47 protein-coding genes, 4 pseudogenes and 2 riboswitches are annotated in these 57,671 nt (G+C 34.9%); of the genes and pseudogenes, 14 read left to right on the plus strand and 37 right to left on the minus strand.

The window, feature by feature from the left end:
• Positions 1-317 precede the first annotated feature (317 nt).
• The 9 genes and pseudogenes from AC3WOM_RS03185 to AC3WOM_RS03225 all read right to left on the minus strand — a co-directional run bounded on the left by AC3WOM_RS03185 (position 318) and on the right by AC3WOM_RS03225 (position 9,376).
• Complete coding sequence (locus AC3WOM_RS03185) at positions 318-788, minus strand: hypothetical protein (RefSeq protein ID WP_427541323.1); 471 nt, start codon at positions 786-788, stop codon at positions 318-320.
• 354 nt (positions 789-1,142) lie between these two features.
• Positions 1,143-1,274 (minus strand): annotated as a pseudogene (locus AC3WOM_RS03190) (heteromeric transposase endonuclease subunit TnsA); the annotation flags it as partial.
• Positions 1,275-1,422: 148 nt separating this feature from the next.
• Positions 1,423-2,550 (minus strand): annotated as a pseudogene (locus tag AC3WOM_RS03195) (ribonucleotide reductase barrel domain-containing protein); the annotation flags it as partial.
• A gap of 360 nt (positions 2,551-2,910) precedes the next feature.
• A pseudogene (locus tag AC3WOM_RS03200) lies at positions 2,911-3,555 on the minus strand (ribonucleotide reductase barrel domain-containing protein); the annotation flags it as partial.
• 239 nt (positions 3,556-3,794) lie between these two features.
• Positions 3,795-4,676, minus strand: coding sequence for an endonuclease domain-containing protein (locus AC3WOM_RS03205; protein WP_492444922.1), 882 nt, complete (start codon positions 4,674-4,676; stop codon positions 3,795-3,797).
• A gap of 66 nt (positions 4,677-4,742) precedes the next feature.
• Entirely contained in the window at positions 4,743-4,991 is a 249-nt protein-coding gene (locus AC3WOM_RS03210; protein WP_427541329.1) for a ribonucleotide reductase barrel domain-containing protein, read from the minus strand.
• A 140-nt stretch (positions 4,992-5,131) separates the two neighbouring features.
• Positions 5,132-7,015 (minus strand): group II intron reverse transcriptase, encoded by a 1,884-nt coding sequence (locus AC3WOM_RS03215; RefSeq protein WP_492444924.1) that lies wholly within the window; start codon positions 7,013-7,015, stop codon positions 5,132-5,134.
• Between the two features lie 759 nt (positions 7,016-7,774).
• Positions 7,775-8,344: pseudogene (locus tag AC3WOM_RS03220) on the minus strand (ribonucleotide reductase N-terminal alpha domain-containing protein); the annotation flags it as partial.
• A 201-nt stretch (positions 8,345-8,545) separates the two neighbouring features.
• Complete coding sequence (locus AC3WOM_RS03225) at positions 8,546-9,376, minus strand: lipoate--protein ligase family protein (protein ID WP_427541335.1); 831 nt, start codon at positions 9,374-9,376, stop codon at positions 8,546-8,548.
• Positions 9,377-9,628: 252 nt separating this feature from the next.
• On the opposite strand from AC3WOM_RS03225, the gene AC3WOM_RS03230 reads away from it, so the two are divergent.
• A complete protein-coding gene (locus AC3WOM_RS03230; protein ID WP_427541338.1) occupies positions 9,629-10,012 on the plus strand; it encodes a rhodanese-like domain-containing protein in 384 nt (127 codons plus the stop codon).
• Positions 10,013-10,203: 191 nt separating this feature from the next.
• Here AC3WOM_RS03230 and AC3WOM_RS03235 read toward each other — a convergent pair whose 3' ends face one another.
• The gene (locus AC3WOM_RS03235; RefSeq protein ID WP_427541341.1) at positions 10,204-11,118 is read right to left on the minus strand and encodes a tetratricopeptide repeat protein; all 915 of its coding nucleotides are present in this window, start codon (positions 11,116-11,118) and stop codon (positions 10,204-10,206) included.
• 377 nt (positions 11,119-11,495) lie between these two features.
• Positions 11,496-11,572: riboswitch (glycine riboswitch) on the plus strand.
• A gap of 157 nt (positions 11,573-11,729) precedes the next feature.
• Between AC3WOM_RS03235 and AC3WOM_RS03240 the strand changes: the two genes are divergently transcribed.
• Positions 11,730-13,079 carry an amino acid permease gene (locus tag AC3WOM_RS03240; protein ID WP_492444926.1) on the plus strand — a complete coding sequence of 450 codons (1,350 nt, stop codon included), beginning with the start codon at positions 11,730-11,732 and terminating at the stop codon, positions 13,077-13,079.
• A gap of 111 nt (positions 13,080-13,190) precedes the next feature.
• Here AC3WOM_RS03240 and AC3WOM_RS03245 read toward each other — a convergent pair whose 3' ends face one another.
• The 10 genes from AC3WOM_RS03245 to comX form a co-directional block, all read right to left on the minus strand.
• Positions 13,191-14,159: a glutaminase gene (locus tag AC3WOM_RS03245; protein WP_427541347.1), complete on the minus strand. Its 969-nt coding sequence runs from the start codon at positions 14,157-14,159 to the stop codon at positions 13,191-13,193.
• Between the two features lie 82 nt (positions 14,160-14,241).
• Positions 14,242-15,657 carry a M20 family metallopeptidase gene (locus AC3WOM_RS03250; RefSeq protein ID WP_492444928.1) on the minus strand — a complete coding sequence of 472 codons (1,416 nt, stop codon included), beginning with the start codon at positions 15,655-15,657 and terminating at the stop codon, positions 14,242-14,244.
• A gap of 28 nt (positions 15,658-15,685) precedes the next feature.
• A complete protein-coding gene (locus AC3WOM_RS03255) occupies positions 15,686-16,909 on the minus strand; it encodes an MFS transporter (RefSeq protein WP_492444930.1) in 1,224 nt (407 codons plus the stop codon).
• Between the two features lie 349 nt (positions 16,910-17,258).
• A complete protein-coding gene (locus AC3WOM_RS03260) occupies positions 17,259-18,581 on the minus strand; it encodes a hypothetical protein (protein ID WP_492444931.1) in 1,323 nt (440 codons plus the stop codon).
• 198 nt (positions 18,582-18,779) lie between these two features.
• Positions 18,780-21,638, minus strand: a complete 2,859-nt coding sequence (locus AC3WOM_RS03265) for a hypothetical protein (RefSeq protein WP_492444933.1) — start codon at positions 21,636-21,638, stop codon at positions 18,780-18,782.
• A 141-nt stretch (positions 21,639-21,779) separates the two neighbouring features.
• The gene (locus tag AC3WOM_RS03270) at positions 21,780-23,315 is read right to left on the minus strand and encodes an SMI1/KNR4 family protein (RefSeq protein ID WP_492444934.1); all 1,536 of its coding nucleotides are present in this window, start codon (positions 23,313-23,315) and stop codon (positions 21,780-21,782) included.
• A gap of 14 nt (positions 23,316-23,329) precedes the next feature.
• On the minus strand, positions 23,330-23,854 hold the full coding sequence (locus AC3WOM_RS03275; protein ID WP_492444936.1) for an SMI1/KNR4 family protein: 525 nt from the start codon (positions 23,852-23,854) through the stop codon (positions 23,330-23,332).
• Positions 23,855-23,910: 56 nt separating this feature from the next.
• Positions 23,911-24,588, minus strand: a complete 678-nt coding sequence (locus AC3WOM_RS03280; RefSeq protein WP_427541665.1) for an endonuclease V — start codon at positions 24,586-24,588, stop codon at positions 23,911-23,913.
• A gap of 168 nt (positions 24,589-24,756) precedes the next feature.
• Positions 24,757-27,090, minus strand: a complete 2,334-nt coding sequence (locus tag AC3WOM_RS03285; protein WP_492444937.1) for an ATP-binding protein — start codon at positions 27,088-27,090, stop codon at positions 24,757-24,759.
• Complete coding sequence (gene comX, locus AC3WOM_RS03290; RefSeq protein WP_427541370.1) at positions 27,081-27,239, minus strand: competence pheromone ComX; 159 nt, start codon at positions 27,237-27,239, stop codon at positions 27,081-27,083. The genes AC3WOM_RS03285 and comX overlap by 10 nt, the downstream gene beginning before the upstream one ends.
• Before the next feature lie 360 nt (positions 27,240-27,599).
• On the opposite strand from comX, the gene AC3WOM_RS03295 reads away from it, so the two are divergent.
• Positions 27,600-28,238: a hypothetical protein gene (locus tag AC3WOM_RS03295; protein ID WP_492444940.1), complete on the plus strand. Its 639-nt coding sequence runs from the start codon at positions 27,600-27,602 to the stop codon at positions 28,236-28,238.
• Positions 28,239-28,335: 97 nt separating this feature from the next.
• Here the strand turns inward: AC3WOM_RS03295 and AC3WOM_RS03300 are convergent, their stop codons facing one another.
• Positions 28,336-28,827: an Lrp/AsnC family transcriptional regulator gene (locus tag AC3WOM_RS03300; RefSeq protein WP_492444941.1), complete on the minus strand. Its 492-nt coding sequence runs from the start codon at positions 28,825-28,827 to the stop codon at positions 28,336-28,338.
• Positions 28,828-29,064: 237 nt separating this feature from the next.
• Here AC3WOM_RS03300 and AC3WOM_RS03305 point away from each other — a divergent pair, with 237 nt between their 5' ends.
• Complete coding sequence (locus tag AC3WOM_RS03305; protein WP_492444942.1) at positions 29,065-29,988, plus strand: DMT family transporter; 924 nt, start codon at positions 29,065-29,067, stop codon at positions 29,986-29,988.
• A gap of 63 nt (positions 29,989-30,051) precedes the next feature.
• On the opposite strand, the gene AC3WOM_RS03310 is transcribed toward AC3WOM_RS03305, so the two are convergent.
• Positions 30,052-33,222, minus strand: coding sequence for a hypothetical protein (locus AC3WOM_RS03310; protein ID WP_492444943.1), 3,171 nt, complete (start codon positions 33,220-33,222; stop codon positions 30,052-30,054).
• Positions 33,223-33,575: 353 nt separating this feature from the next.
• Here AC3WOM_RS03310 and AC3WOM_RS03315 point away from each other — a divergent pair, with 353 nt between their 5' ends.
• From AC3WOM_RS03315 to AC3WOM_RS03360, 10 genes are all read left to right on the plus strand, one after another.
• The gene (locus AC3WOM_RS03315; protein WP_492444944.1) at positions 33,576-34,805 is read left to right on the plus strand and encodes a DUF418 domain-containing protein; all 1,230 of its coding nucleotides are present in this window, start codon (positions 33,576-33,578) and stop codon (positions 34,803-34,805) included.
• Between the two features lie 377 nt (positions 34,806-35,182).
• Positions 35,183-35,332, plus strand: a complete 150-nt coding sequence (locus AC3WOM_RS03320; RefSeq protein ID WP_492444946.1) for a DUF961 family protein — start codon at positions 35,183-35,185, stop codon at positions 35,330-35,332.
• A gap of 470 nt (positions 35,333-35,802) precedes the next feature.
• Positions 35,803-39,003, plus strand: coding sequence for a hypothetical protein (locus AC3WOM_RS03325; RefSeq protein ID WP_492444948.1), 3,201 nt, complete (start codon positions 35,803-35,805; stop codon positions 39,001-39,003).
• A 43-nt stretch (positions 39,004-39,046) separates the two neighbouring features.
• Positions 39,047-39,214, plus strand: coding sequence for a DUF6037 family protein (locus tag AC3WOM_RS03330; RefSeq protein ID WP_492445088.1), 168 nt, complete (start codon positions 39,047-39,049; stop codon positions 39,212-39,214).
• A gap of 963 nt (positions 39,215-40,177) precedes the next feature.
• Complete coding sequence (locus AC3WOM_RS03335; RefSeq protein ID WP_492444949.1) at positions 40,178-41,890, plus strand: hypothetical protein; 1,713 nt, start codon at positions 40,178-40,180, stop codon at positions 41,888-41,890.
• Between the two features lie 131 nt (positions 41,891-42,021).
• Positions 42,022-42,273 (plus strand): MT-A70 family methyltransferase, encoded by a 252-nt coding sequence (locus AC3WOM_RS03340; RefSeq protein WP_492444951.1) that lies wholly within the window; start codon positions 42,022-42,024, stop codon positions 42,271-42,273.
• Between the two features lie 146 nt (positions 42,274-42,419).
• A complete protein-coding gene (locus AC3WOM_RS03345; protein ID WP_492444953.1) occupies positions 42,420-42,596 on the plus strand; it encodes a hypothetical protein in 177 nt (58 codons plus the stop codon).
• Positions 42,597-42,684: 88 nt separating this feature from the next.
• Positions 42,685-42,999: a YdcP family protein gene (locus tag AC3WOM_RS03350; RefSeq protein ID WP_492444955.1), complete on the plus strand. Its 315-nt coding sequence runs from the start codon at positions 42,685-42,687 to the stop codon at positions 42,997-42,999.
• A 13-nt stretch (positions 43,000-43,012) separates the two neighbouring features.
• Complete coding sequence (locus AC3WOM_RS03355) at positions 43,013-43,393, plus strand: YdcP family protein (RefSeq protein WP_492444956.1); 381 nt, start codon at positions 43,013-43,015, stop codon at positions 43,391-43,393.
• A gap of 436 nt (positions 43,394-43,829) precedes the next feature.
• Positions 43,830-44,309, plus strand: a complete 480-nt coding sequence (locus AC3WOM_RS03360; RefSeq protein WP_492444958.1) for a hypothetical protein — start codon at positions 43,830-43,832, stop codon at positions 44,307-44,309.
• Here the strand turns inward: AC3WOM_RS03360 and AC3WOM_RS03365 are convergent.
• The 15 genes from AC3WOM_RS03365 to AC3WOM_RS03435 all read right to left on the minus strand — a co-directional run bounded on the left by AC3WOM_RS03365 (position 44,302) and on the right by AC3WOM_RS03435 (position 57,600).
• The gene (locus AC3WOM_RS03365; protein ID WP_492444959.1) at positions 44,302-44,481 is read right to left on the minus strand and encodes a hypothetical protein; all 180 of its coding nucleotides are present in this window, start codon (positions 44,479-44,481) and stop codon (positions 44,302-44,304) included. The genes AC3WOM_RS03360 and AC3WOM_RS03365 overlap by 8 nt on opposite strands.
• An 860-nt stretch (positions 44,482-45,341) precedes the next feature.
• Entirely contained in the window at positions 45,342-46,805 is a 1,464-nt protein-coding gene (gene gcvPB / locus AC3WOM_RS03370; RefSeq protein WP_492444961.1) for an aminomethyl-transferring glycine dehydrogenase subunit GcvPB, read from the minus strand.
• On the minus strand, positions 46,798-48,144 hold the full coding sequence (gene gcvPA / locus AC3WOM_RS03375) for an aminomethyl-transferring glycine dehydrogenase subunit GcvPA (RefSeq protein WP_492444962.1): 1,347 nt from the start codon (positions 48,142-48,144) through the stop codon (positions 46,798-46,800). The genes gcvPB and gcvPA overlap by 8 nt, the downstream gene beginning before the upstream one ends.
• A gap of 25 nt (positions 48,145-48,169) precedes the next feature.
• Positions 48,170-49,273 (minus strand): glycine cleavage system aminomethyltransferase GcvT, encoded by a 1,104-nt coding sequence (gene gcvT, locus AC3WOM_RS03380; RefSeq protein ID WP_492444963.1) that lies wholly within the window; start codon positions 49,271-49,273, stop codon positions 48,170-48,172.
• Between the two features lie 257 nt (positions 49,274-49,530).
• Positions 49,531-49,623, minus strand: a riboswitch (glycine riboswitch).
• A gap of 144 nt (positions 49,624-49,767) precedes the next feature.
• Complete coding sequence (locus AC3WOM_RS03385; RefSeq protein WP_427541397.1) at positions 49,768-50,283, minus strand: shikimate kinase; 516 nt, start codon at positions 50,281-50,283, stop codon at positions 49,768-49,770.
• Between the two features lie 19 nt (positions 50,284-50,302).
• Positions 50,303-50,503 carry a hypothetical protein gene (locus AC3WOM_RS03390; RefSeq protein ID WP_427541400.1) on the minus strand — a complete coding sequence of 67 codons (201 nt, stop codon included), beginning with the start codon at positions 50,501-50,503 and terminating at the stop codon, positions 50,303-50,305.
• The gene (gene comGF, locus AC3WOM_RS03395; RefSeq protein ID WP_427541402.1) at positions 50,481-50,906 is read right to left on the minus strand and encodes a competence type IV pilus minor pilin ComGF; all 426 of its coding nucleotides are present in this window, start codon (positions 50,904-50,906) and stop codon (positions 50,481-50,483) included. Before comGF ends, AC3WOM_RS03390 begins: the two co-directional genes overlap by 23 nt.
• Complete coding sequence (locus AC3WOM_RS03400; protein WP_492444964.1) at positions 50,899-51,216, minus strand: hypothetical protein; 318 nt, start codon at positions 51,214-51,216, stop codon at positions 50,899-50,901. Before AC3WOM_RS03400 ends, comGF begins: the two co-directional genes overlap by 8 nt.
• The gene (comGD, locus tag AC3WOM_RS03405; RefSeq protein ID WP_492444965.1) at positions 51,209-51,649 is read right to left on the minus strand and encodes a competence type IV pilus minor pilin ComGD; all 441 of its coding nucleotides are present in this window, start codon (positions 51,647-51,649) and stop codon (positions 51,209-51,211) included. Before comGD ends, AC3WOM_RS03400 begins: the two co-directional genes overlap by 8 nt.
• A 2-nt stretch (positions 51,650-51,651) precedes the next feature.
• Entirely contained in the window at positions 51,652-51,990 is a 339-nt protein-coding gene (locus tag AC3WOM_RS03410) for a competence type IV pilus major pilin ComGC (RefSeq protein ID WP_492445089.1), read from the minus strand.
• Positions 51,991-52,150: 160 nt separating this feature from the next.
• Positions 52,151-52,543 carry a ribonuclease toxin immunity protein CdiI gene (gene cdiI / locus AC3WOM_RS03415; protein ID WP_492444966.1) on the minus strand — a complete coding sequence of 131 codons (393 nt, stop codon included), beginning with the start codon at positions 52,541-52,543 and terminating at the stop codon, positions 52,151-52,153.
• Between the two features lie 22 nt (positions 52,544-52,565).
• Positions 52,566-54,872, minus strand: coding sequence for a hypothetical protein (locus AC3WOM_RS03420; RefSeq protein ID WP_492444967.1), 2,307 nt, complete (start codon positions 54,870-54,872; stop codon positions 52,566-52,568).
• A gap of 188 nt (positions 54,873-55,060) precedes the next feature.
• Positions 55,061-55,567 carry a hypothetical protein gene (locus AC3WOM_RS03425; RefSeq protein WP_492444968.1) on the minus strand — a complete coding sequence of 169 codons (507 nt, stop codon included), beginning with the start codon at positions 55,565-55,567 and terminating at the stop codon, positions 55,061-55,063.
• A 4-nt stretch (positions 55,568-55,571) separates the two neighbouring features.
• Positions 55,572-56,441, minus strand: coding sequence for an SH3 domain-containing protein (locus tag AC3WOM_RS03430; RefSeq protein ID WP_492444969.1), 870 nt, complete (start codon positions 56,439-56,441; stop codon positions 55,572-55,574).
• A gap of 685 nt (positions 56,442-57,126) precedes the next feature.
• On the minus strand, positions 57,127-57,600 hold the full coding sequence (locus AC3WOM_RS03435) for a GNAT family N-acetyltransferase (protein ID WP_492444971.1): 474 nt from the start codon (positions 57,598-57,600) through the stop codon (positions 57,127-57,129).
• Positions 57,601-57,671 lie beyond the last annotated feature (71 nt).

A 57,671-nucleotide genomic window follows, 5' to 3' on the forward strand; every position in this document is an offset into this window, starting at 1 on the left:
ACTATGGAAACCGGCACGTATTTGGCTTCGGAAAATAGAAGGAAATACAGTACCATAAGGATTTTGAACTGTAAGTTGCCCCAGTCAACGGTTATAGTAAAAAAATGGATGTTTACTATCTCTATTTAAGTGTCTTTCATTTTCTTTAAAAACGGAAGAAATAGAAAACAGAAAATTCAATTAAAATTCACGCGACGTTAGTGAACTGTTTACTTTATTAAAAATAGTGAAGCTTTTTTAATAATGTTCCACTTAGCTTTAAATCAACAACTCCACAAATTTGTTTAACGGGAGCATACAATAAAGGATATATACCCTCAATTACCTAGTTTCTTTTTATACATAACTAAGCCTAAAATGATTTCGATTACGCCAACTACAAAAAAAGTCGGTTGCAGAATGCTTTTTAATCCAAGCCAGTATACTTGGGCTACTATCCAGACAACCATTGCAAATCCAAGTACCAATGTAACTGTGATCGCAAAAGAATGATGTTTGAAAGATAAAAAGCTACCAAGCAAGCTGCCGAGTCCATGGATGGTTAACAAAAGGATTCCAGGTATTAAAAAGTCTTTAAACGGTGAATCTTTCAAAAGGTTTACTGACATACTTAAATTACTACCGTCTGGTTTTGATATAAAACCTATTCCCGCAGGAATAGCCCCTATTGCAACCAATAACAGCAATGTACCCATCGAATAGAATAGTGCTTTCGTTTGGTTCATATTCAACATCCTCCTTTTTTCAATGAAAAATATTGTAGAAGTATTAAGTAACAGCTTTCCCATCTATATTATACTCCTCTATTAAAACAAGGGATAATCTCATAGGAAAGGCTTTCACTTACCCTATCATTTAATTTTTTGCGAATTCTTATTGCACTTTCCTAAAGGTAGTTCAAGTAAAAAAAACTTACAATCCTTTCGTCCTTACCAATTTTTTCAAACGTGTTATTCAACAATCTGCGCTTTAATGGAATAACTTTATTATCACTTAACAGGTTCTTAATCCACAAGAAAAACCGAAATCCCTTCTTTATCGAGATTGGAAATTCCGGTTCATCTTTTTTATAAACGGTTAAACTTTTTTCAAAACGGTGCGACTTTTTTATAAACAGTTCAACTTTATTTCAAATCTACACTTAAACGTGTAGACCTACCTTGTGAAGATACATCTTGAATGTTTAACCAAGGTTTATACTCTGAACCAATACCAGAACCGCGACCTTCTTTAATCCATTTTTCAATTTTAGATGTTCTAGTTCTTTTTGACATAAAAACACCCCTTTAGATTAATATAATCCAAAGGGGTAAAACGGTGCAACTTTTTTGAAACCGGTAAAACTTTATTTAAAACGGTACATCTTTTTTAAAAACGGTACGACTTTATTTAAAATCTACAACAACTTAACACTTTTTTATCTTATAGACCACATTTTAACTGTGCGCCACAGTTCGTACATGTATTACAGCCACCCATTTCTTCGACTGTTCCTTTACGGCATACAGGACATGTATTCCCTACGTCTGAGCCAATAACCGTTGTAGACTCTAACGCTTGAATTGTATCTATTAATACGACTGGACGTTTTGTATGTTCTTCTACTAATTCTTCTTCAAATGATAGCTGATCCATATCATTTTCTTCAGCTTTTAGCGTAAGTACTTGTGAGTCACGGCTACCATCCACATAGACCGTACCACCTTTAGCGCCGCCTTTATACAATCGCTCGTATACTTTTTCTACTTGCTGTACTGTATAGCCTTTTGGTGCATTTACTGTTTTAGAGATGGATGAATCAATCCATTTTTGAATAATACATTGTACATCAGCATGTGCCTCTGGTTTTAGCTCCATCGCTGTGACAAACCATTCAGGAAGCTCTTGCTCATTTACATCTGGGTGACGATCTAAATATTCTTTTACAATTTCAGCTTTTACTTCAATGAATTTACCTAGACGGCCAGAACGGTAGTAAGTAAATGAGAAGTATGGCTCAAGACCAGTTGCTACCCCTACCATTGTTCCTGTTGAACCAGTTGGCGCAACTGTTAATAAATGTGAGTTACGGATACCAGTCGCTAAAATTTGCTCCTTGATGTGAGCAGGCATTTTCTGCATAAAGCCTGTCTCTATGAAAGCTTTACGTAAACGAGCTGTTTCTTCGTCTGTAGAACCTACTAGGAATGGGAAGCTACCACGTTCTTTTGCAAGCTCTGTAGATGCCTCATATGCAGTTTCAGCAATTGTTTTAAAGATTTCATCTACAAGTTCATTACCTGACGCTGAGCCGTATTCTTTCTCACAATAAATAAGTAGATCGGCTAAGCCCATAACACCTAAACCAACACGACGCTCACCAAGAGCTTGTACACGGTTTTCCTCTAAGAAGTAAGGTGTTGCATCAATAACATTATCCTGCATACGAACCCCTACACGAACTGTTTCACGTAGTGCTTCGTAATCTACAGTTTGATTTTCTTTATTCGCAAACTGCGCTAAATTCACAGCTGCTAAATTACACACAGAATATGGTGCAAGCGGTTGTTCCAATAATTGTTACCCTAAAGGTTTTTTATCCTTTAGTTCTTACAGTTCAATTCCTGCAAGTTCAGCATACATTTTCATTACACATTTTTTTCATAAATCTTAATAATTCTTTTCTTCCTTTATCTTCTCCAAAGACTGCTTTTGAAATTACTCTAAAATCTTTCACACCAAATTCTATAGGCAAATTTACGTTTTAAATAAATGTGTAATGTTGCGGTCTCGTGCCCGGATTATAGTCTACAAAGTAGAATCACCGGGTATGCGTTGCCCCTGACTAAAGTTTTACCATTAGCCTTCGGTTCGGATTAGCATCTCAGCCTTCCCGCTTTATCCCGCAATTTTTAACGTGAGGCGAAGTCCACCACACGGGTTTGTCGCTACAACACTTTGACCATATGCCTTTGCATTGGTCATATCGTTTGCGTTGTCGATGAAGAAAATACCTGGCTCTGCAGAGTATGTTGCACATACATTAATTAAATTCCACAATTCTTTTGCTTTAATTGTGCGGTATGTGCGTACTTTATAGCCCATTTTCTCCCATTCACGAACATCACCAACTTTATGCCATTCCGTGTTGTAAACGTTCATTTCTTCTTTCGAATATTCTTCAACTGCTGGGAAACGAAGCTCGAAGTCAGCATCATTTTCAACAGCTTCCATAAATTCTTTTGTTAATGTAACAGAAATATTTGCACCTGTTAAGAATTCTGGATTATGAACAGTATACGTACCACCATCACGCAATTTATTTTCCGCTTCACGGATAATTGCCGTATCAAAACCGCCTAATCCCTCGATACTTTTATAGTTTACAATGCCTTGATACATAGCCTCCTCTTGGAATGAAAGAGGCTTAAAGTTTAATTTTTCTTTTGCTAGACGAATGATTGTTTCATCCGTTGTATTTTCGATTAAGTATCGCAAAATACGTGGATTTTGCATTTTTGAAATAATAAATTCCACGATATCAGGATGCCAATCTGCCAGCATAATCATTTGTGCCGATTCCTCTTACGCGGGTTCGCTACACCCACTCTCTATGTCACCATAGAAGTTGAGACCATATCTTACATCTTATTAGATGTCCTCGCACTTCGGAGTGGCTTCACTCCTACTCTACTCACTTCCGCTAACTCAGCGTGCTTTCGATGGTCGTTGAACCTTCCTCATTAAAAGAGGCTTGGCTGCTGATTGTCTTTATCCCACTGCTATTTTCAAGCATTCACGCTTACCGTTTCCAGTTACGTTGTAGCTAGCAGTGCATTTATAATGCGTTTTTTTACATTTTCAAAATCATTTTTTATCTCATCTTCCCAGAAACGGAGTAAAGTATATCCATGCGTTGCTGCAATTTGATTTTTTTCAATATCCCTAGCTTTTATCCTCTTTTGAACATCATAAAAAGTGGAATAAAATTTCGGATTCCCGTGCCAGAAATCACCATCACATTCAATTAGAATTTTTGTCCCTAGTAGTAAAAAATCAAATTGTGCACCTTCAAATATAAAGGAATATTTATAAGGGATTGATTGTTCAACTAAGAAATGCTCGAGAGCTCTTTCAATACTAGTTTTTCTAAATGTTTCCCTCTCTAATTGTTTTAATGCAGCTTGCCGAATTTTTTCTATTGTTTCTTTACTATAGACCCCTGTCTTACCGCTGTTCCATGAAGGAGTTCCATTCATTTTTCTAGTTTTAGCTGTTTTTGAAATGATATTTTCAAAATGAACCTTCTTTTGTTCATCTGGCATGTCATTATGCCAATTTCCTGTATTTTGTGATCGCAGCCTACTCGCACACTCTTTACTACAAGTTTTAGTCTGCCGATGTTTTTCATCGAATAGTTTTCCACAAATTACACAAGTTAAAGGCTCACCTTTTCCTCGACAGCTTCTACTACAAAACTGATTGGGAATACCACGCCTCAATTTAACCTTTTTATTACATAAAATATATTGGCAGGTCACCAATTCTACTGGATAAAAATAAGATATTAAATAATTATCTAATGGTAAGTTATGCTCATTTTTCAAATGAGACGTAAACCTTCCTTGTTTATTATGATCTATTGTAAAACCACATATTAAACAAGTTTGTGGCTGTTTCGCATCATAAACATCCATAATTCCCACCTCGATTAAAGTGACAATATTTCCGTTAAAGAGTTCCCAGCAATTCACGAGGTTTGTTTACGCAGAAGCACCTAGATTATGCTTACCTCTGCGGCTACCACCTTGTTCAACAAGATGAGTCAGCTTCGCAATATCATCTAACCATGAGACAGAACCAGATGATTTACCATTTACACCACGTGCTAAAGTGTTTCGTGGACGTAATGTCGAGCCATTTGTCCCTACACCACCGCCGCGGCTCATAATTTCCATTACTTGCTTACGGTGATCACTAATTCCTTCACGAGAATCTGCTACAAATGGCATTACGTAGTTCCGATAGGTAAGAACAATCCTTCACCATTACATGTAAGGCGTTCTTTTCCCCCGGCTAGCACCGTGCGTGCGACTTTCACCGCACACGGCGCCCCATCTACCAATAAGTTAAATTAAGATTTCATCTTGTTTTAAGAACTTTGATTAAGCTTATTCCTGAATTTTTGAACGTTTTGTTTAGTTTTACTATCAAGGTTTTCAAGGCTAATATTTTGATGAATAAATTCGTGACAATTTTGATGCATTGATGCTAGATTATTTACTCTGTTTACTAGTTCTAGTGGTAACTTCGGATTGATGTGGTGAGTATTTGTTTCATTTGGTCTTAAATATTTCCCACAAATCCTACATTTCCCTTTATCTCTATTGAAAGCGTAACATCGGTTCATCATGTATTCAAAGTTATACTTTAACTTTGAACCTCTTAAAGTTCCGTTTGCGTTCTTTCGTGCATACTCAAAATTATTTAGCTCATCTGCTCTATATTTTGCTGGTATTTTCCCAGTTCTTAGTGAGTAGATTTTCCTTCCTTCCTCACTATACGGTGTTTCCTTGACTCGTTTTAACTCTGCTCTTCTCCATTTTACGAAACTTACATTTGTTAAACCGATTTTTGTTTTGTTTTCACCATATTCGATTGTCGGAATTGCTGTTGTATAATTATCATGTACACTTTTGAGGTTATCCACTTTGTTTGCAGGTATCCATTCGGCCCCTATTGGTGCTAGAGAATTCCATGCTCCATATCCTAGTATTCGAGAATATTTTCTAGTTTCTACGCCTACTCTTGTCGCTATATCATAGTAGTTCAGAACTCCACGAATTTTGGAATTTACCAATAAAATATCCGCTACCTTCTTTTCTAAGGTATCTCGTTTTCTTATCCGGTAAATATCCTTTTTGATTTCCATCATTTTGTTGTGAAGTCTTTCCTTATTTGGTCTACTTGTTGATATCCATCCAAATTTACCTTTACCTATGACTTTTTTATAATCGAATCCTAAGAATGTTATATATCGTTTACGAATATTAGTTATTTTGGTCTTTTCCAATGATAATGTAAGTTTAAGCTTTTCATCCAAATATTTTTGGATTTTCCATTTAAGTCTTTCTGCATGCTGTTTTGAGTCAGTTACAACAACCCAATCATCAGCGTATCTTATGAGGAAGCAGGGAATTAAGTTTGTCTTCTTTAACTGTTTATACCTTGCATCGACACGACTATATTCATGTCTTGTCTTTTTTGTTTCCCATTGGTTTGATAACCAATGATCGAAACTGTTTAGGTACACATTCGCTAGCAGAGGAGAAATAATACCTCCCTGTGGCGTTCCTAGGTCATTGACTTTAATTTCATCCAGTATTCCTGCTTTAAGCATTTCTTTTATTATCATAAGAACCCGTCTGTCTTTAATTCCCATCGAATATAACTTTTTGATAAGAATTGTGTGATTGACGTTATCAAAAAATTTACTAATATCCCCTTCAATTATCCAGTAAAAATTTGTTTTCTGAGTAATATCAGAAATTCTTTCCATCGCCATGCTTGCTTCTCTCATCGGTCTAAAACCATAAGAGTGTTTGAAGAATTGTGCTTCCAGTATAGGTTCAATTACAGACCTTACACATTCCTGTATAATTCGATCCTCTATATTAGGAATCCCTAATGCCCGTTTTTCCTTTTTACCAGGTTTATCTAGCCATTTTCTTCTTACCATTCCTGATTTGTAGTTTTTCATTAGGTCTTTCACCTTCATCAAGGTTGTATCCCTATCTACTTCTAGAAATGCTTCTCTAAGTTTTTTTCCATCGCTTCCAGGAGTATTACTACCCTTGTTTGCTATCAGCTTGTGTATGGCGCTTATTATCACTGCATCGGATTGTATTATTTCTAATAATCCTTTGAAGGTGGGTTTTAATCCTTCTTTGATACATTCTTTTGTTCTTTTATAAAAGTCATCTTGAATTTTTCTAAATTCACGTTCGCTATTCGGATAGTTAAGTGTTTGAACCATTTGAACCACCGCCTTTCGTTAGTGGTATGGTTTTAGTCAGTGTATGCTCAACGGCTTCCTTAACGAGCTTTTCTTAATTTACTTACAATTTATTGAGGTTTAGTAAACCTATTGGTAGACTATGCCCCTTCGCTCCACAAGCATTACCCTGTTTCATCACTACTACGGGCTAACCGCCACCGACATTCAACGACCATTTCCTGACGTTTAGAGACATTAGGCTTACAGTCCTTTAACATTCTCTTGTCGGCTTCCAACGTTCCCTAAGAATTAGCTTTTCATATGGACTTAGGTGCTTCCTTTGACCCGTTAGCCATCTCTTCGTCCTTTACTGGAGGACTTAAGACTCTTATCCCTTACTGGACAAGTTTCGCTAAAGCAAACTGCAATACTTTAGCCAAGACTAAACCCGCTTGATGGGCGAGGACGTTTCTATTCCGTCCCCTCACTTTTACGAGCCGTACATTCGGAAGTTCGTCAGTTCTTTTTGAACATTCTCACCATATCCATTTTATAGCGCCACGACTACTTCCCTATCGTTTCAGAATCGGTTTTCGCCTAGTTAACGAGCTTCAGACGGGAATAACTGTACTTATTCCGCCTGTCGTACCCTCAGGCTTGGTCTGCCAGTATTCAGACCAGTTAGGACTCTCACCTAACAATTCATTCTTAGAGTTAGACATTCTCTTTTATAAGTTCATATCCGCCTATTTTGAGGAGTGATTTCTCCGTTCCTTTGTATTAGGCAACGTTGCGCACACAGTTGAAGAACGTTACATCCGTTTCAGAACCTGCCCCATAAATGACGCGTCCCGCTGGTATAAATTTTAATGATACTAATTGCTCATAAAACTTCTCGAACCATTCTTGGCGTTTTTCTGGTGTTTTTTCAACAGCAGCAAGCCCTGTTGCATTGCGTTTTGCGATTTGTTCATAAAAAATTTCAAGAGGCTTTTCTAACACGTCAATTGAACGCGTAATCACACCTGTTTCTTGCTCTTTTGGATTATCTAAAGCACTACGGTAGTCTTCCTCAATCAAAATATCTGCTGTTTTTGTAGACATGTCCAACTTCTGAATTGTGCCTAAACCACGGGCAGGGAATTTTGGATCTGCCTTCACTGTTAATACGACGAAATCACCAGCTTTAAGCGTTTTCTTTTCCGTATCCTTAAACGAGTAGCGATCGATCATAACAAGCCTTGATACACCTTTATGCGTAATATGCATATCAGGTGTTACAGGGTGAACCTGTGGAAATAGCCCAATATCTTTGTTTAACTGTTCAATTTGTTTGTTTACTTCGGGTTGATGATTTGTGAGTACCATCGTTTTGCCTCCCTTATTTTCTGCCTTACACATAATAAATACACAATATCATGTGTCGTCAAACACTACATATTGTGTATATGTCTTAAAAAAGATACTATATATAGTTTTTTAATTCAACTCTTGCAATTTTGAGTAGAATCAGAACTGCTTGACATCACAAGGTTTGAACAATAAAAAATATTTTTCTTATACCATTTTTTACTTTTTGAAGTTCCAATCGTCACACGCATATTTTTTTTCCTCTAGCGCATGGACATATTCTAGCTGCTCCTCAGAAAGTGTAAATGGTTTTAAATCAATTTGCAACGATTTTGCAAAGCCATCTCTAAAAGCTGTCACACATTGTTCAATTGTCACAGGTTCCTTGACAAGACTATTAATAGCAACAGCCTTTTCTGGCAGCTTTCTACGCATACGCTCCTTCGCTTCTTCACTTGAAAAATTAAATACGGATAATAATTTTTCCTGATCTAAATCTAGTAAGATGGCTCCGTGTTGTAGAATTACTCCCTTTTGACGTGTTTGCGCACTACCAGCAATTTTTTTTCCCTCTACGACAAGTTCATACCAGCTAGGTGCATCAAAACAAACTGCACTTTTCGGCTTTTTTAAATCTGCCTTTTTTTCCTCTGTATCAGGCACACTAAAATAAGCATCCATTCCGAGATTATGAAAGCCTTTCAGTATGCCTTCACTTAACACTCGATATGCCTCTGTCACTGACTCTGGCATATCTGGATAGCTTTCAGTAACGATGACGCTATATGTCAACTCATGCTCGTGTAAAACGGCTCTGCCCCCAGTTGGACGACGAACAAAGCCGAGTCCTTGCTGCTGCACTGCCTCTATATTAATATCTCGCTTTGCTTGTTGAAAATAACCAATGGAAAGAGTTGCTGGCTCCCACTCATAAAAACGAATAACGGGAGGAATCAATCCCTCACTATGCCAATCAAGCAATGCCTCATCTAATGCCATATTAAAAGATGGACTACATTTTCCTGAATTGAGAAAATACCAAGTTGTCATTTTTTCATCTCCTACAACTATTTAATTAATCTTAGCGAAAGCGTATCAATATATCATGATATTCGATGTCGAATTTTCATAAATCATGACACGCATTTAGTTCTGTAGCTTTGATTAACTACCATCAACGAATACCAATGCATATAGTTATCTTAATTCTAGCCACAATCTAGTTAATTTTATCAAACTCATTGGACTATCGCTAGCGCATCTTTTATAATAATAAAGAAGATAGAAAGGGGTAAGAAAATCTTGGACATACTTATCACAATCGGTGTTGTTTTAGTAGTCCTAATTGCATATATCGGAATAAATGCAATGCGACTAAAAAAAGCAGTGTCAAACCTAACACAAGAACAATTTATTGAAGGCTATCGTAAAGCTCAGCTTATCGACGTACGAGAGCAGAAAGAATTTGATGCTGGCCATATCCTTGGTGCTCGTAATGTTCCTTCAACTACACTACGTCAACGTTATAAAGAAATTCGCCCAGATTTACCAGTATATTTATACTGTCAAAATACAGGCCGTAGCTCACGTGCTGCATTGTTTCTTAAAAAGCGTGGCTACAACCAGATTTACCAGCTTCAAGGTGGCTTCCGAACTTGGACAGGTAAAATAAAAACAAAAAAATAAGCATGTAGTAGATTTCGTTAAGGCGCAAGTAATTAATTGATATTGTACTTTTTCAATCGAGAAATAGATTTAAATATATTTACCTACGCCGCTTCGTTTCGACAAAAAGAAACCATCCCAAATGACTATGAGATGGTTTTCTTTTTGCAAAAAATTCAGAGTTTCTACTATATTATATCTATTACATACAATTACTCACATATTTCTTGCTCACCAAAACTTTGATCATGCATAGGGCAGAAAAAAGTAAGGCATCGAGATGCAATGTAAAGCTCGTCTTCATAAGAGATGCTAGCCTGTAGATGAGCATTTCTCACTTGCTCCATATCCGCCCGTAACCTTTGCTCCTCTTCCTGCATTTCCTCACTTGTCATTTCATACTCTTTTGCATCCTCTGGTAATTCGTTTAATTCTGCTGTTACTTTTTCCAGAAAAGCAGCGCGAATATCTCCTATTTGTTTTTCATGCCCAAGCTGATGCAGAACCCATAAATAATTTGAGATCCAACAAGCCGTATGAGCGTAGTGCTGATAGCCTTTAGCATACCATTCAGCCGCCTCTTGATAATGACCCAGGCTTGTATATAACTCCCCTAATTCGACTTCCCCAATAAAACGTTCCTGATCCTGCTTGATAACATCGATCCATTTATAAGCACTATCAACATCTCCAGCCAGAATAAAACATTCAACAGCCCTCATCAGCCCGTAATCCTCTGTTTGATAGGATTGGATAAAATATGTAGCCGCTTCGCTAAACCTTTGTTGATGTTTATAAATAGATGCTAAATTATGAGCGACAACAGGGGACTCAAATAAAGTATAAGCTTGCTCTAGCCATCGCTGTGCACTATCTAAGCTCACAAGGCGCATTGTCAATTCGCCAAGTAATGCATAGGGATAATAAGTTTTAGGCTCCATGGCAACAGCCTGTTTGGCGTAGAATAACGCTTCCTCATAATCATCATTTTCCTTCAATAAATCGGCTAAATTATGTAGGATTATGACATTTTTTTCTTCGGCAAGTACATCTAATAGCATAAGTTTAACTGTCTCGTACTCTCCCTCTTTCGCCAATATTTCCGCAGCCTTCTTGATTCGCTCCATTTACTCACCTCATAAACAGGTTATTATAAATTAAGTAATTGCGCCACAAAATAGAACACCTTTGCCTCTATAATGAGTGATAAAATCCTATAATTGAGTGTCTTGTCTATTATTGAGCAACACGCCTTATTGACTTTTTTAGCGTTTCGAACTTCCTATTTGATCATTCAGCCCAAAAATTAACAAAACAATTGTATGTCTAAAAATACTATTTTTTATAATATATTTCCCTATCTAAATCGCATTCTTCTATTTTTCTGAAAATAGCTAAAATTTTGTTCTTGAATAATAATGCAACCATTGATAGGATGTATAATATCTTAAAATAATGTCATCACGACAATATAAGCTATGAATGCTATGGATTAAACTATAGCAGGAGCAGTTCTGGAGAGAGCGCAGTTTGCGTCGCCGAAGGGTTCACTATCTCAGGCAAAAGGACAGAGGAGTAATATCAACTTTCATTATGAAAGATATACCAGCCGAATGTTTACCTTATCGTCAACATCCGAAAATGGTATTTGTTATTCTGACGTTTACGAGACTAGTGTCATAACTAGTCTTTTTTTAATTTTCCAGTCATATTTTATACATCTTTGAGGGGGATTAACGTGGAACAACAGCAATTAAAAAGAGATTTAAAAAATCGCCATGTGCAGCTAATTGCCATTGGCGGGACAATCGGTACTGGGTTATTTTTAGGATCTGGGAAAGCCATTGCTCTAGCTGGGCCTGCCATTATCTTCGCCTATTTAATTGTCGGCATCGCTTTATTTTTTGTGATGCGTGCATTAGGTGAATTATTATTATCAAAAACTGGCTATACATCATTTACTGACTTTGCAACAGAATATATAGGACCCTGGGCAGGCTTTGTCACTGGCTGGACGTATTGGTTTTGCTGGATTATGACGGCTATGGCAGACATTATTGCTGTAGGCGTTTATACGAAATATTGGTTTGATATTCCACAATGGGTACCAGCGATAGGCTGCTTAGTTCTGCTATTAATCTTAAATTTATTAACGGTAAAATTATTCGGGGAATTAGAGTTTTGGTTTGCCCTCATCAAAGTCATCACTATTGTTGCACTCATTATTATCGGGCTCTTCATGCTATTTACAGGCTTTCAAACAAGCTCAGGCACTGTGTCAGTGGAAAACCTTTGGGCACACGGTGGAATGTTCCCGAACGGCGTTTATGGTTTTTTAATGGCATTCCAAATGGTTGTTTTTGCTTTTGTAGGGGTTGAATTAGTCGGTGTGTCTGCTGCTGAAACAGCTGACCCTAAGAAAAATATTCCTTCAGCCATCAATAAAATTCCATTACGTATTTTATTATTTTACGTAGGGGCATTATTTGTCATCCTATGTATTAACCCTTGGTATGAAATGTCTGCCGCAAACAGTCCATTTGTACAAGTATTCACGTTAGCAGGAATCCCAATCGCAGCTGGGATTATTAATTTTGTTGTTCTAACATCTGCCGCTTCAGCAGGTAATAGTGGTTTATTCTCTACAAGCCGCATGCTTTATAATCTAGGCAGCAATAAGCAAGCTTCAGCATCCTTTGCCAAGCTTAACAAAAATAGCGTACCAAGTAACGCGCTTATTGTGTCGGCAATTGTGGTATCCGTTGGTGCATTATTAAGTAAATTAATGCCTGAAAACGCCTTTAGTGTTGTAACAACTATTAGTGCTATTTGTTTTATTTGGGTATGGAGTATCATATTAATCTCCCATATCATCTATAAACGAAAGAATCGTGCACTTCATGAGGCATCGAATTTCAAGGCACCCTTTACTCCATTCGTGAACTATTTAGTACTTGCCTTCTTCGCATTTTTATTAGTAGTTATGTTTATTTCTGAGGCCACACGTACAGCCTTACTGCTAACGCCTATTTGGTTTATACTACTTATGTTTATCTATAAAATGAAAAGAACTAAACCAATACACTAAGATATACTGCCCTGTATAGTTAACGAAAGTGAACCTATCCAGGGCTTCTTTAAAAAAGTTAAGTTTCTCACTACACTGAAATCATTAGGCAAATAAGACATTTATATGGCTTTAAAATATATTCATATTCCATTCAGTTGCAAGATGCTTTAATAATTTTACTCCTGCTACACTATTGCCTATTGAATCAATAGCTGGTCCATAAATACCAATACCACAGCCATCTGGAAAGGGAGAATTCAAGCTTGCGTGACTAGGCACAGCCGCCAGAATTGCGCCAGAAACACCACTTTTAGCAGGCAGCCCAATAAATGCAGCAAATTTTCCCGACGCATTATACATACCGCAAGTAACCATCAAGGCCTTTGCTAATTTCGCGACCTGCTTTGGAAAAAGCTGTGTTTTTAATTGAGGATGGTAGCCATCATTAGCAATTACTAATCCAATCATCGCTAAATCTGACACATTTACTTCAATGGCACATTGTTTTAAATATACCTCCAATGCCTCCTCTACAGTGCAATCTAAAAAACCAGAATCCATTAGATAATACGCTAAAGATCGATTTCGATTAGCCGTTTGCCATTCAGATTGAAAAACCACTTCATTCACCTTTAACCTTTTACCAACCATTTGCTCTAGAAAATAAAGGATTTTCTCCATTTTCTCCTGTGGTGAATTTCCTGTAAGCATTGAGGATACTGTTATAGCCCCCGCATTAATCATAGGATTAAAAGGTTTCCCTGGATGATGGCTTTCTAGGCGAATAATAGAATTGAAGGTATCGCCTGTTGGTTCAACATCTACTCGCTCTAACACATAGGGTAATCCACGATCCATACAAGCTAAAATAAATGTAACTACTTTCGATACACTTTGAAGGGTAAACAATTCAGCAGTATCCCCTGCCTTCATTTCATTACCAGATGGTCCAACAATCGAAATAGCTAATTGGAGTGGATCTTTTTCGGCAAGTGCCGGAATATAGTTTGCACATTGTCCATTTTTCGCAAAGGGACGAAACTCCTTGACCCAGCTAGAGACAAGCTGTTGATGAGAATTTGTATGTTCTACTGCCATAATCTAATCTCCTTTCATATTTTGAAAAAACAGAGCCTCCATAGTTCACCTATGAAGACTCAAACCGAATCTATATTATTATCTAACGCTTTGGAGGCTTTGTTCCTTCAGGAATTAAGGATGCATAAGTCTCTCCATCCAGACGTTGCTCCCATTCTTTTTTCGCCTCTTCAATCAGTGCTGGATTGTGAATACAATCAATAGCAGTGCAAGCCATAATTTTTGCAGCCTGCAGCATTCCCTTATGTGCAATCGGCATAATGCCCTGTGATACAACCTGCCATGTATGAAGCGGTGTCCCTAATGCCATACACACCGTTGTACATTGAACAGTTGGAACATTCCAGCTAACATCTCCAACATCTGTAGATCCGCCCATGATAAATTCGGGTAGGATGCCTGGAATATGATGTGCAATCACTTGATCTTTTAACAACCCCATATCTTCTTTCGTTAAGCCAATTAAGGCAGAAGCCTGAATATCAGGAGAAAATGTCTTAAAAATAGCTTGTGCATGCTGCTCATCTTCTATTGTATAAGTTGGCATACCGATTTCAAGTAATTGCTTATACATTGCATCATAAAGTGTTTTATTTGGAATAAGATCCGACGCTGCACCTTCAAATTCGATTTCTAGAGATGTTCCAGTCATAAGTGTGGCACCTTTAGCAATATTTTCAACACGCTGATAAATTTCCTGTACCTGCTGCTTTCTCGGTGCCCTTACTAAATAAGTTACCTCTGCGTATGGCTGTACGACATTTGGAGATGCTCCTCCAGAATTTGTAATGGCATAATGCAAGCGCGCCTCTGGAATAATATGCTCGCGTAAGTAGTTTACCCCTACATTCATAAGTTCAACAGCATCCAATGCACTTCTTCCTAAATGTGGTGCCGCTGCTGCATGTGCGCTTTTCCCAGTAAACTTAAAAGTAACTGCATAGTTTGCGAGAGAGCTACAAGTCATGACCGTTGAAAATGTTCCAGGGTGCCACGATATGGCAATATCAACATCATCAAAAAGACCTGCCTTCGCCATATAAGCCTTACCTGAACCGTTTTCCTCAGCAGGACAGCCATAAAAACGAATCGTCGCTGATTGATTATGTTGCTCTAAGTAATCTTTCACTGCCACAGCCGCAGCAAATGCACCTGTTCCCAATAAATTATGACCACACCCATGACCACTGCCACCGTCTTCTAATGGCTCATAAGAAGTGGCACCACCTTTTTGACTTAGCCCTGGAAGAGCGTCATATTCACCGAGAAAAGCAATAACAGGTTTTCCTGAACCATATGTTGCCACTAGCGCTGTTTCAAGACCCGCTACCCCCATTTCTGTTGCAAAGCCCTCTTTCTCTAAGGCTCTTTTCATATATTGTACTGATTTTTTTTCTTGAAAATGAAGCTCAGGTAACGCCCAAATGGCATCACTTAATTGAATGCTAGCCTCTTTTTTTGATTCAACTAATAAAGAAATTTTTTCTTGTAAACTCATCTTTTTTTACCTCCTTAGAAAATTGCAATCAATTATGAATAGAATTCAAAAGATTCCCTTTTTGATCATTTAACGTTAACAGTGAAATAATACAGATTGCCGCAAACCCAATTAACATCCAAAAGGCTGCATCAAAGGACCCGTTAAAGGCATCTACCATAAAGCCAATTGCCATTGGTGTTACAAATCCTGCTAACTGCCCACCTGTATTAGCAACGCCCATTGCTGATCCTGTAATGGATGATGGCAATTTCTTTAGCACGATGGCTGGGAGTAAGGTAATAACAAAGGCAATAAATAAAGAAACCACCGTTTGATAGCCAATAAATAGTGTTACAGATTTTGCTGTAAACATTAAATACAATAAAATACCGATGATCGCACATGAAATTGAACCTAAAATTTTGTCCATTCCACGTGGTAACTTATCAATGATAAAGCCACTACCATAAACACCTATAATTGTTGTGATGGCAGGGATTGTCTGCGCCCAGCCAATGGACATTAAATCAAGACCTCGATTTTTTTGTAAATAGGTCGGGATCCAAGAAACTAATCCCCAGTTCACCGCATAGATACAAAAATAAGCAATAATTAAATTCCACATAAGTGGTGTCTTAAATAATTCCTTCAAGTTCACTTTTGTTGAAACGCTCTCATTATTAACTGCTTGTTCTTGCGGAAGCTTGATATATTTCCAATAGAGGAAGGCAATAATGGCCCCGATCGCCCCGATAATGATGAACATCATGCGCCAGCCAATTGTTCCTAATAGATAAGCAGCTAATAATGGTACAATCAGTGATACAATTCCCCCAGAGGTAAGCATAATGGACATAGCTCTACCTCTTTCCTCCTTCGGAAAAATTGTTGCAATAATTTTAGAGCTTGCTGGCTGGAAGCCCCCTTCTCCTATACCAAATAAAAAGCGAATAACAATCATTGCTGTTAATGACCATGCAACAGCTGTCAAGCCTGTGAAGATTGACCACATAATAACAGCCATTAATAAAACTCGCTTGGCGCCAAATTTATCAGCAAGCCATCCACCAGGAATTTGCATAATAGCATATCCTAAAAAGAAAGCGCTTAAAATGATTCCTGTAGAAGAAGCATCTAGGCTTAAATCACCTGTAATGGAAACAACCGCATAATTCATAATGTACCGATCTAAATTTCCTAACGACCATCCTAAAAATAAAAGTGCAAGTATTAAATTTCTGGACTTTTTTGTTACCATATTCATTGTCATAACATTCCCTCCCATATCTCTTGTAGCTAAAATGCTGCAATAGTCGTGCAAAATGATGATCGCCTAAATCTTCATTGTATCCTTTCGCTTTTCTTTGCAGCCTACCACCATTGACTGATCCATCTCTCCCTATCTAATAAAATCAAAACCCCTTAAATAACGACATTTTCGTTATATATTCGTATAATAATCAAATTTTTATAAAATGACAATATTTTTTTGAAAATTCCTACTAGATAAAACATAAAAAAGGATATAAGACATCTAAAAAACACGCTTGAATCCTTAAATATTTATCTAACGAAAAAAATATCCCTAAACCGTAAATGGTTTGGGATATTTCTTTAGATTAATACGTAGAACGGTGCATAATAAGCTGATACATTTTGATGGGCCTACCTCGAGTATGCTGTAGCTCCTCTCCTGCTACCTTTGCTAAGCCTACACTACATAAATCAGCAACAATACGCTGAGCATTTCGTTCACTCATTTGAAGCTGTGTCGCTAAATCCTTTGTCGTAAAATGCTTCCAACGCATTTTTTGAACTAAAGCCAGTATTTTGGTATAGGTTTTGATGCTAATACTACCACTTTTCAATTTCTCAATTATAGCGGGATCTTCTGCTCGATAGGAATAAGACAGCTCTTCTATATTTCCAACGGATTCAATAATAGTACCATCATCCTGTATCATAATCATATCAATGGATTCATTTGCTTTGGTTTGACGTAAACCTCTATGTGCATGTAATTCTGCATTAAATACAGTCTGCGCAAAGCCGATTCCTGCCGCGACCTTCCCCTCCATTTCAATGGACAGCTGATACATTTTCTCTGTGATGAACTGAATTTGACCTTCAATAGCTCCCCTAGTACTAAAAATTGTATATCTACCATTTCCCTCCTCTACTAAGGAGCCATCAATTCGTTCGCATAATTGCAATAAATTTTCTTTTATGCGTAATTCTAAATATTGAATTCGATAGCCCTGCTTCATTCGCTCCTTCAAAGAATCGAAATCCTTTATTTCAAGCATAACAGCACCGATTTGTGTTTCTTTATAATACGAGGTTTTAATTTTTTCTGTAAACAACTGTACAGTATGGTAAATTTCTGTTTTTGTAGGAGAAACCCAATACGACGGAACCCCCATCTTTCTTAACTGCTCATCTACTGACGGATAACAAGTGATGGCAAAATCAATTTTTCCTTCTTGCCAGAGCTCAAAATGGAAATCAAATAATTCCTTCGGATCAATGGCGACATCAAATTCCTTAAGATACATATTTCTCACATTTTGTTCAATCTCCGCTAATCCTTCTGAGGTCATTTGTGCAGGAGATGGAATAATATCAATACTGACATTTTCGATAAATTTTTTTCTTTTATAGGACTGCTCTAAAAAGCCTTTATAGATAGCTGCCTCCGAAAAAATAATATGTGCCAGCTTATCCTGTGAAACGCTTGTCTGACTAGCAATTTTATAAGGTATGTATCCTGAAAAAAGCCAAAAATCCACATCTTGATTATGACTCTCTACAATATCTTTCGTTTCAGTGGCGATACCATAAATATATGGAATAAACGCCATGTCCTGTTCAATTTCATGTGCTAATTCGATAATTTTTTCCACGGATTTAATTGGTCCAACAACACCTATTTTATACATCATAAGCTCCTACCTTCTCTATCAATTACTCCATGCATTTAGCACTCCTCTTATTAACTGTAAATAGTATAGCGAATATATTATAGCCTAGACAATTGAAAGCTTTAAATTCTGCTGAAGGATATGCTTTTTCTCTACAAATAAACCCCGAATAATAAGCATATTCGAGGTTTGTTTAACACAATATTGAATTAAGGGATCCTACACATCATTGCTATACAAATTCTTATACAGAATTTCTAGTTTTTTCGAGAGCTTCCCATAGGCTGTCTGCCAAGCTTTACGTGCTTCTTCTTTTCCTTCACCAGCAGGAACATAAAGCGCATGGATCTCCGCTACCTTTTTCAAGTCACTCTCTGCCTGCGTTAGCTTCGAATAATTTTTTACAACTTTTTTCTCCGAGGCACTAAGGGCATCATATTGCGTACGGATTTCTTTTACCTTCGTCTCCAAATCAGCTATATACTCGCCATTTTCAAGCAATCCATTAATCGTTTCAATTAAATCTAAAGCCGTGTCATTCGATTGCTGCTGCCCCTTTTCTTTATCCAGAATAGCTTGTCTAACAACAGGGCTAACTAAACTCATTTGTTTCGCAGTAAGTTTCGCATAGGCTTTTATAACAGTTGTTGGATTGCTATTAAATGATTTATCATACTGCTTCATGAAGGAATCTACTTTCTTCACATCAGAAACTGCAGTGGTTAAAATCGAGGCATTGGTAATACTCTTTTTATCACTAGAACTTAGCTTATTATATTGAGCTGAAAGTTGATTAATTTTATCGATTGAAACGGTATACATATCATTCGTAACAATTGTTGCAATTTCACTATTTAGCTTCGAGATATCAGGTGCATTGCCATCTGGTAAACGTTTATTCAGTAAATCATCATATTGTTGCTTTGCTAAGTGCTGCTGATTTGCAGGCAGCTTTGCATATGCCGTTTCAACTGTTTGGATTTTTTTAGCCTGCTTGGTAACATCCGTTTCCTCTCTAGCTGTTTGCACCTTTTTATGGAAGGATTTAACACCTGACAAATCCTTACTAGCGGCTGTTAATAAATAATAGTTAGTTACATATTTTCGTGCAGTAGAAGAAAGATTTTTATAGGTTGCTGTTGCAGCATTTACAGCTGTTTCGAATTGTGTAAATGTATATTTTGAAACATCAGCAAGCTTCGCAATATCACCCTTTAATGCTTCGGCTGCAGCCTTATCAGAAGGTTCCTTGCCACCTGTGTCAACTGTAACCTTAGGTGTATTCAATAAAAAATCATCAGCATTATATACAAGTGATTGTTGAAGACTCGTTAATTTATTATAAGCTTTCAATATACTAGTATAATTTGAGTTTAGTTTACTTTCCGCTACACCAGTAGTTTGACTAAGTTTTTTATAAGTATCCATATCCTTAATCACTTTTTCAGCTGCCTTAAAGTCCTTCTGGAGGATTAGGATATCTTCATACCCAGTAATTTTAGCAGCAGAATTTTTCGTCAAGCCCTTATATTCATTAATAATACGATTTACATTATTAACATGACTCTGCCAAGAATGGACAGAAGGATCAATCGGATAGCTATCGATAGCACCATATATATAACCAGCTATATCGTTATTTAGCTTTTGGATTTGACTATCTTCAGCGTCCTCAGCTTCAAGTAAAATTTCCACATACTTGGTTGGCACTAATTGCAATTGTTTAAATGTCAGCTTTTCATAGGCAGATCGAATGGATTTCGCAACTGTTACCTGCTTGTTGGGCGTATTATTTGGTGATAATTTCTCAAATGATTTGATAAATTGCTCAACCTTTTTTATATCTGCCTTCGCATCATTTAAAATAGCTTGATTTTGCACTGTAGAACGGTAATTTTGCTTTAGTTTAGCTATATCCTTTTCGATTGCCTCTACAGCTGTTTGTAAAGCTTCTTTACTTGCAGGGACATATTTAACAAAGGAATTTTCGTATTTTAATAAGCCTACAATGACTTGATTTAATCTTCTTACCTCATTAATTTGCTCGATATCAGATGGATCTTTTAGAAGGCTTTTAATGCTAGCATATAAACCATCATTAACATCCAAGCTTCGTTGTAGTAAATCCAGCTTATCGTAAGACTCCTCGATCTCTTTTAAATACTTCGGCAAATCCTTCTCAGTAACTTCTTTTACTTTATCTACTTTCTCAGCAAGTTTACTCATTAATTCTATATCAGCAACAGCTCTCTTTAAAACATCGTAATTTGTCACATTTGCCTTCGCAGGAGCTGTTAATGCCTGATACCTAGCGTCCATCGCTGTTACTTCTCCCTTAAATAACTCTAGGCTTGAAATATTGTATTGATGGTCGTTTTTAAGCAATGTTTTAATTTCACTAATCATTGAATTTGTCGGTTCATTCGATACTGTAATGACATCAGAAAAATCTGATTCTACAATCGCGGGACCAACTTTTGCTCTTACCTTAACCATAATGTCTTGCATGTTTTTATCTAAGGCATCTTTCGGAATTGTATATGTGCCGCTAGTAGCCCCGTCAATGATAGTGAAGGACTCACCAACTTTATAAAACCATTGATAGCTATATGTAATTTGACTACTTTGTAATTTGGCACCTGCACCATCCGTCACTTCGGCTGTAGCCTTTAACACTTCCCCAGGAACAACATATTTAGAAGACACTGCAAATGTAGGCTTTGCAATTGCCAGCTGAAGCGTATTTATTGTTAGTGGTGCACTTTTATATTTACTATCGTTCGTTGTAATAGCTTCTACAAATAATGTTTTTCCGGCTGCCTCTACTGGTACTGTAAAGGATGCAGCAGTTGCACCAGAGATTGGTTTATTTGTATTATCATTTTCAACATAATACCATTGGTAACCTTTCACAATTGAATTCGCTGGTAAATTCTCAATAGAAGCCTTTAACACACCATTTACCATATTTTGTCCTAACACTGTCACTGTTGGTGTTGCTTCCACTGCACCTGCCACTGTTGGTACAATAAGAGCTGCTGGAATAGCGGCTACTGTGAAAAATAATTTTTTATTCAATTTTTTTACCTCCTCTATCCATCTATTCAATTATATCGGTCATAATTTTGGAATTTCCTTCGTTTTACGGAATATTTCTAAAAAGTGTATTTTCTCCTATTTCAAAATACAAAATAATATTTTTATGATCTCTATCTATACTTAGACCTTATGAGTGTCTAAATACTGATGCCATACTTTCTGCTTCTCAGCTGTCATTCCACCAATAATAGTAGAAAAATCAATCGCTTGATGAAATAGGTCTTTTAAGTAATAAAATTCCTCGAATGATCCTGTAATTTTTTTAAGTGAGGAAGATTTTGCAATAACCTTAAGATTCTCTATTGTTGACCCATCTAATTTTAAGCTTTTTAAATTTTTCAATACTCCAATTGCTGTTCCATCCTCAAGTACTGTATTCTTTAAAATGATTTCTCGCAATTGATGATTAGATGAAAGACAATCTAGACTTTTCAAATAACAATTTTCAATTGTTATTGCTTGCAAATTATTTAGGTGCCTTAACTGCAATAAATCTTCCTCTTCAATATTTTTCAACTGATGAATGTTTAATTGTTTTAAAGTGCTGATTTGAGCAATTTGTTTTAATTGTTCTTTATTTACGATTGATACGGATAAGGATTCAAGTGCCTGGCATTGTTGGAGGATTGATAAATCTTTAACATCTGTTTGATCCATTTCCAGATTTTTTAATCGTGGCATTCTGCCTAATGGGGTTATATCGAAAATCTTTGTATAATTAAAATTTAATTCTTGCAAATGCTCTAGATTTGCTAATGGCGTTAAATCACTTAATGGATTCTTAATTAAATAGAGTTTCTTTAGAGAAAGCATGTTATTTAAAGGGGTTATATCAGTCAATTGATTGTTGGTTAAAATTAATTCTCTTACTTCTGTACAAAATTGTAACGGTTTAATCTGCGTGAGATTTTTCCCTATTAAATACAATTTCTTTCTTTTGATAAAATCTTCTGGATTGGAGAAATCCTCTTGTATTATTTCTTTCCATTGAGCATCTAAGTCCTGCATCCATTTGGATGTATCCTCTTTAGATATAGGAGATACAGGGTTCAGAACAGGCAATTCAAGGCTTTTCAGTGCATCTAAAAAATGGGTGCTGTTTTTATAATTCCAGTAGAGATAGTCTTCCTCTTGTTCAATTTGATAATTTCCCTGTAAAATGGTTTCAGCGATAAATTCTAGAAAATCTGATAATTGAGTAGCAATAACATATTTTACTTCCTCATCACGCCCAAAATTAATGACCTGACCTATTTGCCCTTTATGATCTGGATCGACATCTATGCCAATATTATTACCGCCAAAATCCTTACTAATAGGTATCCAAAAACGATTAATATACCTTTCTTTTATGTATCCAGCTGGGACTGAATAAGAACTCCCCTCCATTGCAAACTCCTCTTCTAACTGCTCCCACACATGCCATTCCTGCAAAACATCATTTAATGGTAAAAACGGCAATCCAAAAAACAAACCGGGTCCGTCTTCCTTCTCTCCATTATGCATTAGATAGAGCTCTCTTATATCATCAGGAAATTTTATAACCATCTCCTTTTCAACCTTCTGTATCTCTTCCTCCGAGGCTGGGGGATTTAAAAAGGACGAAAATATTTGGTCTAACTGAATCTTTAATTTTTCCATTGTCAACTTAATCATAGTCGTTTACCTCCCTAATCAAAATTCGAATCATTTTCTTCGTTTAAACATTTTTCTAGAAAATCAAAAAGGCTCTTTGCAACAGTTGTTCGGTTTCCCCAATCATGCCAAAAATACAACACCTGTCCCACCACACCTTCTTCCGTTGGATCAGTATCAAGACAAAGATAATCGCCCCCACCATTTTCAGCAATAGGTATCCATTTTTTATGCCAAAGCATTGGTTTAACCTCAACACTGTACTCTATATTTGGAAGCAGATCGTCTGGGTCAAATTCCTCCTGTAGGAACATCCAATTTTCAATAATTTCTGAAATAGGAGAAAGTGTTAAATTTCTAACAAAAGGCTCTATTCCCAAATTCCATACTTGTCCATTATAAATGCCATAAAAACTTTTCATCTCCTGTGGAAGTGTAACACCTAAGGTATTTTCAATTAGCTGAAATTCTTCAGCTGTCGCACCAGACTGAAGATTCAATGCATCCTTGCCCTTTTTTTCAATGATACATTTCCATAAATTATTCGCTTGAGTATTCAATTAAGATTCCCCTCACTCTAAAAAGATTAATTCATCTCTCATATATATCGACATGTTCACACATCATCTTGATGCAATTTCCTTGCCTGATGAGTGGCTAAATCTGCATATCTTACAGGGATTGGTAGACGGCTATCTTTATCAATAAAATGCATTGTTATGTTTGTGGCTGTGTCTAAATCAATCCAGTTTCCACTCGACACAAATATAGGCTTAACATCCTTTCTACTTCTAAGCGCACGCCCATATACCTCTCCATCAATTTCGATATTAGTAAACGCTCCCCCAATATTGTCAGGCATCGTGAAATCTATATTTTCAATTTTGTAGTATGTCTTCGCTACGCCAATTGTCGGTTTCTGTAAGTAGAAGGAAGCATGTGTGGCAATTCCCATATGACGCTTATGTAAATAACCATTGCCATCAAACATATACAGGCTTGGATGAGTTTTCAGCTTTTTGACAGCTTCTAAAATAAGAGGCAATTCTCGAAATGCCAAGAACCCAGAAATATAAGGAATGGTAATTTCATTTATGTATGCAACTTGCTCTATCAATTTTTTTGAACTAAAATCAAAAACTTGTATACAGCAGACTCCATATTCCTTATTATTTTTATGCCAATAGGCAATATCTACGCCAGCTACAAGGCTAATTTGATTCTCTAAGAAATTATTTTGTAGAGAAATACGCTCCCTTAAATTATTTTGTTGTGAGGTAAAGTTTAGTATCATTTCTTCTTTTTCCAAGACTAAACATCTCCTTTCTTCTTCTAAATAAACATAAAACTTGTCAATTTCAAAGTAAAAACCTCCTAATCTTTACTTGCGCTGTGAATTCTGCACAATACAAAAAGATTAGAAGGTATGAAAATGGTTCATGTTTTGCTTTCTATTCATAGATTATCCTATATAAGCTTGCCTTTTATTATAGAGATCGTAGCCATAAGAAGTGGATGTATTCCCTTCATTCACCATGATTCGAATGGACATACCTTCCCCTAAATTCGTAATAATTGAGAACTGACCATTAAAAGCCTGTACTCGTTCCTGCATCCCCCTTATCCCCATGGAATCAGCAAGAATAATATCATCCATCTTACAGCCAACACCATTATCAGAATAATTGATCTCAAATCCATTTTCTGTTTCAAATAGGTTAATTTCAACAGTATCAGCATACGAATGTTTCAAGGCATTATTCAATAGCTCTTGGAAAAGACGATAGATCATTAAGTTCAAACGTTCATCCTCCAAATAAAGACGATCAATGGTGTAAATTAGAACAAATTCAGCACGTTTATGAATTTTTTGAATAAGCTTCTCAAGGGCAGCATTTAAACCTAATGTATCTATTAAAGGAGGCTTTAAATTTTCACAATAGCCTCTTAAATCATTCAAGGTAGCTAGCATATGTTCATGAATCTTCGAAAGCTTGGTTTGAATATCTACCGTATTCTTTGTATGGACAAGCACATCCATTTCCCTTGCGATATGTAGCTGTTCTTGTAGGTTTGTATCGTGTAACTCTTGTGCCAATTGATATTTTTCTTCCTCAAATCGCAGCCAAAGTAATTTATTGAGCCATGGCAGCTGGCTTTTATCCGCCGCTTTCATATGCTTTAACTGTTCTAATAAACCCTCAACCATTTTCGTATTTTCAATAAAATTATTTAAATACAGAAGCACTAGCTCTAACCATAGTAATTCCTCTTCTTTTAGATAAATTGATTGATTATGATCGACAACTAGAATTCGCTTAAAGTTAGCATCTTGATGAATAAAGGCAATGTAAAAATGAGCCGTTTTCTTAATATCCCCTAACCGTAGCTGCTCAATTAATACCTCATCCACTTGATTTTGTGTATATTCTTTTAATTTGCTCGTTGAGGTAACAGCATGTGTGTGAAAATCGTAGGTAAGTACATAAACATGATGAATTTCCAGATGCAAGGAGACTTCCTGAACAAATCTTTCTAGTAAATCCTCAATTTTCACGACTCTACCGATACTATCAACAGTCGTATACAATCGATGGATATAATCTCCCTTTGTGGAAAACAGGATTTTTCGCTTGCGATAATCGATTTTCTCTTTTATATAAAAAAGAGCGATTAACGATAAAAAAGTAAAAAAGAAGATTTCTGTCATTCTTGAAATCGATAAATCAGTAATCCAATAAAGACCAATCATTAGCCAAATCGTAAAGGCAAAGGAAAAATTAAAATAATGACGTAAGCGTGAAATAAAGTATTCCATATCAAATAGACGTTCAGTGAGCTGTGTACAAATAAAACTGTAAGGTATCAATACTAAAAAAAGAGAACAAATATCTGCCGAAAGTATTTGTTTATGAAAGATAACTTCTGGTAACGCGTATAGAAACAGAAAAGGCATAAACGGAATGATTATACTGCTCAATAAAATTTTTAATTGCGGTATTTTATATTTAAAATTCCCTGAAATCATAATCCCAAGAATTATGATAAGTAGTAAGAAAAATATCCCTAAGATTATATTTGAAAGCGCAACATGAGTAGATCTATCTGCAATACCATAAATGCTTAAAAATACTACCGTTAGAGGGAGTACATATAGTATCTTTATGTTATTTATAAACAACCATTTTATATTTAAAAAATCAAAGTAAAGCCTTAAAAAATGTATTAAAAGTACAGGACATAGAAGCATACTACTACGATTTACAATTATCCCTACATTGTTTAATATTCCAGAAGCTCCTATACTTACATATGCTAATGAAACTGTTAGTATAAATAAAATTAATAGATTTAATAATGGTGTATTTTTCTGTTTAAGATACAAATATACGGAAAGTATTAGTGATAGGAAGTAATATATAGTTGGTACAACAAATACATAATAAAATTGTTGAGGAATATCGAATGGTTTTATTTTTACATGTACTATATCACCATTAGGTTTCTCTAAAGTTAATTTATTTGCTGCACGTATTACGAATTCATACTTTACATTAGAAATATTTCTTATATCTTTCTCATCAACTTCTAATATAATATCTCCAGGCTCTATTTGATACTTATTAGCCCAATCCTTGTAGTATGGATTTGTTACTATCCAATTTCCGCCTTTTTCTACAATTTCAATATTTAAAAAGGGCTTACTATAAGATGTAAATAATAAATAGATTCCTATTATTACATATATACCTATAGTAAGCCAAAACCATCTAGAATTAGTTGATCTTAGTTCCACAAACGATTTTCTATACACAACTCTTCATCAAAAGAGTCTAAAATTGCCTTCTGTTCAAGTTCTGTAACACCAACAAGAGAAGCCTTTTTTTCTTTTAACAAAGATACTAACGACGGATTTTTTTCCAAATATTGAATCATGTTAATCATAAAATCTCCTCATTTCATATGTTTTATAGTTACACCTATTTATATGTTATTTATATCCTTTATGGAATTTATAACCAATATTGTAACTACATTTTCATTATACTATCTTTTTACATATATTCAACAATATTTTCTAAAAATTCCTAAAAAATAATAGATTATGTGTTTATTCTGCTAAATACGTCAATTTTTCTTTTAATGTTAAACACTATTAATTCACAAGACTGTAAGTAAATTTGCAATTGATAGGGTCTGTCTGCAAATACAAAACTGGTAAACTCCATTCTATATATCAAAACAATTGTTTAAAAAGATAAACTCATACCGATAGAAACCGTAAATACAAAGGAGGAATGATAGATGAAAATTACACTAAATCCATATGCAAATTTAGGAGCTGTTTCCTCATTTCAAATGAATCAAAATGCCACCCCGTTTGAAATCAAGAGTCAAGATGTAGATTCCAAGGAGACAGAGATTGAGCTTTCCAGAAAAAAGCATGCTGAATTTGTGCAATCCAGTAATGCGATTTTCCAGGGCACAACACCCACTCAATTAGTCAATACCCAAACAAATTCTATTACTATTTCAAAAGGTGTCTACTATCATATCGGCACTGTTAATGGTAAGCCGCTTAATGGAACACCTCTAACAGGTGGGGGCTTTAATTCCAATTTTAGTCCCCAGATATTTGTTCACCCTGATACTCCTGCTGGCACACCATTAACACCAGAACAATTGGAATCACTGCGTATCCATAAATCTTATTCTCAGCAGGAACGTCAAGAAGCGAATAAACTAGTTAGCATTTTTATGAGTTTAGTTCGTCTCGCTGATGGTAAAAGCTCAGTTGAAAGTATGAATACACCTGAATTTGCTCAAAATTTTCCGAAGTTTGCGGAAGGTGTAGGTCTTGATTTAACGCAACCCTTCTCTATCAACGGAAAATCCTTTGTGTATTCAAATGGAGCATTACGGTCAATTGCAGCTGAAGAATAACAAAATAACATTAAAATAGTAACGGTAGATAAGCTTTTACATGTTCTACCGTTACTATTACTGTAAACTACTTTTTAAAAAATAGATCTTCCTTTAGCTACTTTCCAAACTCTACGTTAGTTATAGGCAAAACTGTAGAAATTTTTATTTCTCTTAACGATAAGTTAGTTTGAATTCTTGATATACCAAGCTTATTTAACTTTCTTATAAAGCCATCCAGCTCCTTTCTGTCTCTTATCACTACCTTAAGCAGGTAATCGTATTCCCCTGTTAAACAATGGCATTCTAATACTTCCGACATTGCCTCTAAAGCATTTTCTAAAATATCTAATTGTTCGGCTTGATGGATATTTGTACTGATAAAAACATAACACAGTAAATCAAATCCAAGCTTCTCTTGATTTAAGATCGCCACTTGTCTATTAATAAACCCCTCACTCTCTAAGCGTTTAATTCTTGTGTGTGTCGCTGGCGGGGATAAATTAACACGTCTTGCAAGTTCGGCATTACTTATTTGAGATTCCTTTTGTAAAATATCTAAAATTTGTATATCGATTACATCTAAAATTTTGCTTACAAATGATTCCACTTAAATTCTCCTTTTATGATTATTCTAAAAACAAGCTTAAGAACACCCTTTAAATTAATTTTATTTTATCAAATATACATTTAACTTTCCTTTATTTCGTTTTTTTCTAATTATACAAAATAGTATTCCTTAAAATAAACAAAAACAATATAATAATTAACAAATCTATATAGGAAATGTCATTGTGCACAATGGCTTCTATTTTTCAACGTAAGAGTGAAAAAGGAGTTAAATGATATGTCAAAGTTTTATGTGTTATTATTACTATTAACAAGCTTGCTATGGGGAGGAAATTTTGTAGTTGGCAAATCTCTTGTAGATCATGCTTCACCGCTGACATTGACAAGCTTAAGGTGGATCATTGCTATTGCTGTCCTACTGCCTATGGTTTGGTGGAAGGACAAAAAAATAATCCCTTCCTCACATGCAGTTTTACCATTAATTTTGATGGGAATCTCAGGTGTTGCTTTATTTAACCTTCTTCAATTTTCGGCATTAGAACAAACTTCCTCAACAAATGTTGGGTTAATTTCAGCCTTAAATACTATTTCGATTTCTATTTTTTCATATTTATTTTTAAAAGAAAAAATCAATATACGACAAGTTTTATCTATGATTATTTCACTTTTAGGAGTCCTGATCGTTCTGTCCAAAGGAAAGATCCATCTACTATTTTCAGTTGATTATAATATTGGGGATTTACAGATGGTACTAGCTGTAGGTGTTTGGGGAATATACTCCGTATGCAGCTTTTGGGCTATGAAAACCACGTCACCTCTAATGTGTACCTTATATTCAGGTTTATTTGGACTTATTATTCTTCTACCCATGAATATCTTTGATTTTCATATTTATAACATCAATTATTCTTTTATTTTATCAATTTTATATACAGGTGTTATCTCTACAGTTGTTTGCCTTGTCCTTTGGAATATTGGCATACAAAAATTAGGTAACACAGCAGCTGGTATTTACTTGAATTTCAATCCAATTTTCACCGCCATCCTAGCGTTTTTGTTTTTAGGTGAACAATTGACATGGCTACAAGGTATTGGAGGATTAATTGTAATTATAGGGTGTTATTTATTCACATACTTTAAAAAATTAAAAGTAATTTCTACTGACAATGTTAGCGTAACTAATCTAAGAGATAGTAGTTAACCATATGAAAACCGTTATTTTGATGTTTCTTTTTCAAAATAACGGTTTTATATATTTGTATAATTATTCGATTCTCGTAGGGTACTCTATTAGATATAATTTCTCTAACTGATTAGAGAGTTTATTAAAGGAATTTTGCCAAGCCTTTCTTGCAACCTGTTTGTCATCGGCGTTTAAAATAGCTTCCTCTAATGCACGAACTTCAGCGACCTTTGCTAAATCATTTTCCGCTTTTGTCAGCTTTGAATTATTTTTCACTAAGCTTTTTTGTACTGTTGATAGTTTTTCATATTCACTACGTAAATTACCAACTTCGTTCTTTAAATTGGCTATATACTCGCCAGAGGTCACTAAATTATCAATCTTACTTACTAAGTCCAATGCTAAATCATTTGATTCACGCTGTTGTTTTTCTTCTTTAATGATATCATCCCGCATCTGACTTGGAACGAGATTTGCTTGCTGTGCTGTCAGTGCATTAAAGGCTTTTATCACATTTGGAATATTTTTTGCAGGATTTTCATTCATTCTATTATATTGAGTAATGAAAGCTTCCACCTTTTTAACATCTGCCATTGCTTGTTTTAAGATTGTATAATTGATAACTTTCTTTTGTTCTGCTGCTGAAAGGTTTTTATACTTCCCTTCCAGCTTTTTAATATCCTCTATACCTGCATTACCATCAGCAAGCATAGCAATCTCTTGATCTAATTCAGTCAAATCTGTATATATTGCATCATTTGTTAAAGAAGCAATTAAATTTTTATAGGTTTCATCTGCACCAGCAAGCTTTTGCTGATTGGCGGATAAGCTTAAATAAGCCTTTTGGACACCTTGAATTTTTGCATAGCGCTTTTTCAAATCAGCTTCCATTGCTACCGTTTCAGCTTTCTTTATAAATGACTGCACCGCTTTCACATCTTTTTCCGCCGCTTTTAATTCATTATAATTTGTCACATATTTACGCGCAGCTGATGTAAGCCCGCTTTTATACTCATTCACTAATTTTTCTATGTCTTGGGCATAGATTGTAAAACTACTGTTTGGTACCGCAATAACAAGATTAATTTTAGCAACAAAAGCAGTTCCCAATTCCTTTGCCTTCACCTCTGTTTCAGGCAATGGTTTATCACCAGGTGGTTGCTCAGATGGTAAAGGTGAGATTAATTTATCACTATTTTTCACTAAGGATTTTTGCAGCGTCGTTAATTTATTGAGTGCATTCAATGTACTGATATACGTCGAATTTAATTTTGAATCATTGACACCTACTGTATCCAACAATTGCTTATATTTTTCAATTTGTGCCGTCACATTATCTGCAGCTTTTATATCCTTCTGCAATTGTAAAAGCTCTGTATAACCCGTTACCTTTTTGGCATTATCCTTCGTCAACGTTTTATACATTGTAAGAGCTTTATTGATTTCCTTGATATCATCTATCGAATCGATTCCTTTATACTCAGTAATAGACCCTAATGTAATATACTTATCTATCACACTTTGAACATAGATAACATCTTTTTCCTCAGCCGTTTCTGCTATGGCAAGATTACTACCCGTATCAAAAAGGCTACTAGGTACTAGGCTTTGCTGTTTCACATTAAGCTTTTCATAGGCTGTGTGAATGCTTTTTGCTGCAGCGACCTGTTTCTTGGCAGTAGTATTGACATCTATTTTATTAGCTTTATCTAAAAAGGCCTGTACTTTTTTAATATCTGCCTTTGCTGTATTTAAAATATCCAGATTTTGAACGGTCGATTTATATTCACTGGAAAGCTTGGCAATACGATCCTCTATCGCCTTAATGTTCTCCTGTAAATGAGAAAGTGAATCCTTGTATGTTACCAATGCATAGGAAGATCCTGCTGTTGATAAATCTAAAAGCCCTAAGATTGATTTATTAATCTCTATTACCTCTGCAATGTCTGTATTCTGTGATGCACTTCCTAGGCCAGTCTGAATGTCAGGATAAATGCTCGTATCAATACTTCTTTGCAGTAAATCTAACTTTCCATATTCTGCATCTAGCGCTTTAAACTTTTGGATTTTAGCCGTACCATCCACTAATTTTTGTGCCTCGAGTATTTGATCTTTTATAGACTTCACCACTTTATAATCCTCTATAGCACGCTTTAAAATATCATAGTTGGTTACGTTTGCTTTAGCTGCTGCTGTTAATGCTGAATATTTACTTGTTAGGCTTGTTAGCTCATTACCGAATTGTTCAAAGCCTAAAGATTTATAGACGATAGCCTTATTTGAATTCCCTAATAAGTCATCAATAGATTTTACTAATCCTTCAGCTGGGTTATTAGCTACCTCTACCACCTCGGAGTAACTAGGACCTGTTTCTGTTGTACCAACTGTTACTATCACACGAACTACAATTTTATTAATTTGATTTTCTAATGCATCTGCAGGAATTTTATAGGTAGCCCCTGTCGCCCCAGAAATATAGGAATAGGAGTCACCCATTTTATGCATCCATTGGTAAGCATACGAAACCTGATCTGCTTTTAAATCTCTCGTATCATCTTTAACAGTTGGCTTAACAACGGATAATGTATCTCCAGGTAATACAAATTTTTCTGGTGAATAACCAATAATTTTTAATGGCGTAATAGTGGGATCAGGATCTAACTTTAACTGCAGCGCATCGATTGAGATTGGGTTACTTGTATAGTTTTTTCCTTCCTCTGATTTTGCCTCTACAACCAACTGTTTCCCTGCTGCTTCAACTGGAACGGTAAGCTCAATATTTGTTGCAGCTTTAATAGGTGTTTTCTTACCATTGTCAAAGAAATACCATTGGTAGCTCTTCATTACAGGCTTAGGATTTAGAGTATTAATCTCTGGATAGACCTTACCATTTACATATTTTTCTCCAGTTGCTTGTAAGGTAGCATGGACGAACATTTTGTCACTTAAATACTCAGTTCCATCTTTTGTCGTCACCTTCACAATAATCGCTTTATCAGCTAAACCTGCTGGTATCGATATCTTATTATCCACCACATTGATTGGTGTTTGGTTTTCTCCCTCAACAGAAAACCATTGATAGGAAACAATTTCTTTATCTTTTGGAACGAAGGAAGTATCGGCCGTTATTTCAGCCCCTTCAATATTATTTCCAATAATTTTAACAATACTTGCTTCAGCCGCTTGTATTTCCATTGGCACAATTAAAGCCGCTGGAGCTGCTGCCATTAAAAATAGTTTAGCTTTATCCATGTTCTCGCCTCTCTTACTATGTATCTATCTACACCCATTATAGCAATATTTTTTGCATATTAGCAATAATTGCCTAAGTCTTATAGTAATAGCTAACTAGGAAATTCTCTTTGATAGTGATAGTAAAAAAGTAGGTTTTTTTATTAAATGTCCTTTTATCAAGACCATCTTTAATTCTGATAATGCTTGGATCGATTCTAATAGATTTCGTTCTAGCACAATTAATCAGAATTTTTTCCAATATCTATTTTATGCTTAATTCCTAAATATTTCTGCTTCCTTATAAAATCCTGATAAATAGGATTTAAAGTCAAAAATAGAAACGTCAAATTACAACAAAAGGATGGATGGAAATGATAGAAAAGCTATCTCCTATTTCTGCCAAAGAGCGGATAGAAGCACTTGATATTTTAAGAGGTTTCGCCTTACTAGGAATCATGCTTGCGAATATTATTTGGTTCCTTTACCCAGTTTACATGCAGGAAGATCCAAGCTTTAACAATGAATGGACATCTTTTTGGAACCAAGCAGATTATTTAGTCAAGGTGATGCTTGCTATGTTTGTCGATGGTAAGTTTGTGATGCTTTTTTCCATGCTATTTGGCTTTGGAATGGTCATCATGCACGATAGAGCCGCTGTAAAGCAATTAAATTTCTGGAGCATATATTGTCGACGCCTTATTGCCTTATTTATCTTTGGCTGTATCCACGCATATTTCATTTGGTTTGGTGATATTTTAACAGACTACGCGATTTTAGGATTGTTACTGCTTCTAATGCATAAGTTAAAGCCAAATACTATGCTACTCATCAGTGTTGCTTTATATTGCTTGCTTTTTGGGCTTTTAACGCTGGGGGCCCTATCCACTGATCCAACAATGACCATGACAATATCAGACGAAAATCGTCAGCTTATGCAGGCTACGATAGATGCCCATCAAAATGGGACTTTTCAAGAATTACTGGATGCAAATTTAATGGAGAGAATTTTTTATACGATGCGTAATGGGCTCTACGTCCTTTATTTAGGCAATCCCCTATTGTATATATTCACCAATCTGCCCTTCTTACTTATGTTCTTATTTGGGGCAGCGATTGCCAAGAAAAAATGGATTCATCGTTTTCAAGAGTTTCGAAAAGGCTTTTTCATTACGTGGCTCATCACTTTGATTTTGGGTGGAACACTGAGTTGGATACTTCCCTTCGTTTTAGACAATCCATCAGCCGCTCCATTGATTCAATATATGAGCTCACCACTTCTTACCATTTTTTATGCCATTAGCCTACTTTTCATTTATCAAACGTTACATGGAAAGAAAGTATTGCAATGGCTCGCATACCCAGGGAGAATGGCCTTTACAAACTATATCGGTCAATCCATTATTTGTACGTTTTTATTTGGACCATTTGCGTTTGGTGTTTACGGAAAACTACACTTAACGTCAGCTATCTTAATTGCCATTGTTATTTTTGTATTACAAATAATACTTAGTAAGCTATGGTTATCCAAATTCCGCTTCGGACCATTAGAGTATATTTGGAGATCATTTACTTATTTGGGTATAAAAGATAAGATAAAGTAAGGTCCTACACCCCTAATGTTTGGGTCAAAAATCTAACTTTAGGGGTGCAGGACCTAGCTGCTTGCTCTTTTTCGGCTTCGTATGATTTTAGCTAAATTATTATAGTGATAAAGAATCTATAAATAAAAATTTGTTCTAATAAACTACTTTCTTTTGACTATAATTAATACTTATTATTGTAACAATAATGCACACTAAAAAACTGATAACGGCTTTTAGAATCTCTGTATTAGTCAAAGAAAACATATCAGCTAATCCAAGTGAGGCTGAAATGGGATAAATCATATTAAAAGAGGAGTTTATTATAAAAACTCCTAAAAAGGAATACATTACCGATACACCTACCTTCATTAAATAAAAGAAAGAGGGAATGAACAATGGAACTAAAATATGTGATTCCAAACACGGACAAGACTTTCGGACGCTTAGAATATGCAGGTGAAGGTAAAATAGAACAGCGCAGAATCAATAGGCGCATGACCACCTTATCTCGCAGCTACAATTTATACTCTGTTTTAATCGTATAGCATATAAACAAAAATACAGTAATATCAAGGTTTTTAAGACACTATCAAAACTATATAAAACGTATTAAAAAATATAAAAAGTGCAATTGCACCTAATCAAACCAACCTGTTACGTATAATTCAAAACTCCAATATTTATTATAATTAAAACGTCATTTAAATGATATTCATCCCACAGAATTATTAGTTACCTGTAAAATATCTGCCCACTTTATAATATTAATCTAAACTTGTAACTATCCATACAACTAATTTTATTGTACTTAACTTTAATTTCTTCAATATATGGCTTTGAATTTGGGTATACGTGTTCTTCAGTAATTATTAATAAACATTCCCTGATTACAAATAGAAAAATACTTCAACTTTTAGTTTGGTATATCTAGTTGAGCACGTTTACAATACCTGCTATACTAACCAGGAACGTTTGTGCTATTATTATTCAAATTTCTTAGAAGGTGTATTAATATATGAGTGAGAAAGAATTTTACAAAAAAATACATCCGAATCAATTTTCCGATTCAAAGACTATGAAAAAAGGAAAACTATCAGTAGACTATTTTTCTTATTACTTAGAGTCTCTAACAAGCCAAAGTAAAGAAAAAGAGTTTGAAGATTACTGTCGAAAAATAATAGAGGTGACTATTTGTCCTAATTTGCTACCCCAAACAGGTCCAACTGGGGGTGGAGATAGTAAGGTTGATTCTGAAACTTTTCCTGTTTCTGAAACTCTCGCTGAATATTGGCTAAATGGTTATGGAGATTTAGCTCATACTGAAAGATGGGCTTTTGCAATTAGTGCAAAAAAAGAATGGAAACCTAAATTTAAATCTGATGTACAGAAAATTGTTGGCACAAATCACGAATATGGAAGAGGCTATACAAAAATTTTCTTTATTACTAACCAATTTGTGTCTGACAAAAAAAGAGCTGCTGCTGAAGATGAACTCAGAAATGAGTACGAAATAGATGTCAGAATTTTAGATAGAACATGGTTATTAGAAAATACATTTAAAAGTGACAACCAAATACTAGCAATTAAAGCTTTTCATATGTCAGAAGATTTACTTGATGTTGTTACAGAAGGTACAAGAGATATAGAACGTAAAAGACGGTTAAAGGAAATTAATGATGAACTTTCAAACATCGAAAACCTTAAATCGGCGAGAATTATTAAATTATCAGAGGAGTCAGTTGAAATACTAAGAGAACTTGAAGTAGATAAATTGACTGCTGTTGAAGTATTGGAGCGCAATATTCGTTTTGCTAAAAAGTATGGACATTCGCAAAATTATATAAATGCACTCTATGATTTTTGCTGGACCATGCTTTGGTGGTATGAAGATCGTGATATGTATTATGAAAAATATTTGGAAATCGAAGCAATTTATAAAGAGCAGACCGATAATTACACGGTTTTAAAAAAATTATCAACTTTATGGATTTCTTTACATTCAAATCACAATCAAGGTAAAAAGATAATCGATACTCTGGATGCTCATACCAACCTTTTAAAGAATTCATTCGATATGTTCATACGAGATAAAGAAAATCCTAAAAGGGCAAGATTAGCTAGATTTGATTATCAAATGATGCGAATGCAAAATTATGAATTATGGGATGATGTAGTTGATGAGTATCTAAAAATATTAGAAGACATGGAATATAACAACGATATTGATTTATTTCAATTAAAAAAAGTGTTAGAGTTGCCAATTTTAAAGGATAGCCCACGTTATGATGAATTGTTTGAAAAGTTGATTGACTTATTAGGTGAACAGTCAAAGAACATATCTTCTAGCCAATTATTAATAAATAGAGGCGATGATTATTTAGAGAGTGAGGTATATACTTCGATTAAGTACTATAGCAGAGCACTGTCTAAATTATACCAAGAAGAGTCAAAAATTGATTTAATTAAAACTCTAATGAAATTAGGAGTAACATTCGAAAAAATTGGACTAATGTGGAGTGCTAGAAGCTATTATATAAGGGCTTTTATGGATTCGTTTAATCTATACTTTGATAAAGGAAAAGCAACACCAGCGATTTTCTTAACAATGAGATCATTGAAAAGATTAGAGTTGGGGTTAGGAAGGGTAAATTATTCTCTTGAGATGAATGAATTAGAACTTCAAGGTTTAGATTTATATCCTTACGAAACTAATGAAGCAGAAGAGTCAGAGATGTATTCATATTATGATGGACTTCTAGCAATTTATCTACTAAATTTATCTATAGTTACTGCCAATAAAATGAATACATTACCTGATTATTTAAGCGAGTTTAGTCTTAATATATCAGCGGCAGCACTCAAATATAAACTTGGTTATTACGATGAAGATTATGTAGAAGCACTAGGAACATATAAAGATGTTGATGAATTTATGAAGAATTTGTTTAATCAACCAGCTTCAAGGGATTTTCAAAAGAATTTAAACGCTGATGATCTTTCAGAAATAGTTACTCTTAGAACCAAAATCATAGGTTGTAATGTAACTATAAAATCTGGGAGAGGAAGAATTAAACAAGAATTCGGAGCAACACTTTTAGCTATGTTAGAGAATATATTTGCTACATCAGTTGTTGACAAAATTATGCCCATGCTTGGATCATTTTCTATCGAAATTTTAGAAAGTGAAGGAAAAAGTTTTTATATTGATATTCAGCAAAGTGAGAATATCGTTAAAGTAATAATCTCTAAGATTGACGATTTGATTGAATTTGAGAATAGAGAAACAGTATTTGAAAAAATGTATTCAATTGTTGCAATCTTCATAACTCAAATGCTTACTTTGGAAAGAGATTTTCAGAAGTTTAAAACAGGATTTGAAGAAGGAAATACAATATTTAGATGTTTTAATCATTCAAGCACATTAGATACATTTTTAGCATATGCAAATGATTTTTCTTTTTTTAAGGAAAATGGAAAAGAGTATGTTAATCAGCGAACAACTGATATCTTTAACAGGAGTGTGGAAGAAGATATAATAATTAATTTTAATAATATAGGTAAAGAAGAAGCAATTGAGGAATTTGACCTTTCAAAAGTTACACATCAAAACATTAAAACAAGCAATGTGATTTATATACCTTTGTGGGATAAAGCCTCTTGGAAGGGACTATCTGTTACGCCTGCAAATGTAATAGATAGTTACCCATATATTGGTTTAGTTTTTCAAAATGAAGATGGATTAAATATTTTTTCAAAATGGAAAAATGAGAACAGTCAGAATAAAATCACCATTGGGATTATTACTGGAATTAATAATCAAAACCCGTATTGGTATAGAGTTGTAATAGGAGAAAATCTATATAATCAAGGATTACCTGGTTCAGAAAATACTATGCTTTTCGGGTTGACAAGCCGATTGCACACTATGGAAGCAAAGAATGACTACACCATTAATTTATTGAAACAAATAATTGCTAAAAACGATAAATTTCATTTCATACCAATTTTAATAAAGGATTTAGCATATCAAAAGTTGAGAAGAGAATTAGCTCTTTCAAAAGAAATTGAAAGCATTATAATGAAGGATGTATCCGAAATTGATGAAAAGGATTTCTTTCTTCATCAAGCCATACTCCCAGTAGATAATCCAGTTAATTTAACGAAAAAAGAAAGATTTATTGAAACTCTTATTAGAGAAAAACAAAAAAGAGAATAATTATAAAGAGATAACTATTAAGTAGGTATTGTAAAAACAGTATCTGCTTTTTTGTACCTATAATGATAATAAAACTAGACTATATAGACCCACCTTATATGACCGTTTAGGATCTGATACAAGCTTAAGTTTTAGATACTCAACGAATCCGAATGATGAAAATACAGATGAAATTATTATTGCTACTTGGACCAAAAATCAAAACAAATAAATACGTAAGATACGAAGAACAATCCACTTCTTTTCAGTCGATTGCTCTTTTTTATTTTTTATGAAAAGGGTATGAAGGCAAGAAAATAAAAAGCTCCCCTAGCATTTAACTAAGAGAAAAAATAATTTATGCAATTAATGATTTACAACTCCTTTCCTCATTACCTTTACACAAATGACTTAGTTTGTCATTTTCTTATTCATTGTCATACTCTTTAGCAATCTGTACCTCTTTCGTTAATTAATGATATGTGAAGATTCCTGTCAATCTGACTTGGTTCATATGTCAAAACCTTCACCAACAAACAAGTGTGATTGAGGGAAGAAACTACCAATAATTTCTTGATTCATTTTGAAATATCAATCAATTCAATAATTAATTTTAACCATAAAAATAGACTTCCCTTTTATCATGAATTACATGAATAAAGGAAAGTCCTATTTTGAAACGTAATCATGGCAAGTGAAGAAGTAAATGCTCACTTAAACAACGTCTAAATCATTGATATGATTACTCTCATAGACATTTATAGGTCAAAGGTCATTCCCACTCTGTTTTAAGCGTAAAGTATATAAACAAAAATGCAGTAATATCAAGGGTTTTAGGACATTATCAAAACATATAAAACGTATTAAAAAATATAAAAAGTGCAATAAAAGTGCAATTGCACCTAATCAGAAAAGCCTGTTATCTATGATTTAAAACTCCAATATTCTACACACTTAAAACGTCATTTGAACGGCATTTTGCTAACAAATGACGTTTTTAACATTGTGTAAAATTTAGAGTGATACAACGAATGAAATACAACATTATTTATGCTGTTCTATAATGGCAGTATCGTTCAAGAAAATCTCCAAAATTCTTCCCTGAACAGCATCCATATTCAATTGAAAGAACCATTGACAAAAAAAACTCAACTGGTAAATTCATACTATAATAAACAATTGGGGAGATATTTAAATGTTTAATTTAAAAGAGAGCGTACTGATAAACATAATTTCTGAGGATGGTGCTATGAATGAAAAACAAATCTATGATGAAATATTGGAAACACTTCACAAAGTGATTATCGGTCGATTACGTGATTTAAACGAGCTAGAGGAACTGCCGAAAGAATATAGTCAATTTTCTGATATACATTCTTTACAACATTCATCTGCACTTTTAATAGGATCAATAATTGAAATGAACGGTCTAGAAACTATGAATTTATACTTCAGTTCATTTAGAAATGGTGATTTCATAGATTTGCTAAATTTTATTGAAAAAGAAGTAGATCAATACATCAACAAGTACACCATCAACTATAGCGCAGAAGAACTTTTAATAAAAATTCTTACATTCGCAAGCGTTTTAAGTAAAATAACATTTTCGGTATACGCTGAGAATAGTGAAAATATTCATCCAAATGAGGCTCTTGCAGAAGTTGAATTTTTTCTACGAATAATTGACCAGTCTAATGTTGATGATATTAGGGCGCTAACTGGAGAAATAAAAGGGGCTATAGAATGTGCGGTAGATTCAATTTTATTAAGAGAAGTGAAGTTCAGTGATGAAACCTCAAAGAAATCAATTGACCTTTTTAAAATACTGATATTATTTAACGCAAAGAATGCAATATGTCATATAAAAGAAATAATACCGGTATTAGGAGATGAACGTAAGAACTTTAAACTAGATAAAGAAATCGGAATTGTGCTTCCTAAAAAAATATTAGAAGCATTCTCTTCGTACAGTTATACAACAAAAAATCAAAAAATTCGAGTGGAAAATGAATTTACACCAAAAATATTTGATATCTTTCATAACTCTTTGGGTTTTCAGCCTAAAGATATTTTTCGATATGTTGCTCAAGACGACAGCAAACGAGCATTTCAAATAGATAATAATTATTTAAGTATAGCCGATAAAGAATTATTGATTTGGGATATTGTGTTAAATCAAAAACTTTCTTATGAGGGCACTAATAACTTAATGAATGTTCTTACACTAAACCAAGAGGATTTTTATAAACAAGCTGATAATAACAATAATAAAAAAAGTAAACATATTGGGAGTCCAAATAGTAGACTTTTTAGATCACCAATAATTAGATTAGAAACTAAAATCCTTGTTCCAATTTTTACATGGCTAGAATCACTCATGTATCTATCCCCTAGAATATTAAATAGAGATATCTTTTCTGATATGGTTACTGATGATACTTGGAATGAGTTGATTAAAAAGACTTATGATGAGTATGACCTTCCTGAATTGGAATTGTATCTTCGGGATAAACATATCAATGCACAGATAAATGTAGATTTAGCAAAAATGAAGGATTTAAAAAAAGATATAGAATCAGTAAAAAAGATGCCCCATGAGATAGACTTATTATATTTTGAAAAAAATTCACTTGTTATTATGGACTTAAAAAATTACGGTATTCAACATAATTTTATGGATGTTAGAAAAGTTTTCTACAATATTAATAAGCAGAAAGCAAAAATGAATAAGCTTAGACAATTTATATTGGAAAGAAAAAATATTTTTGAGCAGATTTTAAAATTTGAGTTTGAAAATGTAACTGTCGGAATTTTAACAGTAAACCCTACAATATATCCTTATATTCAAAAGGATGAAAGTCTTGTTAATGTTATTTCTATTCAGGACTTTAAAGAGACATTTAAGTAATTGAAAATTTATTAAACATGATTCAAAATTCCAATATTCATAATTATAATCACACCTAAAACGTCATTTGCATGGTATTTTACCGACAGATGGCGTTTTTATGTTGTGCAAGATTTGGAGGGATACGACAAATGCAATACAACATTATTTATGCTGATCCTCCGTGGCAATATCGACAAAAGAAAGGTCAAGGTGTGGCAGAAAATCATTACCCAGCCATGCACTCACAAGATATTCATGCTTTATCTATTGATACCATCGCTCATAAATATAGTGTAATGCGCTTTTTTATTGGCTCAAATACCCTAAAGGGAGTTGATTACTTTGGAAAATCGTGTAGGAAAAATGAGAAACGGCAGAAATCCTGTTGTAAAAAATCATGATTCTGCTACAAAGAAAATCATGATTTGTGGCTTATTTGTTCAAATGGCTTCTGACAAAAAAATCTTTCATAGTCGTCCCCCACCCTTATTTTGCTTTAAATCTATAGTTGATGAAAAGGAGCGTGATTGCTTTGGAGGGTCATGAATTGGAAGTAGAAGTAATGGCATGGATTGCTGATCATTTCGTTTCATCTGAAATCGAGATAGAGGAATTTCCGTTTTTTCCTTGTGGGAAATTGATACGTGATAAAAATGAGGAAACGATGGTTGTATTTTGGTGCATCATTTATGGGCGTGTAGACTATCGTTTTCAAGAAGCATAAGGAGGATTGACATATAAAATGGCTCGCTCTCCCCCTTTCTCCACTGATATATAAATAAACATAAAAAATAAGGAATGAGGTAGATGAAATGGAACTAAAATACGTGATTCCAAATATGGATAAAACATTTGGTCGTTTAGAATACGCAGGTGAAGGCAAAATGGAACAACGTAGAAATAACGGACGCATGACCACTTTATCTCGTAGCTATAATTTGTATTCAGATATTCAACGAGCAGATGATATTGAGGTGATTTTACCCGCCGAAACAGGCGAAAAGCACTTTGAACCAGAAGAAGTCGTTCAATTAGTCAATCCACGAATTACCGTAGAAGGCTATAAAATTGGTGATCGTGGTTTTACAAATTACATTTTACATGCTGACGACATGGTGAAAGCATAAGGAGGAATCAAATATGAGATTAGCACAAGGTATTGTCATTGATAAGGAAAAAACATTTGGTCAATTGAAGTTTTCAGCGTTAAGACGTGAGGTATTTTTACAAAATGAAGATGGCACAGTGTCTACAGAAGTCAAGGAACGCACCTACGATTTAAAATCTCGTGAACAGGGTCGCATGTTTCAAGTGAGCATCCCTGCTTCTGTGCCACTCAAAGAATTTGACTACAATGCAGAGATCGAGATTATCAACCCAATTGCGAATACAGTAGCGAACGCAACATCTCGTGGCGCAGATGTGGATTGGTACATCAAAGCAGATGATATTGTGTTAAAGGGCAAACCATCTCCTACCATGAACAATGCACCAAAAGCGCCATCTGATAAGGATAAATAAAGATGCGCTTTTTTCACAAACGTGGCAAACGGATTCGCCCTCACAATGCGTCTTTATTTTTACAGTTTACGCTTAGTTGTATCGTTGCTATTTGGTTGCTGTCATTCATCATCTTTCACTTACCATTCTTACTCACCCATGAATGGCAGCTCTCTACGTTTCAACAACATTTTATTAGCACATATGGACTAACAACTTCTTGTATCAGCATAATTATAACTTGCGTATGTGTCTATTTGTATTGTCGTTATCACTACGACAAAATTCGACAGGTACTTCATCGACAAAAGCTCGCTAAAATGGTACTAGAAAACGGATGGTACGAAACCAAACAAATACAGTCTATCAACTTTTTTGAAGATACATCCTCTAGCAAAACCAAAGAGAAAATCAGTTATTTTCCAAAAATATATTACCGACTTGAAAAAGGTTTGATATGACGACCATCATTCAAGCCATTAACAAACAGCCGATTGTTCGGACGAAATCGAAACAATTAGAACAGCTATACAAGGCAAAACAACAAGAGCTAGAAAAAATAACAGCCGTCACAGATAACCTGTATATGGATTGGAAAACTGGTGATATTACCAAAACTGACTATTTGCGGATGAAAGCAAAATTTGAGCAGAAAATGAATGAAGTGACACAGGTGATTGCCAACCTCGAATCAGAAATGGCGACTGTTCAAAAAGGCATGGGTGTGAATCATCCCTATCTCCAAACATTTTTAAAGCATAAAAATGTTCAAGCACTTGACCGAGGTTTGTTGGTTGAATTGATTGATACGATTTACATTCATGAGAACAATGAAATGACCATTCAATTTAATTTTGCAGACCAACATCAATACATGTTGGAATTTATTCAACAAAACAAGAAGCAATTCATGGCAACGGAAAATCAAGTCATGTGATTCGCTGACTTGGTTTTCTCTCTTCATAAAATCCTCTATATATACATGCCTCATTTCTCCCTAACAATCCATAAACTCTTCCTTTTTTTATTGTCATACTGACATTACTTACCACAGCAGTCTCATTATACTCTTTTGTAAGATTGGTAATTTCAATCATCTTTATTTCCAATTCCGTTCACCTCAAGATTTCATCATATAAATTAATATCCCTAATTTCCCCATAATTCTTTATAAAGATCATTTTCCATTAGAAGCTCCTGATGTGAACCTATTCCATTATTTTGTCTGAATCAACAATGTTTTGAAGCCTATGTGAGTTATTGTTTTTTTCTTTCTTTTATTTGTTTCTATATACCCATTAGGTTCTACTAAAATAAATACATTGCCCAAAAACTGCTCAAGTTCCCCAGCGCTCTTTTTTCTTGCTTAGTTTAGGATTAGAATTTTGATAGTAGTTTTTATTTTGTGTTATTTAACTTTTTCTAGTTTAAACACTTTACCCCTTTGCTACCTCAACAATATCCTTTACACTCAAATCTTTTCACTTTTTAACGCCCCTTTCTAATTTCTAGTGTACTCTGCCTCCTCAGCTAATTCGTGTGTTTTACATGACAATACAAAAAGGTAGATGACATTTTTGTCATCTACCTTTTATTTTTACATATTATTACATGATAAAAATAGGAATCCCTAACCAATACCGACTACTTTAACAAAAGCACTGGTGCCTCTTTATTCTCTACAAAGCCTATACCACATTTCCAATTCAAACCAATTGAAAGTTAGAAAAATGTACATCTACAATAGAGTTTAATTCTTACGAAAAATACACATTATTATTTAGGTAATATTGTGAGAAACCTTGCTCAAATATATTGTACAAACTTGTCCAGTAAGATCTGCCTCTTCTATCCGTCACTCTATTCATTTTATCCGCCACTTTGCTCATTCTATCCACCACTCTAACTGTTCCTTCCGCTAGAAGAAAAGCGTCCAATAAGTACGGATACTTATCGGACGCTTGTAGTTCTATGCTTTTTGATAACGAAGCACTGGTGTACGAGCAGCACGTGTTTCGTCTAGACGAGATACGACTGTTGTATGTGGTGCTTCTTGAACGATCGATGGATTTTCTTCTGCTTCTTTGGCAATTTGAATCATCACATCGCAGAATGCATCTAATGTTTCTTTTGATTCTGTTTCTGTTGGCTCAATCATTAACGCCTCTTCCACATTTAATGGGAAGTATGTTGTTGGTGGATGGTAGCCAAAGTCTAGCAGACGTTTTGCGATATCTAATGTACGAACGCCAAGTTTCTTTTGACGACGACCTGATAATACAAACTCATGTTTACAATGACGGTTATATGGCAGATCAAAGAATGGCTCTAAACGGCGCATCATGTAGTTTGCGTTTAATACTGCATATTCTGTTACAGCTTTTAAGCCATCTGGACCCATTGTACGGATATAAGTGTATGCACGTACGTTGATACCAAAGTTACCATAGTAAGGTTTCACACGTCCAATTGATTGTGGACGATCGTAATCGAAGTGATATGTTCCTTCCTCTGTTCTTACTAAAACTGGCTTTGGTAGGAATGGAATTAAATCCGCTTTTACGCCTACTGGACCTGAACCTGGACCACCACCACCGTGTGGACCTGTAAATGTTTTGTGCAGATTTAAATGTACGCAGTCGAAGCCCATATCGCCAGGACGTGCTTTACTCATAACCGCATTTAGGTTCGCACCATCATAGTACACTTTACCACCTACAGAGTGGATAAGCTCTGCCATTTCGATAATGTTTTCTTCAAATAGACCTAGTGTATTAGGGTTTGTTAACATTAAGGCCGCTGTGTCAGAACCTACTACTTTGCGAAGGTCTTCAATATCAACTAAGCCATTTTCATCTGATTTAACAGTGATTGTTTCAAAGCCTGCAACAGTTGCTGATGCTGGGTTTGTACCATGAGCTGAGTCAGGAACAATCACTTTATTACGATGACCCTCGCCATTTGCCTCATGGAACGCACGAATCATCATTAATGCTGTCCATTCACCATGTGCACCTGCTGCTGGTTGCAATGTTACTTCATCCATTCCTGTAATTTCTACTAAAGAAGTTTGAAGATCATAGAGAAGCTCCATCGCCCCTTGTGCTGTTGATTCATCCTGTAATGGGTGAACATTGGCAAAGCCTGAAAGACGTGCAACCGCTTCGTTAATTTTTGGATTATATTTCATCGTACATGAGCCAAGTGGATAGAAGCCAGAGTCTACCCCATGGTTTCGACGAGAAAGTGCAGTGTAATGACGCATAATATCAAGCTCAGACACCTCAGGTAATTCTGCCGCCTCAGCACGTACTAGCTTTTCAGGTAATAAATCTGCAAGGTCAACCTCAGGTACATCCAGTGCTTCTAAGCTATAGCCAACGCGACCTTCTTTTGAAATTTCAAAAATGAGTGATTGATTTTCGTTATGCATTAAGAGCCCCCATTTCTGCAACAAGTGCATCAATTTCTTCTTTTGTGCGTAATTCAGTAACTGCAATCAGCACATGATGTTTAAGAGAGTCATAATTTTGACCTAAAGGATATCCACCGATTATACCCTTTTCGATTAAGCCTTTATTGATTTCTTTCACACAATTATTCGTTTTCACAACGATTTCGTTAAAGTGTGCACCTTGGAATGCTACTGTAAAGCCTGCTGCTTCAAAGGCATTTTTCGCATAACGTGTTTTCGCAATATTTTGTGTAGCCATTTCGCGAATACCTTGTTTACCTAGAGCTGTCATTGCTACAGAAGCTGCAAGTGCAAGAAGTGCTTGGTTCGAACAAATATTAGATGTTGCTTTATCACGACGGATATGCTGTTCACGCGCTTGTAGTGTTAATACATAGCCACGACGACCTTCGCCATCCACTGTTTCACCAATCAGACGACCTGGAACCTTACGCATTAATTTATTTGTTACTGCAAAGAAACCACAGTGTGGACCACCGTATGCTTCAGAAATTCCGAAAACTTGTGCATCACCTACACAAATATCAGCTCCTAGCTTACCAGGAGGTGTTAAAATACCTAATGCAAGCGGGTTAGAAGACACAACGAATAAGCTCTTTGCTTCATGTGCAATATCTCCAATTACTTGAATGTCCTCCACTTGACCAAAGAAGTTTGGATATTGAGCAATAACTGCTGCTGTGTTGTCGTCAATTAACGCTTTTAATGCGTCAACATCTGTTACACCATCTTTATGTGGAACTGTCACGATTTCAATGGATTGACCATAGGCATATGTAGCCACAACATCGCGGTATTCAGGGTGCACGGTTTCAGATACTAAAATTTTCTTACGACGCGTATGACCAGCAGCTAGCATACCTGCCTCTGCTAATGCTGTACCACCATCGTACATAGAAGAGTTAGCAAGATCCATACCAGTAATCTCTGCAATCATCGTTTGGAATTCGAAAATAGCTTGTAGCTCCCCTTGTGAAATCTCTGGTTGGTATGGTGTATAAGCTGTATAGAATTCAGAGCGAGAAATGACATGGTCCACGATTACTGGTTTATAGTGGTTATAAACGCCTGCACCTAAAAATGATACATTGGCATTTGTGTCCTTATTTTTGGCAGCTAGTGCTGTTAATTCTTTTAATAAAGCAGATTCTGATTTTGCTTCCTTAATGTCGTAAAGGCCTTTAAAACGAACTTTCTCAGGAATATCCTCGAATAATTCATCTACTGAGGATACACCGATTACGTCTAACATTTCTTTTTGATCTTGCTCCGTCATTGGTAAATAACGATGTTTCATAAATGTAGGTCCCTCTTTTCAACTATTATTTTGAACGCTTGTAAAACGGTGTTTCAACTGTTATTACCTTTAAGTGCTTACCACGGATTTCGATTTCTAACTCAGTTCCGATTGTTGCGAATTGGCTGTCAATTAATGCGTGACCAACATTACGTTTAGAGGAAGGAAGCTGTGTACCAGTTGTCACTTCACCGATTTCCTGACCATCCTTAAATACTTTGTAGCCATGACGAGGAATTCCTTTATCAATCATTTCAATTCCTACAAGTTTGCGTGGAAGACCATTTTCCTTCTGAGCTACTAATGCATCATGACCGATAAAGTCCTCTTTATTTAATTTCACAGCAAAGCCAATACCAGCCTCAAGTGGAGAAATCGTTGCTGATAACTCTTGTCCGTATAGTGGGAGACCTGCTTCGAAGCGAAGTGTATCGCGGCAGCCTAGACCTGCAGGAACAACACCCTTGTCTTGACCAGCCTCTAAAACTTTACCCCATAAAGCTTTAATATCTTCTGGAGCGCCATATAATTCAAAACCATCTTCACCTGTATAGCCGCTACGAGAAACTAATGCTTTATGTCCTGCAATCTCTACATCCTCTTGGAAGCGGAAATATTTGATGGCACTAATATCAGTCGCTGTTAAAGATTGAAGAACCTCTTCTGCTAATGGACCTTGTAGAGCAATTTGTGCATAAGCTTCTGATTGATTGTCGATTGTCACATCATATTGATGTTGATTTTCCATCATCCAATCATAGTCTTTTTCAATATTTGCTGCATTGACGCATAATAAATAGTGATTATCTGCTAATTTATACGTTAATAAATCATCGACAACGCCACCATCCTCATAGCACATAGCATTGTATTGCGCTTGACCTACAGCAATTTTCGAAATATCATTTGATAAAAGATTTTGTAAAAATTCAAGTGCCTCAGGGCCAGTTACTAAAATTTCACCCATATGTGATACATCAAATAAGCCTGCACGATTACGTACTGCATCATGCTCTTCTTTAATAGAAGAGAATTGAACTGGTAATTCCCATCCACCAAAGTCAACTGTTTTAGCACCGTATTTCGCGTATTCTTCAAATAGAGGTGTACGTTTTAATTCTTTCGTCATTCTTTTTTGCCCCCTTATTGTTAGTTACATTATACCTGGTAGTAGTTCGTCTGCTTTTTGTATGAATACAGCCCATGCTTGCCGTCATTAAACAAGTATACAAAGACATAAAAAAAGACAGACGAACCCCTTTTTCGGGATTCTCTGTCCTTGCACCTGAAAGTTACACCAGACTGGCTCGCATTTCTTCCCTGCCAATCAGCCGGCTTTCCCCTTTGGTGGCTGTTATTGTTATACTACAGCTCTCTCCAGAGTTGCGTCTTGTACGAGTCCTTTTACCTGAGAGATTCATAGCCCTTTGCTACTTGCTCCTTCGGCGGCGTCTACACGCGCTCTCCCCGCACAATCATCCGCCCAAGATTCATCTTGGTACTATTTAGTATTCAATGAACATTTAGTTACTTATTTGTCTATATCCTAACATTAAATATATTGAAAAGGCAAACATTTTTTAAACTATAATAAATAACGAACATTATAGTTGTATTCACATATCATCGTTCGCCTTTTAGCCTTTTAACTTGGAATACTAAATACTCAAGAATTTGGCGGATGGTTCTGCCCTCTGTTAACACTTGAATATGTCCTGCATCACGATAAAATCTTCTTCTGTAATGATACAGCTTCTCTAGCTCTTCTTTCGTTGAGCTTTGCACAATCGGTCGGTTTTGATCATGCTGTATTCGTTTATAAATATCTTCGAATGTCGCATCTAAAAAAAACACAAGTCCACTGCGTCTCATTATTTTCCTGTTTTCAGCATTGACGGCAACGCCACCACCAGTTGAAATAATACAAGCTTCATCACGGAAATTTTCCAAAAATTCTGTTTCTATTTCCCGAAACCGTGCCTCTCCGTATTTTTCAAAAATCTGAGGAATTGTCATACCCTGCTGTCTCACAATTTCATGATCCATATCATAATAGGGCATCTTTAACAAATAGCTTAAACGTCTTCCTAACGCACTTTTCCCGCAGCCCATAAAGCCAACTAAATATATTTTTCGCATTCGAATCACCTTCTTATAACTACGATTCTACACTGTCTGACAAAATTTGTCCTAATAAATTTATCGTAGCGCGAACATTCAATTTTTCAAGCGAATCATATGTTCGATACTGAATTTCATAAGACGTACAATACGTAAGAACAAAAGTAGTTACAAAAAATAATAATGCAATTGCGATTAAAAAAATAGCCCCTCTGTCATTTTTCAATAATTGGTACATAGAAGGTTCGCTCCTTTTGGATACCACTTGGAAATTCAATAGCTACAGTGACCCTATTATTTTCATATTGAAATTGACATTTGTTAATACCAATTAACATCGGTACATGCCCTCCATTTACTTGGTCACGAATTAAATTATTATAGCAATCAATATTATGGATCGTATTCGCTGATTCAAAGGTTATTCTCTTTTGGTTCTGTCGAATCGTAAAAAAAGTAATATTTTCAAAATAACTATTCAAATCGTAAACAAATAGCTCCCACTTTGATTGTTCATCAGATAATACCGTCGTTTTCATCTCGCCATACCAAAGCATAATTAAGACAACGAGCTGCGCAACAAGTACAAACACGACTAATTGAAATAATGCTTCAAGCAATGTATAACCTCTCTCATTCATTGACTTCACCTGTCGGCTGTATACACTTTTTACGTATTTCTCGTGTATTTTGAAAGGTTACACATATTTCCTGTTCCACAAAAGTCCAGTAGAAATCTACATTTTCTATTGTTTTTGAGCCTTCCTGTTGTCCTGAATGCAAATATTGCTTTAATCCCTCATAGGCTGTCTCTGCTGCGATAACCTCTAGCTTTTTGTTAGATAGTTTTGTTTTCATTGTATTGCTGATTGGTAATAATGACGTGCATAGTAACATAAGGATGCCAATGGATAAAATCGTTTCTACAAATGAATAGCCTGATTCATTCAACTCTAGCTCTTCCTCGTCCAAGCGTAATCACAACTCTTTTAATACCTTTGGGGGTTTTAAATGTTACAGTTCCCGCAGTCATGACATTGCCACTATAGTTATACATAATTGTTTGCACAGAACTCGAAGCAGGCATTAATTCAACCCCTTTCGGAAAAGGTCTGTCATATAAATGGGTATAAAAATCTTTTTTGATAATATAGCGCTTTGTCGAGCTTTCGAACTTCATTGAGATATACTCTCTTTGATGCATACTATAAGTTTGAATATATTGAATATCCAATTGCACCTGTGAAAAAAAACGCTCAAGCTCTTTTATTTCTGCTTGTTTTAATGAGTATTTCATGACAATCGCAGTTAAACACATCACCAAAAATAACACAATTAACATTTCAATCAACGTATAACCGTGATCATTATTTACTCTGTTCACATTCATCCGCCACTTGAGTCCGTTCCTGAAGAGGCATTTGCCAATTTAACCTCCCCCTCATTTGTAATCATAATTTCTTCCTTATTTGGACAGCTCGTTTCATTTTCCTTCAAATACCCCTTTGCTACCAAATCCTCGACAGTTGGATAAGCCATAAAATCCACCCGATACGCTTCTACCTGCCCTTGTACCATGCTTATATATGCTTTACAGCCCTTCTCATCGATTGTGGCAAAATGCTTCGTAACATTGGGAATTGTGATTAAAATTAATATAGAGATTATACAAGATTTTCTTTCAAAACATCTCAATGAATGTTTAGTAATTTCATTGATAAAAATATTAGTTTTCTTCTATTTAACTATCGTTATCTTTAAGCACAACTAAGACCACCCATCATGAGGTGGTCTTTTCCCATTTCCAGCCAAATTAAATAAATACCAGTTATAATTATGAGTTAAATATTTCATTATGCATCTTATCTATATGTTCACCCTTTACTTACCTCTTTGTTTCAATTCCTAACCTCTCCTTGATTTGAGCTAAGCTTCTCTCAACAACTACATTATTCTGAGGATATTTAGATAGGTACTCCTGAGCTACTTTAAGTAAATATTCGAAAAACATCTCATATTCCACAATTGAATACACTTCTGTGCTAGTTACTGGTGGTGTTGTGGTAAAGTTCACTCCAGTATCCCCAAAGTACTCCTCATCATTCGGAGTGCATTCAGTAGCAAAGTAACAGCTAGTATAACCAATACCAAATCCTTTTCCCTGTTCAAATTCATTTAGCGCTTCTAAAAAATAGCCATAACCTAGAGTACTGTAGTATGCCTCCATATTCTTAATCTTTTCTTGTGTATCTTTTACATAATAAATTTCATCATCCATATTTATTAAACCTACCTTTTAATCATTGATTCGGGATTACAGGGAAGAAATTACTTATTTCTCCTGTGACTTTATCCTGATAACCTATAAATTGCAGTTTTTTTCCATTGACTTCAGCATATCCGATAATTTCGTCAGAAATAGCATTTGGTCGAGAATCAATTCTTACTCTATTACTTTGAATACCTTCTTCCATGGCTTCTCTGCCCAACTTTAACATCTGTTCATCAGGGAATAGTTTTGGATCATAGACAGTTTTGGGATTCTTATACTCTTTCCACTGGCCAGTAAAGTTACCTTTTCCTCCATTCTCTGAGCTCAATCCATCATAAACAGGGAGCTTATATTTAACCTCATAAATGCCTGAAATATCGGGATGAGGCTTTTTAGTTACAGCTTGATTAATATCCTTAACCTGATCACCAAAGTTGTCAAAAATAAACTTTTCAAAATTTTCGAGATTGTGGCCACCTTTTATTCCAATAGTCGGTTTAGCTTTAAAACCCTCTACTTCTATCAAATGTTTATCATATCCTGTTCTATATTTAATTGTAACCTCATCTGGTTTTTCTCCAGGCTCCCCACCAACATCTTCACCAAGCTTAACGGATATTAATTTCTCTTTATCCCACACAGATTCAACTTTCAATTCACCATTTGAACCCGTAAGGACGGACGTTCTGACTACTCGACCATTCTCTTTTGTCTCCCGAATACTCGAAGGATCATCGAAAGCATTCGATAAATTATCAAGCACAAGTTTCTTTCCTTTTGCATCATCAAAAATGCCAATGCTATTTAGCTGCAGTTCCATAGCTAGTGAACATTCTATATGATTTTTATTACCCGTTGCATTCCCGAAAATGAACTCCAGCTTTGAGCCAAAGTAAGGTACGCCCTCACATTGACCTGAATCCACTTCCATATTATCGGACTCATTACAGGTTGGGTTGCTCGGTTCTGTTGGTTTTTCAGGTTCAGGTTCTTTTTCATCTTTATCCTTTACAGAAACATCTTCCCCAACTGCTATATCTTCACCAGTCTTTCTAACCTTCCAACCTGTAGAGGACTGATCAGACGGATAAACGTCCTTATTTTGATATGTGAATTTATAACTGTCAATGCCTCGTATTTTTACTTTACCGTCTGTATCTTTAATTTTGTCAGTAGCCGTTTGAGTACCATAATCAGTTTTTACTTTCGGAGGTGTTAACTTAACATTTACCGAATCATCAAACTTGAAATTAGAATTCGGATTCTGTGACAATAAGTACAACAAAGTATTTAAACTTTTATTTACATCAGATGAGTCTAAAATCATAGAATCAAGATAGTTACGTGTATAAGTTGTAGCCTCATCAAAAGCAGCCATCGCAGCAACATAAGCTTTTTCAAAAGATTCTATCTTATGAGGCGTACTAGACCTCCACGATATAGGTTCACTTCCAAAAGGGTACCAACCAGAACCAAGATTTATACCATGTACGGCTTTCATTTGGGCTAAATAATAGCCACTAGAAGGATTACCAACTAAAATAGAATCCACAAAAAAACCTAAACTAAATGAAATAGAACCATTACCAGTAACATTTTTTATACCACTGTTCCTATCATTAAAACTATAACCTAGCTTCACATTCGGTTTTAGTAAAATAGTGTATCTATATTCAAGTATAGAACCTACCATTTGAACGAATTGTGTATCTACACGTTCAACATGTTGACTAAAATCTAATTGTTCCAAAGTTTCCTCAGCTTGAGGTATAAACACCGGTTTTAATAGGCCTGCATTAATTAACGCTTCCTGAGCCACTTCATTAATCAAACCCTCAGATTCAGGATCTAATAAGCTATCGAAAAATGCTACTAAACCATTTGCCAAAAATACTGGTATAAAAAAATCTAAAAACTTTTGCCACTTATAGCTTGTATATGTTTTTTGTTCTATGACCCCTTCTAGTGCATCTCTTAATAGTTTTTTATCAGTAGCAGTAAAATCACGCTTTACTTGCGCTAGTTTTTCTGGAGGGCAATCCTTCAAATCTTTAACTTTTTTATCCAAACAAACTGGTGCAAAGCCCGCATCTACTTTTGTAACAGCTGAATCAATAATCTCATCGATCAAATAATTTTGCACAATCTGTTCAGCCATTCCGATAGCAACATGTTCAGCTAAATCCTTAAGAGTCTTTTTCGCGGTGATCTCAATCGGTTTAGTTACAAGATTTGCATGCGCCTTAGATGATTTAAAAATATCAATACTTGATGTAAATAAAAGAAGCACCACCATTAAACTGATTAATATTTTCTTAAAAAACTTATGTATCATCTTCACTTCTCCTTTTTATCTATAAATATTTTTATATACCAAATCTACCATATAAATACTTTTCGAGAAATATAATCTAAGAAGAAATACCTTTCTCAATGTAATCCGAATTGCTTACTTAAATAAATTAATCAAAATAAGAATATACAAAAGGACCACTTATCAAGAAGTAGTCCTTCGTATATTTATTAATTATTAACTGACTTATCTTTTTGTTGACTATCCATGATTTGTGCAAACGCTATGAAGAACATCATGCTAAAAGAACCGATTCCAATGAATATGCTACCGAATGTTAGAAGGCTATTATTAGTATTCCATCCACTAAGGCAACAAAATATACCTATAACGAAAGAAAATATGCCAATATTAGCAGTTACACAATTCAGCAACTTTCCTATCACATCATTACTAGTAAAATACATCCTATGAGCAATTTTTGATGATATACCAATTGCAATAACTAAAGAGACAAATGATGCAAAATTTAATCCTATATATAAATCGTTCTTTACACTAAACCAAATTAGTAAATTGAAAAAAAGATTTATAAATATTTCACTGACATATCCTATATTTTTCTTTCTATTATTAAATCCTTCGAAACTAAATTTTAAAATTTCATAGACTAATAATGCTAATAAAACCGTAGAAAATATACCTGCTAAGCTTCCCAAAATAAAATCATTACTCATTTAACTATCTTTCACAAGCCCATCCATCTTTATCACGATCATGCTTACTATCATAAGCTGGATGACCAACACCTACACCACTTGGATAATCTTTTCGTAATTCTGTACAGTTTTTATAGTATGATTTACCACTGTTACTGCTACTGCTTGAAGAATTAGAGTTTGATGAACTACTTGGTTTACTATTTGTTGTTGCGTTCGGATTTTTTGTGCTTAAATAGGAATCTACTACATAGCCCTCATAAGATAAAGTCGAAATATATGACCAACCAGCGATTGTAGAATGAACAGATACTGCTTCATTTTTACTAAGTTCTCCTACATTAGCTCCTGATGGACTTGCTATATTTCTCACAACAAGGTTTGATACTACGTATTTAGTTGTTGGTTTTGAAGTACTCATAAAGTTAGTCGCTGCATAACCAATTACATTACCATACTGTACAAATGACCAACCATCTCCAACAGAGCCGAAGTCTTTTACAACCATTTTATTTTGCAATGTTGCAACTGTTTTTGCTTTTAATGAGGGCATTTCTTTAACAACAAGCCCACTTTTAGAACTTGCTATTTTAATAGTGTATTGTGCATCTTCAAGGACAGAATCAGAAATATACCCATCTATGATTTTAGATTCGCTATTTAGATAAGTAATACGTGAAAAGGCATTTTGATCTTTGCTGATTAACGTAACGAAAGTTCCTTTTTCTACAGTTCCTAACACCTTAGAATTAGTATCTGGTTTTTCATATACAGTAGAAGAAGAATTTACGATTTTAACTTCTTTAAAATTATTTGCATTAGCTATATCAAAATTAAATGAAAATGCTAATAACAGTGTCATCATTAATATTACGAGTGTTTTAAGTTTCATGTTTTAATCTCCTTGAATGTTTTTTAGTGTCTATTTCTCGCAAGCCCAACTATTCCCATCACGATTAATTTACTTATCGTAAGGGATCAATTGGTACATCTTTAAATTTTGTAACACGTTGTCTCCCTTAGCTTTAATTGTTAAAGCAAATGCAATTACTAGAATAAGAGTCAAATGTGTTAGTAAGATTTTACCTCCTTCAAAATTATTATACATAATTAGAATTAAATTGGTATAAATGTATCAATTTTCTCAAACTTAAAAGGGTATTTATATAGAGAAAATAATGGAGGAAACCCAAGAAGTACACTTAAAAAACTATTCTAGAACAAATAAAAAAGCCCAAGCTCATTTTAATTGAGAGCCTGGCCATTTGTGTATAGTTGAGGAATGGTGCATCTTAACCCTTTGTGCAGAAGGGAAAAGTTGCACCTGAATTATTATATCAATTTAAGTATTCAGTAAATATCCAACAAATGGTTTAAAAAGAAATATAATCACATAGCATTGGATAATATACATTTTTAACTAATATTATCCAATTAATTAAAAATCTTTAATTACACTAACCTGTTACCATTTCTATTATTACTAACTTAAAAATACAAAAGATTAACCACCCATCACGGAGTGGTCGCTTAGTTTATTCAGTTAAGCACCTTTTAGTTCAGTTAGTAACTAGAATTTAATCTAATTTTTTTACAAATAAAACTCTGTCTTGATTTGGTCCGTTGTAGTCTGTATTTAATGATAGTCCATCAATAATTCTATCTCCATTTTCAATTTCAAAACCCAACTTGGTATGATAGGCAATCGAAACTTTATTGACAGGTGACGTTATACAACGAACAATACTTCGATTATTCCGCTTTACTACATTAAAAAATTTATGGTATAAATGTTTTCCAATATTATGCTTTCTGTATTCAGGATGAACTCCAACAAAATGAATATACGCCTCTTCTGAATGAGTTTGAGAAAGGAATCCTATTAGAAAACCCACGAGTTTACCATCCTTTTCTGCAATGAAACTTGTCTGTGTAAAATGATTGAAGAATAATTTTGGTAACAGATGAGACACATTCCTGCCACCCCACCACTCATTAATTAGAGGTGAAATTACATAGTAGTCTGAGCCTTTAACTGAACGAATTTCCATTTTAATCCCCCTATTTATGTAAAAATTTAACTAAACTAATATTAATATAAAACAATTTTATATTAGTTAGT

This window comes from Lysinibacillus sp. FW301-JW8 (assembly GCF_058788755.1).

Bases quoted from the DNA above. Each gene is read 5' to 3' on its own strand.
- AC3WOM_RS03185 (WP_427541323.1), bottom strand. From the start codon at position 788: ATGGGAAAGCTGTTACTTAATACTTCTACAATATTTTTCATTGAAAAA.
- AC3WOM_RS03205 (WP_492444922.1), bottom strand. From the start codon at position 4,676: ATGGATGTTTATGATGCGAAACAGCCACAAACTTGTTTAATATGTGGT.
- AC3WOM_RS03210 (WP_427541329.1), bottom strand. From the start codon at position 4,991: ATGCCATTTGTAGCAGATTCTCGTGAAGGAATTAGTGATCACCGTAAG.
- AC3WOM_RS03215 (WP_492444924.1), bottom strand. From the start codon at position 7,015: ATGGTTCAAACACTTAACTATCCGAATAGCGAACGTGAATTTAGAAAA.
- AC3WOM_RS03225 (WP_427541335.1), bottom strand. From the start codon at position 9,376: ATGACAACTTGGTATTTTCTCAATTCAGGAAAATGTAGTCCATCTTTT.
- AC3WOM_RS03235 (WP_427541341.1), bottom strand. From the start codon at position 11,118: ATGGAGCGAATCAAGAAGGCTGCGGAAATATTGGCGAAAGAGGGAGAG.
- AC3WOM_RS03245 (WP_427541347.1), bottom strand. From the start codon at position 14,159: ATGGCAGTAGAACATACAAATTCTCATCAACAGCTTGTCTCTAGCTGG.
- AC3WOM_RS03250 (WP_492444928.1), bottom strand. From the start codon at position 15,657: ATGAGTTTACAAGAAAAAATTTCTTTATTAGTTGAATCAAAAAAAGAG.
- AC3WOM_RS03255 (WP_492444930.1), bottom strand. From the start codon at position 16,909: ATGACAATGAATATGGTAACAAAAAAGTCCAGAAATTTAATACTTGCA.
- AC3WOM_RS03260 (WP_492444931.1), bottom strand. From the start codon at position 18,581: ATGATGTATAAAATAGGTGTTGTTGGACCAATTAAATCCGTGGAAAAA.
- AC3WOM_RS03270 (WP_492444934.1), bottom strand. From the start codon at position 23,315: ATGATTAAGTTGACAATGGAAAAATTAAAGATTCAGTTAGACCAAATA.
- AC3WOM_RS03280 (WP_427541665.1), bottom strand. From the start codon at position 24,588: ATGATACTAAACTTTACCTCACAACAAAATAATTTAAGGGAGCGTATT.
- comX (WP_427541370.1), bottom strand. From the start codon at position 27,239: ATGATTAACATGATTCAATATTTGGAAAAAAATCCGTCGTTAGTATCT.
- AC3WOM_RS03295 (WP_492444940.1), top strand. From the start codon at position 27,600: ATGAAAATTACACTAAATCCATATGCAAATTTAGGAGCTGTTTCCTCA.
- AC3WOM_RS03305 (WP_492444942.1), top strand. From the start codon at position 29,065: ATGTCAAAGTTTTATGTGTTATTATTACTATTAACAAGCTTGCTATGG.
- AC3WOM_RS03310 (WP_492444943.1), bottom strand. From the start codon at position 33,222: ATGGATAAAGCTAAACTATTTTTAATGGCAGCAGCTCCAGCGGCTTTA.
- AC3WOM_RS03315 (WP_492444944.1), top strand. From the start codon at position 33,576: ATGATAGAAAAGCTATCTCCTATTTCTGCCAAAGAGCGGATAGAAGCA.
- AC3WOM_RS03320 (WP_492444946.1), top strand. From the start codon at position 35,183: ATGGAACTAAAATATGTGATTCCAAACACGGACAAGACTTTCGGACGC.
- AC3WOM_RS03325 (WP_492444948.1), top strand. From the start codon at position 35,803: ATGAGTGAGAAAGAATTTTACAAAAAAATACATCCGAATCAATTTTCC.
- AC3WOM_RS03335 (WP_492444949.1), top strand. From the start codon at position 40,178: ATGTTTAATTTAAAAGAGAGCGTACTGATAAACATAATTTCTGAGGAT.
- AC3WOM_RS03340 (WP_492444951.1), top strand. From the start codon at position 42,022: ATGCAATACAACATTATTTATGCTGATCCTCCGTGGCAATATCGACAA.
- AC3WOM_RS03350 (WP_492444955.1), top strand. From the start codon at position 42,685: ATGGAACTAAAATACGTGATTCCAAATATGGATAAAACATTTGGTCGT.
- AC3WOM_RS03355 (WP_492444956.1), top strand. From the start codon at position 43,013: ATGAGATTAGCACAAGGTATTGTCATTGATAAGGAAAAAACATTTGGT.
- AC3WOM_RS03360 (WP_492444958.1), top strand. From the start codon at position 43,830: ATGACGACCATCATTCAAGCCATTAACAAACAGCCGATTGTTCGGACG.
- gcvPB (WP_492444961.1), bottom strand. From the start codon at position 46,805: ATGCATAACGAAAATCAATCACTCATTTTTGAAATTTCAAAAGAAGGT.
- gcvPA (WP_492444962.1), bottom strand. From the start codon at position 48,144: ATGAAACATCGTTATTTACCAATGACGGAGCAAGATCAAAAAGAAATG.
- gcvT (WP_492444963.1), bottom strand. From the start codon at position 49,273: ATGACGAAAGAATTAAAACGTACACCTCTATTTGAAGAATACGCGAAA.
- AC3WOM_RS03385 (WP_427541397.1), bottom strand. From the start codon at position 50,283: ATGCGAAAAATATATTTAGTTGGCTTTATGGGCTGCGGGAAAAGTGCG.
- AC3WOM_RS03390 (WP_427541400.1), bottom strand. From the start codon at position 50,503: ATGTACCAATTATTGAAAAATGACAGAGGGGCTATTTTTTTAATCGCA.
- comGF (WP_427541402.1), bottom strand. From the start codon at position 50,906: ATGAATGAGAGAGGTTATACATTGCTTGAAGCATTATTTCAATTAGTC.
- cdiI (WP_492444966.1), bottom strand. From the start codon at position 52,543: ATGGATGATGAAATTTATTATGTAAAAGATACACAAGAAAAGATTAAG.
- AC3WOM_RS03420 (WP_492444967.1), bottom strand. From the start codon at position 54,872: ATGATACATAAGTTTTTTAAGAAAATATTAATCAGTTTAATGGTGGTG.
- AC3WOM_RS03425 (WP_492444968.1), bottom strand. From the start codon at position 55,567: ATGAGTAATGATTTTATTTTGGGAAGCTTAGCAGGTATATTTTCTACG.
- AC3WOM_RS03430 (WP_492444969.1), bottom strand. From the start codon at position 56,441: ATGAAACTTAAAACACTCGTAATATTAATGATGACACTGTTATTAGCA.
- AC3WOM_RS03435 (WP_492444971.1), bottom strand. From the start codon at position 57,600: ATGGAAATTCGTTCAGTTAAAGGCTCAGACTACTATGTAATTTCACCT.